The sequence below is a fragment of the Pseudonocardia sp. EV170527-09 genome (assembly GCF_008369905.1).
Taxonomy (GTDB): Bacteria; Actinomycetota; Actinomycetes; order Mycobacteriales; family Pseudonocardiaceae; genus Pseudonocardia.
This window is the reverse complement of record NZ_VRMC01000024.1, coordinates 1-55,754: the sequence shown is the minus strand read 5'-3', so window position 1 is coordinate 55,754 and position 55,754 is coordinate 1. Positions and strand designations below refer to the sequence as shown.

At 73.3% G+C, this 55,754-nt stretch carries 56 protein-coding genes and 1 pseudogene; 28 read left to right on the top strand and 29 right to left on the bottom strand.

The window, feature by feature from the left end:
• Window positions 1–111 precede the first annotated feature (111 nt).
• Window positions 112–393: a cytochrome C oxidase subunit IV family protein gene (locus FVA95_RS10050; protein ID WP_240051389.1), complete on the bottom strand. Its 282-nt coding sequence runs from the start codon at window positions 391–393 to the stop codon at window positions 112–114.
• A 3-nt stretch (window positions 394–396) separates the two neighbouring features.
• Window positions 397–1,005, bottom strand: a complete 609-nt coding sequence (locus FVA95_RS10045; protein WP_149663963.1) for a cytochrome c oxidase subunit 3 — start codon at window positions 1,003–1,005, stop codon at window positions 397–399.
• 143 nt (window positions 1,006–1,148) lie between these two features.
• Between FVA95_RS10045 and FVA95_RS10040 the strand changes: the two genes are divergently transcribed.
• The 3 genes and pseudogenes from FVA95_RS10040 to FVA95_RS10030 all read left to right on the top strand — a co-directional run bounded on the left by FVA95_RS10040 (window position 1,149) and on the right by FVA95_RS10030 (window position 3,780).
• Window positions 1,149–1,856, top strand: coding sequence for a hypothetical protein (locus tag FVA95_RS10040; protein ID WP_193564330.1), 708 nt, complete (start codon window positions 1,149–1,151; stop codon window positions 1,854–1,856).
• A 28-nt stretch (window positions 1,857–1,884) separates the two neighbouring features.
• Window positions 1,885–3,045 (top strand): annotated as a pseudogene (locus FVA95_RS10035) (acyl-CoA dehydrogenase family protein).
• A gap of 93 nt (window positions 3,046–3,138) precedes the next feature.
• On the top strand, window positions 3,139–3,780 hold the full coding sequence (locus FVA95_RS10030; protein ID WP_149663962.1) for a TetR/AcrR family transcriptional regulator: 642 nt from the start codon (window positions 3,139–3,141) through the stop codon (window positions 3,778–3,780).
• 52 nt (window positions 3,781–3,832) lie between these two features.
• Here the strand turns inward: FVA95_RS10030 and FVA95_RS10025 are convergent, their stop codons facing one another.
• On the bottom strand, window positions 3,833–5,365 hold the full coding sequence (locus FVA95_RS10025) for an acyl-CoA synthetase (RefSeq protein ID WP_149663961.1): 1,533 nt from the start codon (window positions 5,363–5,365) through the stop codon (window positions 3,833–3,835).
• Window positions 5,366–5,501: 136 nt separating this feature from the next.
• On the opposite strand from FVA95_RS10025, the gene FVA95_RS10020 reads away from it, so the two are divergent.
• Window positions 5,502–6,686 (top strand): TetR/AcrR family transcriptional regulator, encoded by a 1,185-nt coding sequence (locus FVA95_RS10020; protein ID WP_149663960.1) that lies wholly within the window; start codon window positions 5,502–5,504, stop codon window positions 6,684–6,686.
• Between the two features lie 17 nt (window positions 6,687–6,703).
• Here the strand turns inward: FVA95_RS10020 and FVA95_RS10015 are convergent, their stop codons facing one another.
• Both FVA95_RS10015 and FVA95_RS10010 read right to left on the bottom strand, forming a co-directional pair.
• The gene (locus FVA95_RS10015; RefSeq protein WP_240051388.1) at window positions 6,704–7,852 is read right to left on the bottom strand and encodes a cytochrome P450; all 1,149 of its coding nucleotides are present in this window, start codon (window positions 7,850–7,852) and stop codon (window positions 6,704–6,706) included.
• Between the two features lie 128 nt (window positions 7,853–7,980).
• Window positions 7,981–8,394 (bottom strand): SCP2 sterol-binding domain-containing protein, encoded by a 414-nt coding sequence (locus FVA95_RS10010; protein WP_149663958.1) that lies wholly within the window; start codon window positions 8,392–8,394, stop codon window positions 7,981–7,983.
• Between the two features lie 187 nt (window positions 8,395–8,581).
• Here FVA95_RS10010 and FVA95_RS10005 point away from each other — a divergent pair, with 187 nt between their 5' ends.
• The gene (locus tag FVA95_RS10005; protein WP_149663957.1) at window positions 8,582–9,127 is read left to right on the top strand and encodes a TetR/AcrR family transcriptional regulator; all 546 of its coding nucleotides are present in this window, start codon (window positions 8,582–8,584) and stop codon (window positions 9,125–9,127) included.
• Here the strand turns inward: FVA95_RS10005 and FVA95_RS10000 are convergent.
• Window positions 9,087–9,950 carry a PaaI family thioesterase gene (locus tag FVA95_RS10000; RefSeq protein ID WP_149663956.1) on the bottom strand — a complete coding sequence of 288 codons (864 nt, stop codon included), beginning with the start codon at window positions 9,948–9,950 and terminating at the stop codon, window positions 9,087–9,089. The genes FVA95_RS10005 and FVA95_RS10000 overlap by 41 nt on opposite strands.
• A 95-nt stretch (window positions 9,951–10,045) precedes the next feature.
• Here FVA95_RS10000 and FVA95_RS09995 point away from each other — a divergent pair, with 95 nt between their 5' ends.
• The 6 genes from FVA95_RS09995 to FVA95_RS09970 all read left to right on the top strand — a co-directional run bounded on the left by FVA95_RS09995 (window position 10,046) and on the right by FVA95_RS09970 (window position 15,380).
• A complete protein-coding gene (locus tag FVA95_RS09995) occupies window positions 10,046–10,540 on the top strand; it encodes a nuclear transport factor 2 family protein (RefSeq protein WP_149663955.1) in 495 nt (164 codons plus the stop codon).
• Window positions 10,541–10,585: 45 nt separating this feature from the next.
• On the top strand, window positions 10,586–11,347 hold the full coding sequence (locus FVA95_RS09990) for an enoyl-CoA hydratase/isomerase family protein (protein WP_149663954.1): 762 nt from the start codon (window positions 10,586–10,588) through the stop codon (window positions 11,345–11,347).
• Between the two features lie 82 nt (window positions 11,348–11,429).
• Complete coding sequence (locus tag FVA95_RS09985) at window positions 11,430–13,106, top strand: class I adenylate-forming enzyme family protein (protein ID WP_149663953.1); 1,677 nt, start codon at window positions 11,430–11,432, stop codon at window positions 13,104–13,106.
• Window positions 13,076–14,020: an SDR family NAD(P)-dependent oxidoreductase gene (locus FVA95_RS09980; RefSeq protein WP_161992253.1), complete on the top strand. Its 945-nt coding sequence runs from the start codon at window positions 13,076–13,078 to the stop codon at window positions 14,018–14,020. Before FVA95_RS09985 ends, FVA95_RS09980 begins: the two co-directional genes overlap by 31 nt.
• A gap of 42 nt (window positions 14,021–14,062) precedes the next feature.
• Window positions 14,063–14,860: an enoyl-CoA hydratase/isomerase family protein gene (locus tag FVA95_RS09975; RefSeq protein ID WP_149663951.1), complete on the top strand. Its 798-nt coding sequence runs from the start codon at window positions 14,063–14,065 to the stop codon at window positions 14,858–14,860.
• A gap of 37 nt (window positions 14,861–14,897) precedes the next feature.
• Window positions 14,898–15,380, top strand: coding sequence for a nuclear transport factor 2 family protein (locus FVA95_RS09970; protein WP_149663950.1), 483 nt, complete (start codon window positions 14,898–14,900; stop codon window positions 15,378–15,380).
• Window positions 15,381–15,436: 56 nt separating this feature from the next.
• On the opposite strand, the gene FVA95_RS09965 is transcribed toward FVA95_RS09970, so the two are convergent.
• Entirely contained in the window at window positions 15,437–16,411 is a 975-nt protein-coding gene (locus tag FVA95_RS09965; protein WP_149663949.1) for a nitronate monooxygenase family protein, read from the bottom strand.
• Window positions 16,412–16,511: 100 nt separating this feature from the next.
• Here FVA95_RS09965 and FVA95_RS09960 point away from each other — a divergent pair, with 100 nt between their 5' ends.
• Window positions 16,512–17,303 (top strand): coniferyl-alcohol dehydrogenase, encoded by a 792-nt coding sequence (locus FVA95_RS09960; protein ID WP_149663948.1) that lies wholly within the window; start codon window positions 16,512–16,514, stop codon window positions 17,301–17,303.
• A gap of 72 nt (window positions 17,304–17,375) precedes the next feature.
• Here the strand turns inward: FVA95_RS09960 and FVA95_RS09955 are convergent, their stop codons facing one another.
• From FVA95_RS09955 to FVA95_RS09905, 11 genes are all read right to left on the bottom strand, one after another.
• A complete protein-coding gene (locus FVA95_RS09955) occupies window positions 17,376–17,579 on the bottom strand; it encodes an alpha/beta fold hydrolase (protein WP_149663947.1) in 204 nt (67 codons plus the stop codon).
• A 20-nt stretch (window positions 17,580–17,599) separates the two neighbouring features.
• Window positions 17,600–19,030 carry an aldehyde dehydrogenase family protein gene (locus FVA95_RS09950; RefSeq protein WP_149663946.1) on the bottom strand — a complete coding sequence of 477 codons (1,431 nt, stop codon included), beginning with the start codon at window positions 19,028–19,030 and terminating at the stop codon, window positions 17,600–17,602.
• A 7-nt stretch (window positions 19,031–19,037) separates the two neighbouring features.
• On the bottom strand, window positions 19,038–19,901 hold the full coding sequence (locus FVA95_RS09945; protein ID WP_149663945.1) for an SDR family NAD(P)-dependent oxidoreductase: 864 nt from the start codon (window positions 19,899–19,901) through the stop codon (window positions 19,038–19,040).
• A gap of 39 nt (window positions 19,902–19,940) precedes the next feature.
• Window positions 19,941–20,741: an enoyl-CoA hydratase/isomerase family protein gene (locus tag FVA95_RS09940; RefSeq protein ID WP_149663944.1), complete on the bottom strand. Its 801-nt coding sequence runs from the start codon at window positions 20,739–20,741 to the stop codon at window positions 19,941–19,943.
• On the bottom strand, window positions 20,738–21,541 hold the full coding sequence (locus tag FVA95_RS09935) for an enoyl-CoA hydratase/isomerase family protein (RefSeq protein ID WP_240051387.1): 804 nt from the start codon (window positions 21,539–21,541) through the stop codon (window positions 20,738–20,740). Before FVA95_RS09935 ends, FVA95_RS09940 begins: the two co-directional genes overlap by 4 nt.
• Entirely contained in the window at window positions 21,538–21,756 is a 219-nt protein-coding gene (locus tag FVA95_RS09930; protein WP_020622794.1) for a hypothetical protein, read from the bottom strand. The genes FVA95_RS09935 and FVA95_RS09930 overlap by 4 nt, the downstream gene beginning before the upstream one ends.
• Window positions 21,756–22,256 carry an aromatic-ring-hydroxylating dioxygenase subunit beta gene (locus tag FVA95_RS09925; RefSeq protein ID WP_149663943.1) on the bottom strand — a complete coding sequence of 167 codons (501 nt, stop codon included), beginning with the start codon at window positions 22,254–22,256 and terminating at the stop codon, window positions 21,756–21,758. The genes FVA95_RS09930 and FVA95_RS09925 overlap by 1 nt, the downstream gene beginning before the upstream one ends.
• The gene (locus tag FVA95_RS09920) at window positions 22,253–23,539 is read right to left on the bottom strand and encodes a Rieske 2Fe-2S domain-containing protein (RefSeq protein WP_149663942.1); all 1,287 of its coding nucleotides are present in this window, start codon (window positions 23,537–23,539) and stop codon (window positions 22,253–22,255) included. The genes FVA95_RS09925 and FVA95_RS09920 overlap by 4 nt, the downstream gene beginning before the upstream one ends.
• An 82-nt stretch (window positions 23,540–23,621) precedes the next feature.
• On the bottom strand, window positions 23,622–24,023 hold the full coding sequence (locus FVA95_RS09915) for a MaoC family dehydratase (RefSeq protein WP_149663941.1): 402 nt from the start codon (window positions 24,021–24,023) through the stop codon (window positions 23,622–23,624).
• A gap of 3 nt (window positions 24,024–24,026) precedes the next feature.
• Complete coding sequence (locus FVA95_RS09910; RefSeq protein WP_337819577.1) at window positions 24,027–24,236, bottom strand: ferredoxin; 210 nt, start codon at window positions 24,234–24,236, stop codon at window positions 24,027–24,029.
• Window positions 24,233–25,486 (bottom strand): cytochrome P450, encoded by a 1,254-nt coding sequence (locus FVA95_RS09905; protein ID WP_149663940.1) that lies wholly within the window; start codon window positions 25,484–25,486, stop codon window positions 24,233–24,235. Before FVA95_RS09905 ends, FVA95_RS09910 begins: the two co-directional genes overlap by 4 nt.
• Before the next feature lie 151 nt (window positions 25,487–25,637).
• Between FVA95_RS09905 and FVA95_RS09900 the strand changes: the two genes are divergently transcribed.
• From FVA95_RS09900 to FVA95_RS09885, 4 genes are all read left to right on the top strand, one after another.
• Window positions 25,638–26,435 (top strand): SDR family NAD(P)-dependent oxidoreductase, encoded by a 798-nt coding sequence (locus tag FVA95_RS09900; protein WP_149663939.1) that lies wholly within the window; start codon window positions 25,638–25,640, stop codon window positions 26,433–26,435.
• A gap of 78 nt (window positions 26,436–26,513) precedes the next feature.
• Complete coding sequence (locus FVA95_RS09895) at window positions 26,514–27,680, top strand: acyl-CoA dehydrogenase family protein (RefSeq protein WP_149663938.1); 1,167 nt, start codon at window positions 26,514–26,516, stop codon at window positions 27,678–27,680.
• 4 nt (window positions 27,681–27,684) lie between these two features.
• Complete coding sequence (locus tag FVA95_RS09890; RefSeq protein WP_149663937.1) at window positions 27,685–28,341, top strand: TetR/AcrR family transcriptional regulator; 657 nt, start codon at window positions 27,685–27,687, stop codon at window positions 28,339–28,341.
• Window positions 28,342–28,400: 59 nt separating this feature from the next.
• Window positions 28,401–30,023 (top strand): class I adenylate-forming enzyme family protein, encoded by a 1,623-nt coding sequence (locus FVA95_RS09885; RefSeq protein ID WP_149663936.1) that lies wholly within the window; start codon window positions 28,401–28,403, stop codon window positions 30,021–30,023.
• 54 nt (window positions 30,024–30,077) lie between these two features.
• On the opposite strand, the gene FVA95_RS09880 is transcribed toward FVA95_RS09885, so the two are convergent.
• Both FVA95_RS09880 and FVA95_RS09875 read right to left on the bottom strand, forming a co-directional pair.
• Window positions 30,078–31,769 (bottom strand): class I adenylate-forming enzyme family protein, encoded by a 1,692-nt coding sequence (locus FVA95_RS09880; RefSeq protein ID WP_149663935.1) that lies wholly within the window; start codon window positions 31,767–31,769, stop codon window positions 30,078–30,080.
• A gap of 83 nt (window positions 31,770–31,852) precedes the next feature.
• Entirely contained in the window at window positions 31,853–33,010 is a 1,158-nt protein-coding gene (locus FVA95_RS09875) for a CaiB/BaiF CoA-transferase family protein (protein WP_149663934.1), read from the bottom strand.
• A 54-nt stretch (window positions 33,011–33,064) separates the two neighbouring features.
• Here FVA95_RS09875 and FVA95_RS09870 point away from each other — a divergent pair, with 54 nt between their 5' ends.
• Window positions 33,065–33,712, top strand: a complete 648-nt coding sequence (locus tag FVA95_RS09870; RefSeq protein ID WP_149663933.1) for a TetR/AcrR family transcriptional regulator — start codon at window positions 33,065–33,067, stop codon at window positions 33,710–33,712.
• Window positions 33,713–33,768: 56 nt separating this feature from the next.
• The gene (locus tag FVA95_RS09865; RefSeq protein WP_149663932.1) at window positions 33,769–35,088 is read left to right on the top strand and encodes an NAD(P)/FAD-dependent oxidoreductase; all 1,320 of its coding nucleotides are present in this window, start codon (window positions 33,769–33,771) and stop codon (window positions 35,086–35,088) included.
• Window positions 35,089–35,188: 100 nt separating this feature from the next.
• Here FVA95_RS09865 and FVA95_RS09860 read toward each other — a convergent pair whose 3' ends face one another.
• On the bottom strand, window positions 35,189–36,226 hold the full coding sequence (locus tag FVA95_RS09860; protein ID WP_149663931.1) for an MBL fold metallo-hydrolase: 1,038 nt from the start codon (window positions 36,224–36,226) through the stop codon (window positions 35,189–35,191).
• 146 nt (window positions 36,227–36,372) lie between these two features.
• On the opposite strand from FVA95_RS09860, the gene FVA95_RS09855 reads away from it, so the two are divergent.
• Window positions 36,373–37,071, top strand: a complete 699-nt coding sequence (locus FVA95_RS09855; protein WP_193564329.1) for an enoyl-CoA hydratase-related protein — start codon at window positions 36,373–36,375, stop codon at window positions 37,069–37,071.
• A gap of 25 nt (window positions 37,072–37,096) precedes the next feature.
• On the opposite strand, the gene FVA95_RS09850 is transcribed toward FVA95_RS09855, so the two are convergent.
• The 3 genes from FVA95_RS09850 to FVA95_RS09840 are packed head-to-tail and all read right to left on the bottom strand — an operon-like array spanning window position 37,097 to window position 40,680.
• Window positions 37,097–38,263: a thiolase family protein gene (locus FVA95_RS09850; protein ID WP_149663930.1), complete on the bottom strand. Its 1,167-nt coding sequence runs from the start codon at window positions 38,261–38,263 to the stop codon at window positions 37,097–37,099.
• The gene (locus FVA95_RS09845) at window positions 38,263–39,414 is read right to left on the bottom strand and encodes an acetyl-CoA C-acetyltransferase (protein ID WP_149663929.1); all 1,152 of its coding nucleotides are present in this window, start codon (window positions 39,412–39,414) and stop codon (window positions 38,263–38,265) included. The genes FVA95_RS09850 and FVA95_RS09845 overlap by 1 nt, the downstream gene beginning before the upstream one ends.
• Before the next feature lie 24 nt (window positions 39,415–39,438).
• On the bottom strand, window positions 39,439–40,680 hold the full coding sequence (locus FVA95_RS09840) for an NAD(P)/FAD-dependent oxidoreductase (protein WP_149663928.1): 1,242 nt from the start codon (window positions 40,678–40,680) through the stop codon (window positions 39,439–39,441).
• 92 nt (window positions 40,681–40,772) lie between these two features.
• Here FVA95_RS09840 and FVA95_RS09835 point away from each other — a divergent pair, with 92 nt between their 5' ends.
• Both FVA95_RS09835 and FVA95_RS09830 read left to right on the top strand, forming a co-directional pair.
• Window positions 40,773–41,561 (top strand): enoyl-CoA hydratase/isomerase family protein, encoded by a 789-nt coding sequence (locus FVA95_RS09835; protein WP_149663927.1) that lies wholly within the window; start codon window positions 40,773–40,775, stop codon window positions 41,559–41,561.
• Between the two features lie 14 nt (window positions 41,562–41,575).
• Entirely contained in the window at window positions 41,576–42,805 is a 1,230-nt protein-coding gene (locus FVA95_RS09830; protein ID WP_161992252.1) for an enoyl-CoA hydratase-related protein, read from the top strand.
• Here the strand turns inward: FVA95_RS09830 and FVA95_RS09825 are convergent.
• Window positions 42,792–43,376 (bottom strand): TetR/AcrR family transcriptional regulator, encoded by a 585-nt coding sequence (locus FVA95_RS09825; RefSeq protein ID WP_226360351.1) that lies wholly within the window; start codon window positions 43,374–43,376, stop codon window positions 42,792–42,794. The two genes, FVA95_RS09830 and FVA95_RS09825, sit on opposite strands and share 14 nt — an antisense overlap.
• A 106-nt stretch (window positions 43,377–43,482) precedes the next feature.
• On the opposite strand from FVA95_RS09825, the gene FVA95_RS09820 reads away from it, so the two are divergent.
• Both FVA95_RS09820 and FVA95_RS09815 read left to right on the top strand, forming a co-directional pair.
• Complete coding sequence (locus FVA95_RS09820; protein WP_149663924.1) at window positions 43,483–44,676, top strand: acyl-CoA dehydrogenase family protein; 1,194 nt, start codon at window positions 43,483–43,485, stop codon at window positions 44,674–44,676.
• Window positions 44,673–45,686: a phosphotransferase family protein gene (locus FVA95_RS09815; RefSeq protein WP_149663923.1), complete on the top strand. Its 1,014-nt coding sequence runs from the start codon at window positions 44,673–44,675 to the stop codon at window positions 45,684–45,686. Before FVA95_RS09820 ends, FVA95_RS09815 begins: the two co-directional genes overlap by 4 nt.
• A gap of 61 nt (window positions 45,687–45,747) precedes the next feature.
• On the opposite strand, the gene whiA is transcribed toward FVA95_RS09815, so the two are convergent.
• On the bottom strand, window positions 45,748–46,653 hold the full coding sequence (whiA, locus tag FVA95_RS09810; protein WP_161992251.1) for a DNA-binding protein WhiA: 906 nt from the start codon (window positions 46,651–46,653) through the stop codon (window positions 45,748–45,750).
• Window positions 46,654–47,104: 451 nt separating this feature from the next.
• Here whiA and FVA95_RS09805 point away from each other — a divergent pair, with 451 nt between their 5' ends.
• Window positions 47,105–49,468, top strand: a complete 2,364-nt coding sequence (locus FVA95_RS09805) for an FdhF/YdeP family oxidoreductase (protein WP_149663921.1) — start codon at window positions 47,105–47,107, stop codon at window positions 49,466–49,468.
• 18 nt (window positions 49,469–49,486) lie between these two features.
• Here FVA95_RS09805 and FVA95_RS09800 read toward each other — a convergent pair whose 3' ends face one another.
• The 3 genes from FVA95_RS09800 to FVA95_RS09790 all read right to left on the bottom strand — a co-directional run bounded on the left by FVA95_RS09800 (window position 49,487) and on the right by FVA95_RS09790 (window position 51,395).
• Window positions 49,487–50,173: an SDR family oxidoreductase gene (locus FVA95_RS09800; RefSeq protein WP_149663920.1), complete on the bottom strand. Its 687-nt coding sequence runs from the start codon at window positions 50,171–50,173 to the stop codon at window positions 49,487–49,489.
• A complete protein-coding gene (locus FVA95_RS09795; RefSeq protein WP_149663919.1) occupies window positions 50,170–50,631 on the bottom strand; it encodes a MarR family winged helix-turn-helix transcriptional regulator in 462 nt (153 codons plus the stop codon). The genes FVA95_RS09800 and FVA95_RS09795 overlap by 4 nt, the downstream gene beginning before the upstream one ends.
• A gap of 143 nt (window positions 50,632–50,774) precedes the next feature.
• Entirely contained in the window at window positions 50,775–51,395 is a 621-nt protein-coding gene (locus FVA95_RS09790) for a TetR/AcrR family transcriptional regulator (RefSeq protein ID WP_149663918.1), read from the bottom strand.
• Window positions 51,396–51,693: 298 nt separating this feature from the next.
• Here FVA95_RS09790 and FVA95_RS09785 point away from each other — a divergent pair, with 298 nt between their 5' ends.
• From FVA95_RS09785 to FVA95_RS31370, 4 genes are all read left to right on the top strand, one after another.
• Window positions 51,694–53,115 (top strand): MFS transporter, encoded by a 1,422-nt coding sequence (locus FVA95_RS09785; RefSeq protein WP_149663917.1) that lies wholly within the window; start codon window positions 51,694–51,696, stop codon window positions 53,113–53,115.
• 40 nt (window positions 53,116–53,155) lie between these two features.
• Window positions 53,156–53,629 (top strand): MaoC family dehydratase, encoded by a 474-nt coding sequence (locus FVA95_RS09780; protein WP_149663916.1) that lies wholly within the window; start codon window positions 53,156–53,158, stop codon window positions 53,627–53,629.
• A 265-nt stretch (window positions 53,630–53,894) separates the two neighbouring features.
• Window positions 53,895–55,010, top strand: a complete 1,116-nt coding sequence (locus FVA95_RS09775; RefSeq protein WP_149663915.1) for a type I restriction enzyme HsdR N-terminal domain-containing protein — start codon at window positions 53,895–53,897, stop codon at window positions 55,008–55,010.
• 523 nt (window positions 55,011–55,533) lie between these two features.
• Window positions 55,534–55,719, top strand: coding sequence for a hypothetical protein (locus FVA95_RS31370; protein WP_149663914.1), 186 nt, complete (start codon window positions 55,534–55,536; stop codon window positions 55,717–55,719).
• Window positions 55,720–55,754 lie beyond the last annotated feature (35 nt).

The window sequence follows — 55,754 nt, the reverse complement described above, 5'->3', positions numbered from 1 at the left end:
GTCGCGGTCACTGACGACGGGAGCATTCGCCGCGTCGACGAGCCCGTCTGCCTAGCAACGATTTACTTGAAATGGCTCCGGAACCCGGTGCAGGAGGCGACGAGCTCGCCCTCAGGCCAGGGCGACGATGCCCGCGAGCACCGCGCACGCGGCGACGCAGTAGAGCTCGAACAGCAGCCGCAGCACGACCGGGGCGTCACGCAGCTCCATGAAGTACAGACCGACCAGGCGCACCTTGAACAACGCCAGGACCAGCACCACGACCGACGCCACGGTGCCCGACGCCGGGCCGGTCCCGAGGACCCAGGACACGGTCGTGACGGCCACCAGCACCAGCCACACCACGGCGACCCGGTCCCGCCAGGCCGGCGTGCTCGACACGATCGACGACACGGGTCACCTCACCAGGTAGAGCAGCGGGAACAGCACGATCCAGAGCAGGTCGACCATGTGCCAGAAGCACGCGGCGCCCTCGATCAGCGGCAGCCGGCCGGGGAGCCGGTCCGGGCGCCGGCAGGCCGCGGTCATCAGCACCAGCGCCACCAGCCCGGCGAGCACGTGCAGCCAGTGCAGCCCGGTCAGCACGAAGAAGTACATGAAGAACTCGTGGGTGTTCGGGGTGATCCCCGCGCCGAACTTCGCGCCCCATTCGAACGCCTTGATCACCGAGAAGGTCACCCCGCAGGCGATCGCCCCGCCCAGCAGCACCGTGGCCCGGCGGGCGGCACCCATCCGCACCGCCTGCACCGCCCGCACCACGAGCAGCGAGCTGAGCAGCAGCACCAGTGTGTTCACCACACCCGGCACCGGGTCCAGCCGGGCCTGGGCCGCGTCGAACCCGGCCGGGTCGCCGCCGCGGACCACGAGGTAGGTGGCGAAGAAGACGGCGAACACGGTCATGTCGCCGAGCACCAGGATCCACAGTCCCGGCTCGCCGGGCACGTGCCGCCCTCGATCCGCGATCGGCGCCGCCGCCGGGGACGGCGACGCGCTGGTCTCGGTCATGCCCACTCCTTCGTGGCCGGTCCGGACCGGGTCGGACCACGCCCGTTGACAGCAGGGGGCGCGCGTGGTCTCTTCCGGTTAACCTACATTAGATTATGCCCGGACGACGGTCCGGCCATCCCACGGAAGGGGGCCGGATCGTCATGGACGACGACCGCGGTCTACGGATCCTCGGCTGGGCCGGACCACTCTCGATCCTGCTGGTGCTCATCGGCTGGCTGAGCGCCGGGTTCTTCCCGCCGCCACCGCCGTCGCTGGCCGGCGAGGAGCTGCTGCGGTTCTGGGGCACCGACACCACGCTCAAGCAGCTGTCGATGGTGATCTGCGTCTGGGGCGGGGTGCTCTACGCCCCCGCGTCGCTCGCGGTCTTCGTGGCGCTGCGGCGCAGCGGTGACCTCGCGCTGAACCTCGGGCAGGCCTGCATCGGCGTGCTCGGCACGGTGTTCTTCTCGCTGAACTTCGCGCTGCTCTCGCTGGTGCCCTACCGGCTCGAGAACGGCGACAGCGGCTACTCCCAGCTGCTGCACGACGTCGGGTTCACGATGACGTTCATGCCGGTCGCGCCGTTCACGATCCAGTACCTGCTGATCGCCGCGATCATCCTGCGGGACCGTTCGGGGCGGCTGCCCTACCCGCGCTGGGTGGCCTACGTGAACATCTGGGTGGCGCTGCTGCTGATCCCGGCCAGCTTCATCCCGCTGTTCCACTCCGGCCCGCTCGCCTGGAACGGCATGTTCAGCTTCTGGGTCCCGGTCGCGGTGTTCGTGGGCTGGTTCGTGGTGATGTTCCCGCCGCTGGTGGCCGGGCGCAGGTCGACCAACCCCGCACCGAGCGCCACCTCCCCGTCCTGAGGCGTCCCGACCGGATCGAGGAGAGACGATGCGACGCGAGCTCTACACCGACGACCACGAGCAGTACCGCGCCACCGTGCGCGCGTTCCTCGCCCGCGAGGTCGAGCCGCACTACCTGGACTGGGAGCGCGCGGGCGGGATCGACCCGGCGGTGTTCCGCACCGCCGCCGAGGCCGGCGTCTACGCGCTCGCCGTGCCCGAGGAGTTCGGCGGCGCGGGTGAGACCGACTACCGCTACCGGATGGTGGTGAACGAGGAGGTCGCCCGGGTCGGCGCGACCTCGTTCGGCATGACGCTGGGCCTGCAGGACGACCTGGTGCTGTCCTACCTGCTCGACCTCGCCACCGACGAGCAGAAGAAGCGCTGGCTGGAGCCGTTCAGCCGCGGCGAGCTGCTCGGGGCGCTCGCGATGACCGAGCCGGGGACCGGGAGCGACCTGCAGGGCATCCGCACCTCGGCCCGCCGCGACGGCGACGACGGGTGCTCGACGGCTCGAAGACCTTCATCTCCAGCGCGCTGTCGGCGGACCTCGTGATCGTCGCCGCCCGCACCGACCCCGAGGCGGGCTCGCGCGGGTTCAGCCTGTTCGTCGTCGAGCGGGACATGCTCGGTTTCCGGCGCGGGCGCCGTCTGGAGAAGGTCGGCCTGCACGGCCAGGACACCGGCGAGCTGTTCTTCGACGCCGTGCGCCTGCCCGCGGACAACCTCATCGGCACCGAGGGCCACGGCCTCATGCACCTGATGAGCCATCTGCCGCACGAGCGGCTGGGCCTGATCGCCTCGGCCGTCACCGCCGCGCGCGCGGTCTACGAGCACACCGCGCGCTACTGCTTCGAGCGCCACGCCTTCGGCACGGCCATCGGCGACTTCCAGAACTCGCGGTTCGTCCTCGCCGAGATGGAGACCGAGCTCGAGGTCGCCGAGGCGTGGGTGGACCGCGCCGTGCTCGCGTTTCAACCGGGGCGAGCTGACCCCGGTCGAGGCGGCGAAGGGCAAGTGGTACCTGACGGAGTTGCAGAAGCGCATCACCGACCGCTGCGTCCAGCTGCACGGCGGCTACGGCTTCATGCTCGAGTACCCGGTCGCGCGGGCCTACGCCGACGGTCGCATCCAGACGATCTACGGCGGCACGACCGAGATCATGAAGGAGATCATCGGGCGGGACATCGCCTCCCGGTACCGCTCCTGAGCAGGGGACGCCGGCACGCGGACGCCCGCGTGCCGGCGACACGGCCGGGGCAGGTGTCCGGCTGGTGACCCCCGGTCCGCCTATCCTGGTCCGGTGGCCCGCAGGACGAACGCGGTGGCGCCCGCCGCCACCGACGACACCGACGCGACCGACACCAAGTCGGCTCGCACCCGTGCCCGCCTGCTGGACGCCGCGGCGCGGGTCCTGAGCGAGAAGGGCTTCGCGGGGACCCGGCTGTCCGACATCGCGAAGGCCGCGCAGATCCAGGCGCCGGCGATCTACTACTACTACCCGTCCCGTGAGGACCTGATCGAGGACGTCGTCGCGACGGGCGCGATCTCGCTGCGCGACCACCTGTCCCAGGTCCTCGAGGCACTCCCGCGGGACACCCCACCCGCCGAGCGGATCGCCGCGGCGGTGGAGGCGCAGCTCCGGCACGAACTGCAGCTGTCCGACTACGCCCGGGCGGTCGTCCGCAACGCCAACCAGCTGCCCGAGCACCTGTCGGCCCGTGCCCGCGTGCACATCGGGGAGTTCCACGACATCTGGCGCGGACTGGTCGAGGACCTGCGGGCCGCCGGGCAGCTGCGGCACGACGTGGAACCGTCCATCGGCCGCATGCTCGTCATAGGCTCGCTGAACTGGACGGTCGAGTGGTGGGAGCCGCAGCGGGGCGACATCGACCGGACGATCACGGTCGCCCAGTCGATGGTGCTGCACGCGCTGCGGCCGTGACCTCCCTCCCGGTGCCACGACGCGGGACGCCACGGCACCGGGGGGCACGCGGTCAGGCGTAGCGCTTCTTCAGCTCGCCCTTGACCAGCTTGCCGGTCTCGGTGCGGGGCAGGTCGTCGACGAAGCGGACCTCGCGCGGAGCCTTGTAGCCCGCGATGCGCGACTTCACGAAGTCGATGATCTCCTGGCCGAGCTCGGGCCCGGTCGCGACGCCGGCCCGCGGCTGGACGAACGCGGTGACCCGCTCCCCCATCTCCGGGTCCGGCAGGCCGATGACGGCGACGTCGTGCACGGCGGGGTGCAGCGCCAGGACGTTCTCGGTCTCCTGCGGGTAGATGTTGACCCCGCCGGAGATGATCATGAAGGACTTGCGGTCGGTGAGGTACAGGAAGCCGTCCTCGTCGAGGTGGCCGATGTCGCCCAGCGTCGTCCACGTCTCGTGCTCGGGGTGCTGCGCGGCCCGGGTCTTCTCCGGGTCGTTGTGGTACTCGAACGGCACGATGTCGCGCTCGACGTAGACCGCGCCGGTCTCTCCGACCGGCAGCTCGGTGCCGTCGTCGTCGCAGATGTGCAGCACGCCCAGGATCGGGCGGCCGACGGTGCCGGGCTTGGTCTGCCAGGTGGCGCTGTCGGTCATGGTGAGACCGTTGCCCTCGGTCGCGCCGTAGTACTCGACCAGGATCGGGCCCCACCAGTCGATCATCGCCTGCTTGACCTCGACCGGGCACGGGGCGGCGGCGTGCACCGCGACCCGCAGCGACGAGATGTCGGCCGCGTCGCGCTGCTCCTGCGGGAGCTGCAGCATCCGGACGAACATCGTCGGCACGAACTGGGCGTGGGTCACCCGGTGGGTGCCGATCGCCTCCAGCGCCCCGACGGCGTCGAAGCGGCGCATCATGACCACGGTGCCGCCGTGCGCGTGCACGGCGCCGCACCAGCGCAGCGGCGCGGCGTGGTAGATCGGGGCCGGGGTGAGGTAGACCGTCTCCGGGCCGACGCCGAAGGCCTTGCTGATCAGGCCGACCAGCGGGTCGCCCATCTCGGTGAACTGGACGGGCGGCAGCGGCGGCCGCACCCCCTTCGGCCGGCCGGTCGTGCCCGAGGAGTAGAGCATCGGGGCGCCGTGCGGCTGGTCGTCGGGCGCGACGTCGGAGGCGGCGGCCAGGGCGGCCTCGTAGGAGGAGAAGCCGTCCACGACGCCGTCGTAGGACAGCCGCAGGCCGGGCGAGACACCGGTGGCGAGCACCGCCTTCGCGACGTCGGCCTTGCCCGCGGAGACGATCAGCGCCGACGCCCCGGAGTCCTCGACGATGTAGCCGACCTCCTCGGCGACGAGGTTGTGGTTGATCGCGGTGATGTAGAGCCCGGAGCGCATCGCGGCCCAGTAGACCTCGAAGACACGCAGGTTGTTCTCGCTCAGGAGCGCGACGACGTCACCGCGACGCAGGCCGGCCTCGCGCAGCACGTTCGCGAGCCGGACCGAGCGGTCCTCCAGCTCGGCATAGGTCACCCGCTCCCCCGTCCCCGCGAGGAGCGCGGCGATCTTGTCCGGGTGCTGGGCGGCATGGGCGCCGGGGTGGGTCACGGGTCCTCCACGTCGGTGTGGTCGTCGGCGACGACAGAATTTAATGTCGATAAAATAGGGCGGAAAGCTCCCCACCGGCAACGGTCGGGCGGCCTCGGGTCTTCTACAGTCGACCCGACCGGAGAAGGGGTGGGACGTGGCCGCACCGCAGTCGCAGCCGGGACCGCGGCGACGGATGAGGGCCGCCGAGCGGCGCGACCAGCTGGCACGCACCGCCGCGGCACGGTTCCACCTGGTCGGCTACCACCAGGTCTCCCTCGGCGACGTCGCCGCCGACGTGGGGCTGACCGGGCCTGCGGTCTACCGGCACTTCCCCAACAAGCAGGCCCTGCTCGCCGCCGGGATCGCGGCCGGGCTCGACGAGGTCGCCGCGGCCCTGGACCGGCACCTCGACAGCCCGCTGGAGGAGCTGGTCACCGCGCTGACCCGCGTCGCACTGGACCGTCCCGACCTGTGGACGCTGCTGCAACGGGAGGTCCGCTTCCTCTCCCCGCAGGCCCGCGAGGAGATCCGCGACCGGCTGCGCGGACGGCTCGAGCTGCTGTCGCGCCGGCTGCGGCGCGAGCGTCCCGAGCTCACCGAGCGCGCGGCGGGGGTGCTCGTGACCGGCGCGCTCGGCGTGCTGGCCACCCCGTCGGTCACCCACATCGGGCTGGACGACGAGCGGGTCCGCACCGTCCTGGCCGCGGCGGCGCTGGCCTGCCTGCGGTCCGATCCGCCGGCCGGGCCCGCGGCCGGGCCGGACGGCCCGGTCGCACCGGAGGACGGGCCGTCGTCGCGGCCGCGGGAGATCGTGGACCGCGCGGTCGCGCTGTTCCACGAGCGCGGCTACGTCGGGGTGAGCCTGGACGAGATCGGCGCTGCCGTCGGCATGGCCGGGCCCAGCCTGCTGCACCACTTCGCCGGCAAGGCCGACATCCTCACCGCGGCGTTCGACCTCGGCTCGGAACGGCTGCGGGCCGAGCAGGCCGCGCGACGGGCCAGGCCGGGGTCGGTCGACCTGCCCGGGCTGATCGACCGCTACGTCGGCTTCTGCCTGGCCAACCGGGCGTTGCTCGGGGTCTACGTCAGCGAGTTCAACCACCTCACCGACGACGCACGGCGCCGGACCGCGGACGCCATCCGGACCGAGCTCCGCGACTGGACGCGGTCGCTGCTCGCGTACTTCCTCGACCTCGACGAGCCGACCGCGCGGCTGCGCGTGCGGGCCGCGCTGTCGCTGATCGGCGACCTGACCCGGCTCACCTCCACGCGGGACCGGCCGGCGGAGCGGGCGGAGGTCACGGCGGCCGCGCTGGCCGTGCTCCGCTCCGGCGACTGACCGGCCCCGCGTGCCGGTCAGGCGGGGGTGAACACGCACCGCTGCCGACGCACGCCGTTGATGAACGTGCTGACCAGGCGCTCCGGCTCACCGACCGCCCGGATGTCGGGCAGCTGGGTGTACAGCTCGTGGAAGATCCACCGCAGCTGCATCTTCGCCAGGTGCGAGCCGAGGCAGAAGTGCGGCCCTCCGCCCCCGAAGGCGACGTGCGGGTTCGGCGTGCGGGACAGGTCGAACTCCTCCGGCCGGTCGAGGACCGACTCGTCGCGGTTGCCCGAGCTGTAGAACATCGTGACCTTGTCGCCGGGCTCGATCACGACGCCGTTCAGCTCGAACCTCTCCAGCGCGGTCCGCCGGAAGCTCATGACCGGGCTGGCCCAGCGGACGAACTCGTCCACGGCGGTGCCGATGCGGGCCTCGTAGTCGGCGAACAGCCACTCGCGCTGCTCCGGGTGGTCGGTCAGCGCGCGCAGCGTGTGGGTGGTGGTCTGCTTGGTCGTGTCGTTCCCGGCCACGCAGAGCAGCACGAAGAACGACCGGATCTCCTCGTCGGTGAGCCGCTCCCCGTCGACCTCGGCCGCGGCCAGCGCGGAGATCAGGTCGTTCTCCGGCTGCTCGCGACGCGCGTCGATCACGTCCTGGCAGGCACCGTGCAGGACGACGATGCCGTTGAGCATCTTCGTCGCCGCGTCGTCGCCGCCGTCCCCGTCGTCGCCCCAGGCGACCATCGACTCGGCCGCGTCGGCGACCTCCTCGCGACGGTCGGGCGGGATCCCGATCATCTCCGAGATCGTCCACATCGGGAGCCGGGCGGACACCGAGGAGACGAACTCGGCCTCACCGCGGTCGCGGATCGCGCCGACGATCTCCCGGGCCTGCCGGGCGATCTGCTGCTCGATCAGCATCACCCGCTTCGGCGTGAACACCGAGCTGACCAGCTTGCGGACGTCGCGGTGACGCGGGTCGTCCATGGTCAGGATGGAGGAGGCCATCTCCAGCACCTCCTCCGGGAAGTCCTCGGCGAGGACCCCGCCCACGGAGGAGGAGAAGATCTCGGCGCGGCGGCTGACGGTGGCGATGTCCTCGGCCCGCACGACGGCCCAGTAGCCGGGCGAGCCGTCGTCGCCGTCCATCAGCGGGCTGTACAGGGGGCGCTGCCAGGACACCGGCTCCTCGGCGCGCAGCCGGCCGAAGGTCTTCTCGCGCTCGACGGGGTCCAGACGCCAGAACTCCCGGGAGGAGACGTCGAGCGCGGAGAACGGGCGCGATGCGGTGAGGGATCCGGTGATCGCGATCAGCTCGCGACGAGGTCGGAACGACCGCGCTCGGCCAGCATCGCGGTGTAGCGCGGGTAGAGGGCCTTCGCGATCGGGGAGAGCTTGAGCAGCTGCGCCGCCGAACCACCCACCGTGATCTTCCCGCGGGCCATCGCCAGCGGCAGGCTGACCTTGCCCTGCCAGTACTGGTTGGCGGTGTCGGCGGCCATCGACAGGGTCGCGTCGGAGTCCGCCGCGGCGGCCTCGGCCCCGGTGGTGATCTGCCTGGTCGCGAAGTCGACCCGCACGGTGGTGTCGGGGTCGGTGTAGTCCATGCGCAGGCTCATGCCGGTCGCGGCGAGCTTCGGCCCGATCGTCTCGTCCTCCATCGCCTCGGCGAAGATCCCGCCGAGGAACTTGTGGACCTCGTCCGCGGAACGGAAACCACCCATGACGTCTCCTTTGACATGTCGGTGCCGATCGACGGCCGGGTTCCCGCCCCCGGCCACGGCCTAGCAGAAGTTAACATAGAGACCTCTATGCCGGAAGCCGTCGACGGCTGCGATGATGCGGTGGTGCCGTCCCGGCACCGATCCGACCGGCCCCGACCAGCCCTGACCCGACCCGGAGGGACCGACCGTGCCGCAGTACGTCGGACGCGAGGACTACTACGCGGCCGCGATCGCGATCCTGTCCGGATCGGGGGCCCACGAGCTGACGATGACCGCCCTGCACCGCGGGCTCGGCGTCTCCAGCGGATCGTTCTACAACTGGTTCCGCAACTGGCCCGACTTCGTCGAGCGGTTCCTGGAGCACTGGTGCGGGGCGACCGAGGCGATCGCCCGCGAGGCGGCCGGACCGCACGACCCGCACGAGCGGCTGGAGCTGCTGCGCCGGCTCTCGCGCACCGTCCCGCACGACGCGGAGGCGGCGATCCGGGTGTGGGCCACGACCGACCCGGCCGTCGCGGAGGCACAGCGCGCGGTCGACGCACGACGGCTCGAGGTGATCCGACGGGCGGTCGCCGCCGCGGGTGCACCCGACGCCGACGAGCTCGCCGAGCTGTGCCTGTCCGCGGTGGTCGGCGCCCAGCTGCGGCACCGCCCCGTGGACGTCGAGGGCCTGGACCGAGTGCTCGCCCGCTTCATCGCGCTGGTGGAGGCGCATTCCGGCCGGCCGGACTGAGCGTCGCGACCGCCCCGGGAACGGCGGGGTCGGCGCGCGAGCCGACCATCGCGTGCACGCAGACCCGGCCCGTCGCGTCGCGTCCCCGGACCTCCACCAGCCCGGAGGTCCGGCCCCGGTGCAGAACCGTGGCCGTCAGGCGCACCCGGCCCCGGCCGGGCCGCAGGAACGCGAGCTGCATGCGGTTCACCGCGTGCGGGGCCGATCCGGTCAGGCGGGTCGCGGCCAGCTCCTCCGCACAGGCCCAGACCCCGCCGTGAACGGTGTCGTTCTGGTTGGTCCACCCCGTCGCGTCGAGCTCCAGCACCGCCTCGTCCGGTGCGGCCCCCACCTCGGTGAGGTCGGTGAGCAGCTCGCCGATCCCGCCCTGCCCCGGCCGGGCGCCGACCGCGGGACCCGCGGCGAGCGGGGTCGTGCCGGGTGCGGGGACGTCCGCGGTCCAGGCCGACGCCACCGCGACGAGCCGGCCGCCCGGGTCGCGCACGGAGGCGGTGACGTGGTCGCGGAGCACCTCGCCCGCGGTGCGCGCGGCCCGGGCGTGCAGCCGGTCCCCCGGCCACGGCGGCGGGACGAGCACGTCGAGCGACAGCGCCGTGGTCACCGGCTGGAACCCCGGCGCCTGCGGCCGGTTGGCGACCTCGCCCAGGACATGGTCCGCCAGCACCGCCAGCGGCCCCGTCCACGTCCGCCCCGCGCCGTCCGACCAACCCCCGGTGAGCGCGGAGCACCGCCTCTCACCAGGTACGACGGTGCACCCGAGCACGCCGAGGCGCTGCTCGGGCGTGCCAGCCGTGTCGAGACTGCAGGACTGCTCGCCGGTCATCGTGACCTCTCCCTCGTTGCCGTATAAGTTAATCGTGGCTAGGCTACGACGGCGAGGTCCGCGCCGGAGCGGGCCGTCATCGAGGAGGAGCCGCCGTGCCCGCGCCCCTGACCGAGACGTTCCTGCGCGACTTCAGCACGCGGTGGCTGGCGGCCTGGAACTCCCACGACACCGAGCAGGTGCTCGCGCTGCTGCACCCCGACGTCCGGTGGGAGGACACCGTCTTCTGGACCGGGGTGATCGAGGGCCGCGAGGGCGTGCGCGCCTACGTGGAGCGGATCTGGGAGGTCATGCCCGACGTCGCGTTCGACGACGTGCAGACCTTCACCTCCCCCGGCGACGGCCGCGCGCTGTGCCTGTTCCGCCAGTACGGCCACGGCCCGGCGAAGCTCGCCCCCGACGCCACCTTCAGCACCTACGGCTGCGACATCTTCCTGGGGTTCGCCGACGGACTGCTGTCGTCCTACCTGGCGCAGTACGAGATCACCGAGATGATGCGCCAGCTCGGCGTGCTGCCCGCCCGCGAGGGCCGGATCGGCGGCGCCTACCTGCTGTCACTGCTGCACCGCAGCCCGGCGAACGCCGGCTGACACGCCCGCCCGTCCCCCCGCACCACCCGAGACCGAGGAGTCACCATGGCCGACGACGAGGCCGTCCGCATCACCGTCGCCGACGGCGTCGGCACGATCACCTTCAACCGGATGCACCGCCGCAACGCGCTCAGCCTGGAGCTGTTCGAGGCGCTCGGCGACCAGCTCGACGCCTGGCGGAGCGACGACGAGGTCGCCGCGGTCGTGCTCACCGGCGGTGAGGAGGCGTTCTCCGCGGGCCTCGATCTCGACCTGCAGTCGGCGTTCACCGAGGACTCCCGCGAGCTCTACTCGGACATGTGCCTGCGGGTCTACGGCGCCCTGCTCGACTACGGCAAGCCCACCATCGCTGCGTGCGCCGGTCCGACCCTGGGCGGCGGCTGCGACATCGCGGTGTTCTGCGACATCCGGATCGGGGCGGAGAACGCCGTGTTCGGGTTCCCGCAGATCAAGTTCGGGCTCACCCCGTACTTCTCGCCGCTGTGGAAGATCGTGGGACTCAGTCAGGCCAAGCTCCTGACCTTCTCCGGCGACCGGATCGACGCCGCGGAGGCGCTGCGCATCGGCCTGGTCGACCGGCTCGTGCCGACCGGCGGCGTCGTCGAGGCCGCGACCGCGCTGGGCCGGTCGATCGCGGAGACCACCACGAAGTCAGCGAAGATCAACAAGGAGCTGGCGCTGCGCTCCCCGGCGATGGACCCGATCAGCGCGCTGTCCTTCGAGACCTCCGCCTACCGCGAGGTCATCCGCCACCCCGACGTGCTGGAGCGGATCAACGAGGCGTTCAGCCGGATCCGCACGCGCTGAGCGTCCGTTCGGCGCAGTGGGTAGTGACGGCTCACTAGATAGTGTGGCCGCCTTGGCCCGATCGAGTCCGAGGAGCACGTCGATGACGACTGCCGCCCCGTCCGTGTCCGCACCGTCCGTGACCGCCGGGGGGACCGACCCGGCGCGCGCGTACCGGTACGCCGGCTACCGCGCGTCGGGCCTGTGGACGCCGACGTCACTGGCCGACCTCGTGCCGGAGGCCGCGGCCCGCCACCCCGAGCGCGAGCTGTTCTCCTTCGAGGGCACCCGGGTCACCTACGGCGCCTTCGAGCGCTGGACCCGGGCGGTGGCCCAGGACCTGGTGCGCCGCGGGGTCCGCCCCGGCGACCGGGTCCTGGTCCAGCTGCCGAACCGGCTGGAGGCGCTGGCCGTGCAGGTCGCGGCGTTCCGGGCGGGCGCGGTGGACGTGCCGGTGATCCCGATCTACCGGGAGCACGAGATGCGTCAGATCGTCGCGGACTGCCGGCCCGCGGCGGTCTGCACGGTCGACGCCCTCGGCGACCGCGACCCGTCCGCCGAGCTCGACGCGCTGTGCGACGAGGCCGGTGTCACCCCGGCGGTGCGCTACCTCGTCGGGGACGAGCGCTCCGGCTGGACCGCCGTCCCGGGGCCGGAGGCCGCGGACGACACCGCGCTGCCGGCGTCCGCCGACCCCGCGGAGCCCGCGCTGCTGCTCTACACCTCCGGGACGACCGCCGCGCCGAAGGGCGCGCTGCTGTCGCACCGGGCGGTCGTCGCGCACCTGGTCAACTTCCGCGACGCGCTCGGCGCCGGGGAGGACACCGTCACCCTGGCCGCGACACCGCTGTCGCACCTCGGCGGGTTCGTCGCCGCCGTCGTGTTCCCCGCGTTCCTGGGCGGGCGCTCGGTGGTGATGGCGGGCTGGCGGCCCGACGACGCCGTCGAGCTGATCGAGGCCGAGCGGGTCACCCTCATGATGGGGGCCACGGTGTTCGTGACCGACCTCGTCGAGCGCTACCGGGACCGTCCGGAGGGCCACCGCCTCGACACCTACGCCTGTGCCGGGGCGGCCATCGCGCCCGAGGTCGTCGACCGTGCCGCGGAGGTGGGCGTGCGGGTGGTGCGCGCCTACGGCATGACCGAGACCGCCGGGGTGCTCGCGATCGCGGCGGCCTCGGACTCCCTGGAGCGCCGCCGTGCCTGGGACGGCAGGCTGCTGCGCGGCATGGAGATGACCGTCGTCGACGACGACGGCGCGCTCGTCCCGCCCGGCACCGTGGGCCGGCTGCGGATCCGCGGGCCGCAGCTGCTCGACCGCTACACCGACCCGGTCGTCACCGCCGAGCAGATCGACGCCGACGGCTGGTTCCTCCCCGGCGACGTCGGCCGCGTCGACGACGAGGGCTGGGTCCAGATCGCCGGACGCACCAAGGACATCGTCAACCGCGGCGGCGAGAAGTTCTCCACGATGGACATCGAGCTCGCGGTCGCCTCCGCCCCGGGCGTGCGGCGGGTCGCGGTCACCGCGGTGCCCGACGAGCGCCTCGGCGAGGCCGTCGGCGCCTGGGTGGTCCTCGACGACGACGCCCGCGCCGCCGGCGTCGCCCCGTTGCTGGAGCACCTGGCCGCCCAGAAGCTCGCCCGCGCGAAGACACCCGTCGAGTGGCACCTCGTCGCCGAGATCCCGGCCACCGCCAGCGGGAAGATCCAGAAGCACGCGCTCGCCGGGCTCACCGACCTCGAGCTGTGGCACGCCCACCGGCCGGCCCGGGCGTGACCGCGGTGTTCGAGGACGGGACCGTCGCGCTGGTCACCGGCGCCGGACGCGGGCTGGGCGCGGAGTACGCGACCGCACTGGCCGCGGCCGGGGCGACGGTCGCCGTGCACGCCCGCACCGCGCGGGCCGCGGGTGCCGTCGCCGACCGGATCCGGGACACGGGCGGGCGCGCGCACCCGGTCGTCGGGGACGCGCGCGACGGCCGTGCCCTGGTCGGGGACTGCGTCGCGGCGCTCGGCCGGCTCGACGTGCTCGTGGTCAACGCGGGCGGGCTGCGCGACCGCGGGGTGTCCCGGCTGACCGACGACGACTTCGACGAGGTCGTCGACGTGCACCTGCGCGGCAGCTGGACCGCCTGCTCGGCGGCCTGGCCGCACCTGCGCGAACGCGGCGGCGCCGTCGTGCTCACCACCTCCGGCGCGGGGCTGCACGGCAACCCCGGCCAGGCCGCCTACGCCGCGGCGAAGGCCGGGGTGGTCGGGCTCGCCCGCACCCTGGCCGCGGAGGGCTCGCGGCACGGGATCCGGGTCAACGCCGTCGCACCGATGGCGCTGACCTCCATGACCGCCGAGGTGTTCCGCGACCGACCGGCGCAGGCACTGCGGGCGGCCGACGTGGCCCCGGTCGTCGTTGCGCTCGCGCTGCCCTCCTGCCCGCTGACCGGCGAGGTCGTCGAGACCGGCGGCGGCTGGGCCTCGGTGCTGCGCTGGGAGCGCTCCGAGGGGGTGCGTTTCACCCGCCCCGACGGGCCGCCACCGGCCGTCGCCGACGTCGCCGCGCACTGGGGCGGGATCACCGACCTGGTGGGCCGCCCGTCCGACCGTCCGACCACGACCGCGGACTCGCTCGCCGCCGCGTGCGATCCGTTCCGCGGGACGACCGCGCTGCGCGCCGGCTCCGAGTCCTGCCACTGATCCCCCACCCCCACCCCCACCCCCACCCCGAGAGGAACCCCCGTGACCGAGTACCGCTACCTGCTGACCTCCGTCGAGGACGGCGTCGGCATCCTGCAGCTGAACCACCCCGAGAAGCGCAACGCGCTGGGCTGGGAGCTGCACGAGGAGATCGTGGCAGCGCTCGCCGAGTGGGCCGAGGACGACGAGGTCGCCTGCGTCCTGATGATCGGCGACGAGGAGATCTTCTGCGCCGGCTGGGCGCTGGACGTGCTGCAGGACACCAGCGGGGACGCCCGCACCCGGTTCACCGACCTCGCCTACAAGCTCATGGTCGCGATCTACGACTACCGCAAGCCGACCGTGGCCGCCGTCGCCGGCGTCGCACCCGGCTACGGCATGGACCTGGCCAACATGTGCGACATCACGATCGCCTCGGAGAACGCCGCGTTCGGCTCGACCCAGGTCAAGTACGCGATGAACGGCTTCTACCACGCGATCCTGCGCAAGACGAACACCCAGCGGGCCCGCAGGATGTTCTTCACCGGCGACCCGATCGACGCCCACGAGGCCCTGCGCTGCGGGCTCGTCGACGAGGTCGTCCCGGTCGGGACGCTGCGCTCCTCGGCGCTGACGCTCGCGAAGCAGATCGCCGAGAACGGCGCCGAGCTGACCACGGTGCTCAAGGAGGTGGCGCTGCGCGCCGGGCACATGGACCACGTCGCAGCGACCGCCTACGAGCTGCGCGTCACCCACGACCTGCTGCAGCGCGGGCTGTTCACCCGCCGCATCGCCGAGGGCCTGGACCGGCTGCGGTCCGGGGCCAGCAAGGCCACCGAGCGACTGACCCGCCGCAGCTGAGGCGAGCGGCAGCCGAGACCGACCCCCCGGAGCCGAGATGACGTCCCCGCCGACCTCCCCCACCCCGTCCCGCACGACACCGCACCCCACCGACCCCGGGTTCGCCCTGGCCTACGGGATCGCCTGGAGCGACGACCCCGACGCGCTGCTGGAGTTCTTCGCCCCGGACGGGGTGTACCGCGACATCGCGCTCGACGGCACCTACCGCGGCCGCGGGGAGGTCGGCCGCTTCCACCGGTTCATGCTCTCCTTCGCCCCCGACTCGCACATCGAGTTCGGCGAGACGTGGGCGACCGGCGGTGGGCTCACCTCGCGCTGGGTGTGGTCGGGCACCGTCCGCGGCCCGCTGGAGCTGCGCACCGGTGAGGTCGTCGACGTGACCGGTGCCCGGTTCTCGGTGCCGGGCGTCGCCGTCTGCACCTACGACGACGACGGCCTGCTCACCGGTCACGACGACTACTGGGACCTCGCAACGGTGCTGCACCAGGTCGGCGCCCGCATCACCTCGCCGACCGGCTGAGGCCCGCGGTCGGGCCGGGGCCCGGTCGCCCGGCGGCGAGGGGCCCCGGCCGGACCTCAGCCGGCCGCGCCGAGCCCCGCCAGCCGACCCGCGATGAGCTGCTCGGCCTCGGTGACGATGCGCTCGATCAGCTCCGCGCAGGTCGGGACGTCGCGGATGATCCCCTGCACCATCCCGACCGACCAGATGCCGGCGTCGAGGTCACCGGTCTCGTAGACCGTCGCCCCGCGGCTGCCCGCGACGAGGTGGCGGATGTCCTCGAACCGGGCACCGGCGGCGAGCTTCTCCACCACCTCCCGGGAGACCGCGTTGGCCGCGACCCGGGCGGTGTTGCGCAGCTCGCGGAAGATGAGGGTGGTGTCGCGCTCGCCGGCCTCGACGATGCGGGCCTTCACCGCGTCGTGCACCCCCGACTCCTGCGTGCACAGGAAGCGGGTGCCCATGTTGACCCCGTCCGCGCCGAGTGCCAGCGCCGCGACCAGACCGCGGGCGTCGGCGATGCCGCCCGAGGCGATGAACGGGATCTCCAGGACGTCGGCCGCGGCGGGCAGCAGGACCAGCCCGGGGACGTCGTCCTCGCCGGGGTGGCCGGCACACTCGAAGCCGTCGATGGACAGCGCGTCCACCCCCAGGTCCTGCGCCTTCACCGCGTGCCGGACCGAGGTGCACTTGTGGACGACGACGATCCCCGCGTCGTGCAGCGGCCCGAGGTGGTCCACCGGGTTCGCCCCGGCGGTCTCCACGACCGGGACGCCCTCCTCGATGATCACCTGCCGGTACTCGGCGTAGGGCGGGGCGTCGATCGTCGGCAGGATCGTCAGGTTGACGCCGAACGGGGCGTCGGTCAGCTCCCGGCAGTGCCGGATCTCCGCACGCAGGTCCTCCGGGGTCGGTTGGGTCAGCGCGGTCAGGAACCCGAGCCCACCCGCCTCGGCGACGGCGGCGACGAGCGGCGCCCGGCCCACCCACTGCATGCCTCCCTGCACGACGGGGTGACGCACCCCGACGAGTTCGGTGAACCGTGTCCGCATCGACGTCTCCTTCGAACCACCACCCGGGGCCGTTGCCCCCCATAGGCAGTTAATCTAGGTTAGAAACATAAGGCGTCACAGGCGACACCGGAGGGATCACATGGACGTTCAGGGACTGCGCTGCCTGGTCACGGGCACCGCGTCGGGCATCGGTGACGCTGTCACGCGCCAACTGGTCGAGGGCGGCGCCTCCGTCGTCAGCCTCGACCGCAACAAGCCCTCCGCGGAGGTGGCGCAGCACGTCGAGGTCGACCTCGCCGACGCCGCGAGCATCGACTCGGCGCTGGCGCAGATCGAGGGCACCTTCGACGTCCTCGCCAACGTCGCGGGCATCCCCGGCACCGCGCCCGCCGACCTGGTCTTCCGGGTCAACTTCCTCGGCATGCGGCACCTGACCGAGGCCGTGTTCGAGCGGATGAACCCCGGCGGCTCGATCGTCGTGGTCTCCTCGACGGCCGGGTTCGGCTGGCCGGCCCGCCTGGAGACCCTGCGCGAGGTGCTCGCCACCGAGTCGATGGACGAGGGCGCGGCCTGGTTCGCGGAGCACCCGCAGCAGGGCAACGCCTACAACTTCTCCAAGGAGGCCGCGACCGTCTACTGCCTGGCCATGGGCGGCGCGGTGCGGGAGATGAACGAGCTGCGGATCAACGCCGTGCTCCCGGGCCCGGTGGAGACCCCGATCCTCGCCGACTTCGAGGAGAGCATGGGCAAGGACACCCTGGACGGGGTCAAGGCCTTCCTGGGGCGGCACGCGACCGTCGACGACATCGCGCCCGCCGTGGTGTTCCTGGCCTCGCGCGGCTCGCGCTGGCTCAACGGCTCGACGATCACCGCCGACGGCGGCATCACCGGCGCCGTCGCCGCCGGGCTGGTCCCGGCCCCCGAGATCTGAGACCGGACCGGCCGGTGGGCGCCGTGCTGGCGGCGCCCACCGGCCGGCGTCGTCCGAGGTCGTCCGAGGTCGTCAGGGGCCGTCAGGGGCCGTCAGTGCTCGGCGGGGACGGCCTCGACCATCGGGCGCCACCGGTCCGCCGTCGCGCCCCGCCAGCGTGGGCGCGGCGACGTGGTGGTGGCGCTCCAACGCCGGCAGGACCGGCCGCCGGGCCCGCCACGACGACGTCGCGCCGTGCAGCAGGACCATCGGCGTGCCGGACCCGCCGACGTGCACGGGCTCGGCGGGGATCCGGGTCAGAAGAACCTCCGGAGCAGGGCCATCTTCCGGTCGGTGTAGGGCGGGTACATCAGCGACGGGTCCGGCTTGGCCGGCTTGTCCAGCACCGCCTTGCGGTGGCTGAACGCGTGGAAGCCCCACTCGCCGTGGTAGGCGCCCATCCCGCTGTTGCCCACACCGCCGAAGGGCAGCTGCGGGACGAGGCAGTGCATGGCCAGGTGGTTGACCACCACGCCGCCCGAGCTCGTCCCGGCGAGCACCCGCTCCTTGACCGCCTTGGACCCGGTGAACAGGTACAGGCCCAGCGGCTTGGGGCGGTCGTTGACGAAGCGCAGCGCCTCGTCGACGGAGCTCACGGTGAGCACCGGCAGGATCGGGCCGAAGATCTCGTCGGCCATCACCGCCGAGTCCGGCGACGGGTCGACCAGCACGGTCGGCTCGATCGCGTGCGAGGCCGCGTCGGTGCCACCGCCGAGCGCGACGGTCCCGCCGTGGTCGTCGAGCAGGCCCGCGATCCGGGCGAACTGCCGGTCGTCGACGATCGGCTGGGTGGCGGGTTCCCCGGCGCGGAACTCCCGCACGGTCGCGACGATCCCCGCGACCAGGCGGTCCCGCACCGACTCCTCGACCAGCACGTAGTCCGGTGCGATGCAGGTCTGCCCGGAGTTCAGCAGCTTCACCCAGGCGATCCGGCGGGCCGCGACGTCGATGTCGGCGTCGGCGGTCACGATCACCGGGCTCTTGCCGCCCAGCTCCAGCACCACCGGCGTCAGGTGCTCGGCCGCGGCGGCCATCACCTTCTTGCCGATCCCCGGGCCGCCGGTGAAGAACGCCAGGTCCAGGCCCTGCGCGAGCAGCGCCTGGGTGACCGCGGCGTCGCCCTCCAGCACGGCGACCGCGTCCGGGTCCAGGTACTCCGGGATCAGCCGGGCCATCAGCGCGGAGGTGGCCGGGGCGTGCTCGGACGGCTTGACCACCGCGGTGTTGCCGGCCGCGACCGCGGCCACCAGCGGACCGAGCGTCAGGTAGACCGGGTAGTTCCACGGCCCGATGACCAGCACCGTGCCCAGCGGCTCGTACTGGTAGAAGCCGCGGCCGGGCAGCATGGACAGCGGCAGCGAGGTGCGTCGCCGGCGCATCCAGCGCTTGAGGTGCTTGCGGGCGTAGGCGGCCTCGGCCGCGGTGGAGGCGATGTCGCCGAGCCAGGCGTAGGGCGCGGGGCGGCCCAGGTCCTGCGCGAGCGCGGCGGCGATGTCCGGCTCGCGCTCGGCGACCATCCGCTCGATGCCGTGCAGCTGGCGGCGCCGCCAGGCGAGCGGCCGGGTCCGGCCGGACTCGAAGGTCCGGCGCAGGCGGGCGACGGTGGCCGCGGCGTCCGTGGCGTCCGTGGCATCCGTGGCGTCCGTGGCGTTCGTGGCCTCGGGGGACGTGCTGTCGGTGACGGTCACGGCCGCCTCACCCGACCGGGTTCGTGCCGACGACGGCACCGTCGAGGTCGACGATCTCGGCGAACCGGTCACCGACCTGGTCGATGGTCGGGACCTCCGCGAAGGTCACGCCCTTGCTGCGGAACTGCGCGACGCGGTGCACCTCGCCGCCACCGACGACCAGGACGCTGCCGGTCTCGGTGCACTCGTCGGTCAGCAGGTAGCCGACGACCGGGGCGACGTGCGCCGGGTCGAGCTTCGCGAGCACCTCCGGCGGCGCGATGTCGGAGGTCATCCGGGTCGCCGCCATCGGCGCGATCGCGTTCGCGGTGATGCCGCGCTTGCGGCCCTCGATGGCCAGGGTGTTGATGAGCCCGATGAGCCCGCCCTTGGCGGCGCCGTAGTTAGCCTGCCCGAAGTTGCCGTAGATCCCCGAGGTCGAGGTGGCGACGACGATCCGGCCGTGGCCCTGCTCGCGCAGGTGCGGCCAGGCCGCGTGGATCACGTGGTAGGCGCCGTAGAGGTGCACGCGCTGCACGGCGTCCCAGTCGTCGTCGGTCATCGAGTGGAACGACCTGTCCCGCAGGATGCCGGCGTTCGCCACGACGCCGTCGATGCGGCCGTAGGCCTCCAGCGCGGTCGTGACGACCGCGGCGCCGCCCTCGGACGTGGCCACGCTGTCGTGGTTCGCCGTGGCCTCGCCACCCTCGGCCCGGATCTCGGCGACGACGGCGTCCGCGGCGCTCGATCCGCTGCCGCTGCCGTCCGGCGACCCACCGAGGTCGTTGACGACGACCTTCGCACCCGCCCGCGCCAGCACCAGCGCGTACTCGCGGCCCAGGCCGTTGCCCGCCCCGGTGATCGCGACGACGCGTCCCTCGACTCCTGCCATGCCTGCCGAACTCCTTCGTAGTGGGGGTGGACGGCCGCGTCAGCGGCCGGTGAACCGGGGCCGGCGCCGTTCGAGCACGGCGGCGAGCCCCTCGCGGGCGTCCGCGGTGCCGGACAGCTCGGAGACCGTGCGGGCCTCCTCCGGCAGCTGGGCCTCGACCCGGGCGCCGAGCCCGGACCAGACCAGCCGCTTGACGGCACCGAGCGCACGCGGCGCGCCGGCGGCCAGGGTGCGGGCGACGGCGAGCGCCTCGTCGTGCAGCGCGTCGTCGGCGACGACCCGGGTGATCAGCCCGATCTCGACGGCCTCGGCGGCGGTCAGCGTGGGGTTGAGCAGCAGGATCTCCATCGCCTTGCGCAGCCCCACGAGCTGGGGCAGCGTCACCGACGAGCCCGCGTCGGGTGCCATGGCGACCCGTGCGGCGCCCGACATGAACTTCGCCGATTCTCCGGCGAGCACGATGTCGGAGGCGCACACCAGGCCCAGTCCCCCGCCGCCCGCGGCGAACCCGTGCACCGCCGTGACGACCGGGACGGGCAGCGCCAGCAGGGCCTGCGCGACGTTCTGCAGCCAGGCGGTGGCCTCGCGCAGGTAGTCCGGGAGCGCCTCGCCCTCGGCGGCGAAGGTCTTCACGTCACCGCCGGCGCAGAAGTGCGGGCCCTCGCCGGTCAGCAGGAGCACCCGCAGGCCTGCCTGCCCGGTGGCGGTCATGACGGCGTCGTAGAGCGCGCGCAGGAACGGCACGTTCATGCCGTTGGCGGCCTCGGGGCGGTTGAGTCGCAGCCGGCCGACGCCGTCCTCGTCGAGGTCGAACAGGACCAGCTGGTCGGTGACGGTCACGTGCGTGTCCTTCCGGTGAAGCGGCCGATGCCCGCACCGGCCCGTTCCCCGTCCAGGTGGGCGAGGGTGGCGGCGGTCTCGGCGGACAGGCCGTCGCCCAGCGGGCCGTCCAGCCCGCCGCGCACGAGCTGCTTGATCCGGGCCAGCGCGCCGGGGTCCTTGCCGAGCAGATTGACGACGGTGTTCTCGACGAGGGCCTCGAACCCGTCGGCCGGGGCGCAGGCGTAGGCGATCCCCCAGTCGACGGCGTCACGGCCCGAGAGCCGGTCGCCGAGCAGGATGTGCCCGAGCGCGCGTGGGGTCCCCACGATGCGGGGCAGCCGCTGCGACCCGCCACCGCCGGGGATCATGCCGAAGTTGGCGTGGTTGTCGGCGAGCACCGCGTCCTCGCGGACGAGCGCGATGTCGACGGACTGGACCAGCTCGAAGCCGCCGGCCATCGCGTAGCCCTCCACGGCGGCGACGACCGGGACCGGCAGGTCCGCGATCAGCTGGCACGCACCGACGAAGGTCTCGAACAGCGGTCGCAGCGCCTCCGGGCCGTCCTCGCGCAGCCGGGAGACCTCGTGGAAGTCCCCGCCCGCGCAGAAGTGCCCGCCCGCCCCGCGCACCACGACGACGTCGGCCTCGGCCGCGGCCGCCACCAGCGCCGCGTGCAGGGCGCCGGCCAGCGCGACGGTGATCGCGTTGCGCGCCTGCGGCCGGTTCAGCGTCAGGTGGGCGACGCGCCCGTCGGCGCGCTCCTCGATCCGGGACAGGACCGGTGCGGTGTCCGGGCCGGTGCCGGGATCGGTGCTCACGCGTCCTCCCGCCACCGGTCGGCCGACGGGTCGAGGAGCTTGTGCAGGTGTCCTTCGGGCAGCCACACCAGCGTCTCCAGCTCCAGCGCGTCGAGGTAGCGGACCCGGCCGGTGCGCAGGTCCTCGATGCGCAGCCGCCGGCTGTTCGCCTCGTCGTCGATGCGGACGGCGACCTCGGCGAACTCGTTGCCGACGATATCGGGACGGATCTCCATCAGACCAGGAACGCCAGCGTCGCGATCGCGCGGGCGTTGTCCACCAGCGCGACCTTCTTGTAGGACATCGCGAGCTCCCCGTCGACCACACGCAGCCGGTAGGTGTAGCGCCCGGCCCACAGCTGGGTGCCGCGCTCGCGGGACTCGACGAGCACGAAGTTGGCGCCGACCTCGGTGTCCCCGGTCTCGGGCACGGTACCGAGGATCTCCACGTTGGACACGACCCGGCGCAGCCGCGACGCAGGCACCTGGGAGTGCCGGCGCCCGGTGCGGTACTGGCGGATCCGGGTGGCGATCCGGTTGCGGTTGTCGTGGATGATCGACATCTGGGTCATGCGGTCGGCGTCGTCGTCGTTCGCGGGCACCCAGTAGAGGGCGTCCGGGGTCCAGAGCGCCTCCCAGTCGGAGTAGCGGTGCTCGTCGGCGTAGCGCGCCTCCCGGTACAGGAACTGCTCGACGGTGCGCAGGTCGAGCCCGGTGGCCGGCTCGGTGGTGGTCATCGCCCCTCCGTCATCAACCGCCGGTAGTGCGTCCAGAACCCGCGCATACCGGTCTCGTCGGTGGCCCCGCCGACGGTGAGGCCACGCTCGTCGGTGTACTCGCGCTCCGCGCCGCGCCGGATGTCGAGCCACTCCGGGCGCAGCTCGGCGACGCCTGCCTGGTTGCGCTCGTACATCTCGGTGTCGTCGGCGAGCAGCATCCCGGCCGGCCCGACCGACCCGATGCACTGCTGCAGCATCCGCTTGTTCATCTCCGGCGCGCCCTTGAGCTGCACCGCGGTGACGTGCTGCACGGTGAGGTCCGCGGCCAGCGGCTGGATGGTGAACAGCTGGATCTCGGCGATGAACAGGTTCGGGAAGATCATGACGTGGGGTCCGCCCTCGACCAGGATGTCGTGGGCGTCGGACCCGTAGGTCTCCCGCATCCGGGCCGCGTAGCGCGGGACCTTCTCCTCGGTCGTGCCGAACCAGCCCAGCGGGACGCCGAGCCGGCGGAACTCCGGGCGCAGGTCGTTCTCGCTGTGCCCGCCACCGAGGTCGCGGGTCACCGCGGTCGACTTCTCGCCGTAGAGCGCCCCGATCCCGCTCTCCGCGACGCTGAAGATCGAGGCGTGCACGAACTGCGGGTGGTAGCCGTCGGTCTCGTTCTCCGCGAGGAGCTTCCAGTTCGCCTTCGCGCGGTGCTGCAGGAATCCGGCGGACAGCTCGACCTCCCCGTCCGGGGACAGCCGGACGAGCCGGTCGATCTCGCCCCTGGCCTCGCCGAGGTGCTCGTCGAGGGTGGGGCCGTCGGGGGCGAGGCTGCCGAAGACGAACCCCCGGTAGACCCCGACCCGGGGGACCCGGCCGAGGCCGAGGTCCAGCTTCCCGCGGCCGCCGTACCCCTGCGGGAACGGGTAGCCGAGCATCCGGCCGTCGTTGCGGTAGGTCCAGCCGTGGTACGGGCAGCGGAACGAGCTGGAGTTGCCCGACCGCGCCTCGCAGACCAGGTTGCCGCGGTGCGCGCACCGGTTGAGCAGCAGGTGCACCTCGCCGTCGGCGGTGCGGGTCATGATGACGTCCTGCGGTCCGATGGACTTGCGGACGTAGTCGTTCGGCTCGGCGATCTCGCTGACGTGGCCGACGTAGACCCAGGTGCGGTACCAGATGCGCTCCAGCTCGTCGGCGAAGATCTCCGGCGAGTTGTAGAGCGACCCGTGCACCTGCCGGGGCCGGATCAGCTCGTCGTACGGCGCCGCCGGTGGGCGCGGGGCGCGCGCGGCACCGGTGGGGGCGCTCGGCATCACGGTCGTTCCTCTCGTGTCTGGCGGATCAGGGGTAGAGCCGGCCGACGCTCTCGATCACGCAGGCGGGCTTCGGCGAGCTCTAGACCTCGATCGTCGAGCGGGTGGTGACCTCCACGAAGCCCTCTCCGCGGCGCACCGAGGCGATCTCGGCGGCGAGGCGGACCTTGGAGCCCACCGGGACCGGCGAGGGGAACCGGACCTTGTTCAGGCCGTAGTTGATCCCCATCCGCACGTCGTCGACGCGGTAGAGCTCGTTCAGCAGCCGGGGCAGCAGCGACAGGGTGAGGAACCCGTGCGCGATCGTCCGACCGAACGGGCCGGACGCCGCCCGCTCGGGGTCGGTGTGGATCCACTGGTGGTCGCCGGTCGCCTCGGCGAACAGGTCGACCTGACGCTGGTCGATCTCGACCCAGTCGGTCGGGCCGAACGACTCGCCCTCGGCGGCGGCCAGGGCGTCGATGCCCGCGAAGACCTTCGTCACGGCTCAGCCCTCGATCCGCAGGGCCTCGGTGGGGCAGGCCCGGCAGGCCTCCTCCAGCTCACCCCGCTGCGAGTCGTCGGCCTGCTCCTGGAGCAGGTTCAGCGAACCGTCGTCGGCGACCTCGAAGAAGTCGGGGGCCAGGGACTCGCAGAGCCCCAGCCCGGTGCACTTGTCGTAGTCGACCACCACGCGCACGAGTGGTACCTCCTTCACGGGTTGAGCGTGCACGGCATCGACTTGACGCCGTCCACGAAGTTGCCGACGAGCTGGACGGGCTCACCGGTACGCAGGTCGGGCACCCGGCGCAGCAGCTCCCCGAACAGCGAGCGCAGCTGGGTGCGGGCGAGCATGTTGCCCATGCAGAAGTGCGGCCCGCCGCCGCCGAAGCCGACGTGTGGGTTCGGGGAACGGGTGACGTCGAAGGTGTAGGGCTCGGTGAAGACCCGCTCGTCGCGGTTGCCCGAGGCGTAGAACATCACGACCCAGTCGCCGGCCCGGATCCGTTGCCCGTGCAGCTCGACGTCGCGGGTGGCGACCCGGCGGAAGGTCATCACCGGGCTGGCCCACCGGACGAACTCGTCGACGGCGGTGTTCAGCGTGCCGTCGGGGTCGGCCTGCAGGATCTTGCGCTGGTCCGGGAAGCGGGTGAGCGCCTCCATGGTGCGGCTGATGGTGTTGCGGGTGGTGTCGTTGCCGGCGACCGACAGCAGGACGAAGAACGCCGCGATCTCCTCCTCCGACAGCCGCTCGCCGTCGACCTCGGCCTGCACCAGCGAGGTCATGAGGTCGTCGCGGGGGTTCTCCCGGCGGTCGTCGGCCAGCTCCAGGCCGATCGTGATGAGGGTGACCAGCGACTGGTTGAGCAGGTCCGCGGGCTCCAGCCCGGCGCGCACGTCGGCGTCGGCCCACGACACCATGCCGTCGGCGGCGTGCGCGGCGTCCTCCCGGCGCTCGACGGGCAGGCCGCACATCTCGTAGATCGTCCACATCGGCAGCCGTCGCGAGACCTGGTCCACGAAGTCGCAGTCCCCGGTGGCGATCAGGTCGTCGACGATGCGGCGGGCCTGGTCGGCGATCTGTGCCTCGATCTGCTTCACCCGGCGCGGGGTGAACGCCGCGCTCACCAGGCGGCGCAGCTGGGTGTGCCGGGGGGCGTCGGTCGCGAGGAACGAGCTGGCCGCCTCGAGGATGTCCGACGGCACGTCCTCGATCATCACGCCCTGACCGGAGCAGAAGGTCTCCGGGTCCTTGCTGACGGCCGCGATGTCGGCGTGCCGGGTGATCGCCCAGAACCCGGCGTCGTCCTCCTGGGGCAGCATCGAGCCCTCGGCCGGACGCTGCCAGCTGACCGGCCGCTCGTCGCGGAGCACACGCAGGCGTTCCTCGCGGCCCTCCGGCGTGAGCGACCAGAACTCCAGCGATCCCACCGACACCGCGTCGTGGTCGGGTCGGGTCTGCACCATTGCTCCCCCAGGGACGGTCTCGATTCTAACATCGATTAATCTAGCGGGAAGGACATCACGAGCGCCGACCCGGTGTCAAGACGGCGACGTCGGAGGCGGTCGAGTGTTTAATCCCGCGTCGAAAGACCGGGTGGAACGAGGAGGGGCGGCGATGGATCTGGGACTGCGCGACGCACGGGTGGTCGTCACCGGGGCCGGGGCCAACATCGGGCGCGGCATCGCCCAGGTCCTGGCCCGCGAGGGAGCCAGGGTGCTGGTCGTCGACATCGACGGCGAGCAGGCCGGGTGCGTCGCCGAGGAGCTGCCCGGGCTCGGCGCGCCGGACGCGTTCGCCCTGGCCACCGACCTGACCGCCGAGGGCGCTGGCGCCGCGGTGACCACCGCCGCCCTGGACGCCTGGGGCGGGGTGGACGTGCTGGTCAACAACGCCGGCTGGAGCAGGCCCGGCTGGTTCGCCGAGCAGACCGACCGCGACCTGTGGCGACGCACCGTCGAGGTGAACCTGTTCGCCGCGATCGACTGCACCCAGGCCGTCCTGGGACCGATGCGCGAGGCCGGGCGGGGTGCGGTCGTGTTCCTGTCCAGCGACGCCGCCTACGGGGCGGTCCGCCAGGGCATCTACGGCGGCACCAAGGCGGCGCTGATCTCGCTCGCCCGCACCGTGGCCAGGGAGAACGGCCGGTTCGGGATCCGCAGCAACGTCGTCGCACCGGGCCTGGTCCTGCCACCGGAGGACGAGCAGGTCGGCCCGAGCTCGGTGTGGGCGGGCGGCGCGGACTCGCTGTTCGCCCCCAAGGCCGTCGACGCCATCGTGGCGACCCAGGCGCTGCGCCGGCGCACGACACCGACCGACGTCGGGAACGCGGTCGCCTGGCTGGCCTCGGAGACGGCCGCGTTCCAGGTCACCGGGCAGGTGGTCGCCGTCGGCGGCGGGTCGTCGATGCCGTGACGCGGGGCCCACGTTGACGACGCCGACCCGCTTTACCTATTCTCGATTAGAAAATATCCCGGGTCACGAGGAGACACGATGCCCAGCTCGCTGATCGTCGCCGACACCGAGGAGCGTGCGGCGCTGCGCGACGCGGTCGCGACCCTGGTCGGCCGCTACGGCCACGACTACTTCATGCGCAAGGCCGCGGCCCACGAGGAGCCGACCGAGCTCTGGAAGGAGCTCGGCGCGGCCGGTTTCCTGGGCTTGCACCTGTCCGAGGCCTACGGCGGGGGCGGCGGCACCATGGCCGACCTGGCCGTCGTCGTCGAGGAGTCCTCGACCCAGGGCGTCCCGCTGCTGATGATGGTCATCTCCCCCGCGATCTGCGGCACCATCATCGACACGCACGGCTCGCACGAGCTCAAGTCGCGCTGGCTGCCCGGCATCGCCGACGGCTCGCTGAAGATGGCCTTCGCCATCACCGAGCCCGACGCCGGGTCCAACAGCCACGAGATCACCACCACCGCCCACCCCGACGGCGACGGCTGGCGGCTCCGCGGCCAGAAGTACTGGACCTCGGGCATCGACGAGGCCGACGCGGTCCTCGTGGTGACCCGCGCGCCCGAGGCGGGACCGAACGGCCGCCACCCGCTGTCGCTGTTCGTGGTGCCGACCGACACCGAGGGGCTGACCTGGCAGACGATCCCGGCCGCACTGCAGCAGCCCGAGCACCAGTTCACCGTGTTCTTCGACGACGTCCGGGTGGGCCCCGAGGCGCTGATCGGCGAGGAGGGCAACGGCCTGCGCCAGGTGTTCGCCGGGCTCAACCCGGAGCGGATCACCGCGGCCTGCATCTCCAACGGCATCGCCCGCTACGCCCTGGAGAAGGCGTGCGGCTACGCCCGCGACCGGCAGGTGTGGGGCGTGCCGATCGGGTCGCACCAGGGCGTCGCGCACCCGCTGGCCGAGGCCTACATCGGGACCCAGCTCTCGCGGCTGATGGCCTACCGCGCCGCCGAGCTCTACGACGCCGGCGTCGACGCGGCCGAGGCGTCGAACATCGCCAAGTTCGCCGCCGCCGACTCCTCGCTGCGCACCCTGGACCAGGCGATGCAGGCCCACGGCGGGAACGGCATGTCCCTGGAGTACGGCCTGGCCGACCTGTGGTTCGTGGCCCGGATGCTCAAGACCGCACCGGTCAGCCGGGAGATGGTGCTCAACTTCGTCGCCCAGCGCAGCCTGGGCCTGCCGGCGTCCTACTGACCCGATGACCCGTGCCGAGAGCGCCCGCTCCCCCGGGTCCCGCGCCGAGGGCGCGCGAGGTTCGGGGGAGAAGGCGGCGCGGACCCGGCGCCGGATCCTGGACGCGACGGCGTCACTGCTGGCGACCCGCGGGTACGCGGGGACCCGGTTGTCCGACGTCGCGCGGCTGGCCGGGGTCCGGCCTCCGGCGATCTACTACTACGTCGACTCCCGCGAGGACCTGGTCGAGCAGGTCGTCGTCGCGGGGATGGTGCGCAACCTGGAACACGTGCGGGCCCGGGTGCAGGAGCTGCCCCCCACGGCGAGCGCGATGGACCGGATCTGCTGCGCCGTCGAGGCCCACCTGCAGGCCGTGCTGCGGATCTCCGACTACACCGTCGCGGCGGTGCGCACCACAGCGCAGCTGCCCCCGCAGGTGCGGGACCGCCAGCTCACCGAGCAGCAGCGCTACGTGGACTTCTGGCGCGAGCTCGTCGAGGCCGCCCGGGTCTCGGGTGAGCTGCGGCCCGAGCTCGACCCCCGCGCGGCACGGATGCTCGTGCTGGGCGCGCTCAACTGGGCGTGCGAGTGGTGGAGCCCCGGGCGTGGCTCCCTGCGGTCGCTGGTCCGTACGGCGCAGACCATCGTCCGGCGGGGCCTGACGGCTCCGGCCGGCGGTTGACGTCCGCCATTTCTTATCTAGATTCGGTTCATCCCGTGACCTGCATCGTCGGAGGCCGTATGAGCACGTCCGTCAGCCCGCAGCCCACCGCGCTCCGGCGCGCCGAATGGTTGGAGGGCCCCGGCCCCGGGTTGCTCGAGAGCACCGTCGGCGGACTGCTGCGCGAGCAGGCCGCCGCCCGCCCGGACACCGTCGCCCTGGTCGCGACCCGGCACGACGGGACACCGGGCCGGTGGACCTACGCCGAGCTGCTCGACGAGGCGAGCCGCGTCGCCGGCACCCTGCACGAGCTCGCCGGCCCCAGCGGCAACGTCGCGATCTGGGCGCCGAACATCGCCGAGTGGACGATCGTGCAGTACGCGGCGGGCCTCGCCGGCGTCGTGCTGGTGGCGCTCAACCCGGCCCTGCGCCCCGGGGAGCTCGAGTACGCCCTCACCCTGTCCCGTTCCACCGTGCTGCTGCACGCCGACCGGGTGCGCAGCCACGACCTGACCGGCGTCGTCGCCGAGGTCGCCCCCCGGGTGCCGGGACTCGCCCACGTCGTCAGCCTGTCCGACACCGACCGGCTGCACGGGGCCCCGCTCGACGGCGGGTCCCCCGACGCCGCGGACCGCAGCAGCCCGGACGCCCCGGCCATGATGCAGTTCACCTCCGGCACGACCGGCCGCCCCAAGGGGGTGCTGCTGGCGCACCGCTCGCTGCTGAACAACGCGCGGCTGACCATGCACACCGCGCAGGCCCGCGAGGGGGCCGTCGCGGTCGCCCCGCTGCCGACCTTCCACACCGCGGGCTGCGTGATCTCCACCCTCGGCCCGGCGGTGCTCGGCGGCACGATGGTGCTGATCGAGAAGTTCACCCCCGCGGCGGTGCTCGACGCGATCCGCGCGGAGGGCGCCTCGATCCTGATGAGCGTGCCGACGGTGCTCGGGGCGGTGCTGCAGGAGGCCCGCGGCCGTGGCGAGGCCGCGCCGCCGCTGGACACCGTCCTGGTCGGTGCCGCGACCGCGCCCGGGACGCTGATCACCGGGGTCCGGGAGACGTTCGGGGCGTTCGTGCACAACCTGTACGGCCAGACCGAGCTCTCCCCCGTGCTGAGCCTGACCCGGCGGTCGGACGGCGAGGACGACCTCGTCCGCTCCGTCGGCCGCCCGCTGCCGCACACCGGGGCCCGGATCGTCGACCCGGCGACCGGCGAGGTGGTCGGCCTCGGCGTCGTCGGCGAGGTCTGCGCCCGCGGCTACAACCAGATGCTCTGCTACTACGACGCCCCGGAGGCCACGGCCGCGACCGTCGACGACGAGGGCTGGGTGCACACCGGCGACCTCGGGTCGATGGACGAGCGCGGGATGATCACGCTGACCGGCCGGCTCACGGAGCTCATCATCCGCGGTGGGGAGAACATCGCCCCCGCCGAGATCGAGATCGCGCTCGCCGAGCACCCGGCGGTCGCGGCGTCGGCGGTCGTCGGACTCCCCGACCCGAGCTGGGGCGAGATCGTCGCCGCGGCCGTGGTGACCCACGAGCCGCAGCCGGCCGGGTTCACCGACGAGCTGGCCGCACACTGCCTCGCCCGGCTCACCCCGTACAAGGTGCCGGTGCGCTGGTTCCTGGTCGACGAGCTGCCGATGACCCCGTCGGGCAAGGTGCAGAAGTTCGTGCTCCGCGACGAGCTGGGCGGCTGAGCCCCGCACCGGACGAGCGGCCGGGTCCCGGGCGGTGCGCCCGCGACCCGGCACTCATCCGCCCAGCACCTCGGCGGCGCGCCGGGCGAGCCGGAACTTCTGGATCTTGCCGGTGGGCGTGGTCGGCAGCTCCCCGGCGGTGGTCACCAGGACGTGCCGGGGCACCTTGAACCGCGCGAGCTTCTCCCGGCACAGGGCGAGCACAGCGTCCGGGTCGACGGTCGCGCCCGGCTCCGGGACGATCCAGACGCAGCCGACCTCGCCCCAGCGGTCGTCCGGGACGCCGACGGCGAACGCCTGGCTGATCCCCGGCTCACGGGTCAGCAGCTCCTCGATCTCCTTCGGCATCACCAGCTCGCCGCCGCTCTTGTAGAGCTCCTTGCTGCGGCCGGTGATCTCCAGGTAGCCGTCGTCGCGGACCCGGCCCAGGTCACCGGAGAACACCCGGCCGCCACGCAGCGCGGCCGCGGTCTCCTCCGGCTTGTCCCAGAACCCGAGCATGTGGGTGGGTCCGGACGAGACGAGCTCACCCTCCGCCCCGGCGGGCAGCTCCTCGCCGGTGAGCGGGTCGCAGGTCGTGTACGCGCAGAGGTCGCCGTCGCGGTCGGGCAGCCCGGCGACGCCGGCCCGCTTGACCCGGCCGACCGTCGTCGCGTGCCGCTCCAGCGGGTCCTCGGGCAGCGTCATCGTCATCGCGCCGCCGCACTCGGTCATCCCGTAGCCGGTGGTGACCTCGGCGATGCCCAGCTCGGCCCGCACCTTCTCCCACAGCCACACCGGCGCCGGCGCGGCGCCGGAGAGCAATGCGAACACCGAGGACAGGTCGCGCCCGGCCCGGGCGGGGGACTCGAGCAGGGCGACGGTCATCGTGGGCACGCAGAGGATCTCGGTGGCCCGGTGCCGCTCGATGCCCTCGACGTAGTCGGCCGCGGAGAACGCCAGGCGCGGCACGATCGCCCCACCGACGAACATGGCCGCGACCAGGCCCTCCACGTAGCCGAACATGTGGTAGCAGGGCAGCGAGAACAGGATCCGCCGCCCGTCCTCGAACGCGCGGGTCAACGCGGAGCCGCACCCCGTCCGCAGCACACCGTCGTGGGTGACCATGACGCCCTTGGGTGCGCCGGTGGTGCCCGAGGTGTAGAGGATGTCGCCCAGGTCCCCGGGGGTGGTGCCGGCCGTGCCGGCCGCGACCGGGGATCCGAGCGCGCCCAGCTCCTCGGCGGTCGTGACCCCGGGGCGCGCCGGGTGCACCGTGGGCAGCTGGACGACCGCGCGCAGGTCCGGCAGCTCCGCGGTGGGACCCTGCTCCCAGCCGGGCGCGACGTCGTCGAGCAGGGCCAAGTGGTCCAGGTCGCCGTAGCCGGTCATGGTGACGAGCACCGTGCACCGCGACTGACGCAGCACGTAGGCCAGCTCGTCGCGCCGGTAGAGGAAGTTGAACGGGATCGCCACCGCCCCGGCCCGCGCGACCGCGAACTTCAGCGGCACGAACTCCAGGTGGTTGGCCATGAGCAGGCCGACCCGGTCCCCGGGCCGCACGCCGAGCGCGGCCAGGCCGCCCGCGAGCCGGTCGGACCAGGCGACGGCCTCGGCGTAGGTCAGGGTGCGGTCGTCGGTGACGACCAGCGGGCGGTCGCCGAACTCGGCGGCGCAGTCGTCCAGGAAACCGTCGAGGGTCCGGGGGCGCCAGACCGGGTGGCGGGCCTCCAGGGCCGCTCGGCGGTCCGTGATCGGGGCGGGCATCGTCGACCTCCACGTCAAAGTTTAATCTGTCGTAGATTAGAGACGTCGGGCGCAGCGGACAATCGACCGTCCGGCGCACCGGATCAGGCCTGCCGGGCCGCCCCCGAGGCGAGCAGGGCGTCGACGTCCAGCCCGGCGGCGGCGAGCACCTCGCGGGTGTGACCGCCCCGCACCGGCGCCGGGCCGGGCGCGGCGACGGGATGCCCGGACAGGCGCGGCGCGGGTCCGGGCTGCAGCACCCCGTCGACCTCGACCACGCTCCCCCGGGCCGCGAGGTGCGGGGGGGCCGCTGCCTCGCGCAGGCCCAGGACCGGCGCGACGCAGGCGTCGGTGCCGTCGAACACCGCCGTCCACTCCGCGCGGGTCCGGGTGGCGAACCGTCCGGCGAGCGTGGCACGCAGGGCCGGCCAGCGGCTGCGGTCGTGCTGGTCCCGCGGGTCCACGACCTCGCACGGGATCTCCAGCAGACGCAGCAGCTCGGCGTAGAACTGCGGTTCGAGCGCACCGACCGCCATGTGACCGCCGTCGGAGGTGGCGTAGACGGCGTAGAACGGCGTGCCGCCGTCGAGCAGGTTGACCCCGCGCCGGTCCTCCCAGCGGCCGGAGCCGAGCAGGGTGTGGATCACGGCGAGCAGGTGCGAGGTGCCGTCGACGATCGCCGCGTCGACGACCTGGCCGCACCCGGTGCGTTCGGCCTCCAGCAGCGCCGCGAGCACACCGATCACGAGGTAGGTCGACCCGCCGCCGAAGTCGCCGAGCAGGTTGAGCGGGATCTGCGGGGGACCGTCGGCCGGGCCGATGGCGCCCAGCGCCCCGGTCAGGGCGATGTAGCCGACGTCGTGCCCGGCGGTGTGCGCCAGCGGCCCGTCCTGCCCCCAGCCGGTCATCCGCCCGTAGACCAGCCGCGGGTTGCGCTCCCACACCGCCTCCGGTCCAACCCCCAGACGTTCGGCGACCCCGGGCCGGTTGCCCTCGATCAGCACGTCCGCACCGGCGGCGAGGGCGAGCACCGCCTCGACCGCGTCGGGCCGCTTGAGGTCGAGCACCACCGAACGCTTGCCGCGCCCCAGCACGTCGGCGGGCGGCGGCGCGGTCGGCAGTGGCCCGGCCGACGGCCGGTCGACCCGGATCACATCGGCCCCGAGGTCGGCCAGTGCCATGCCGGCGAACGGCCCCGGCCCGATCCCGGCCAGCTCCACGACCGTCCGCCCGGCCAGCGGCCCCCGCTGCGTCCCACCCATGCCGCACCCTCCCGATATTTTTTCTTACTACGATTAAACAGTAGCCTGACGCCCGTGACCGACGCACCGGAGCGGGACCCAGCCACGGAGGGCGGCGCCGCGGAGCTCCCCGCCCCGCGCCCGGCGCCCACCCGGGAGCGGCTCCTGGACGCGGCGGCGGTGGTGCTCAACCGCAACGGCTACGCCGGGACCCGGCTGCTCGACATCGCCACCATCGCCGGCCTGCAGGCCCCGGCGATCTACTACCACTTCGCCTCGCGGGACGAGCTCATCGCCGAGGTGGTGCAGGTCGGGCTGCGCCGGGTGATGGCGCACGTGCACGGCGAGCTCGACGCACTGCCGCCGGACAGCTCGCCGATGGACCGCATCACCACCGCCGTGCGCGCACACCTGGAGATCGTGCTGCGGGACTCGGAGTACGCCTCGGCCGCGATCCGGCACGCCGCCCAGCTCCCGCCGGGCATCCGCGACGTCCAGCTCCGCGACCAGCGCCGCTACGGCACGCTGTGGCGGGGCCTGGTGGACTCCGCACGCGAAGCCGGCGAGGTGGATCCCGACCTGGACGCGCAGGCGGCCCGGATGCTGGTGATGGGGGCGCTGAACTGGGCCCCGGAGTGGTGGCGCCCGGAGCGCGGCGACCTCGCCGGGACCGTGGCGACCGCGCAGACCATCGTGCGCGAGGGGCTCTCACCGGACCGTTGACCCGTGCTTCGGATTAATTTACTCTCGATTAAAGAGTCGATCGAAGGAGATGACCCGTGCAGACGTCCGACACCGCGTTCGACGCGCTCGTGGTGGGCGCCGGCGCCGGTGGCCTGTTCGCCGCCGCCCGGCTGGCCCATGCCGGCTACCGCACCCTCGTCGTGGAGCGGCTCGACAAGGTGGGTGGGCGGGCGTCCACCACCGAGATCGACGGGTTCCTCGTCAACGACGGCGCGATCGTCATCGAGGTCGGTGGCATCACCGAGGAGACCTTCGCCGAGGTCGGCGCGGAGTTCGACATCCGCACCCCGAAGGTCCCGGTGCTCTACCGGGTGGGCGGCAAGAACCTCGACGTCACCCGCGGCGGCTGGGGCATGCTGCTGTCCCAGCTCACCCGGCAGGGCGCGAAGCTGCTCTCGGGCATCGGCGCCGCCCGCACCAACGACGACGCGCTGCCCGGCAGCGAGCTGTCCACCGCGGAGTGGGTCGGCAAGTACTCGAAGAACGCGGCCGTGCAGGGCGTGTTCCGCAACATGTGCGCCTCGGTGTTCGCCGTCGGGTCCGAGGAGCTGCCCGCTCGGGTGTTCCTCACCTACTTCACCCGCAAGTCGGCGTTCAAGAAGTTCGGGTTCTGCCCGGCCGGCACGATCGGGGTCTGGCAGTCGCTGGCGAACTCGGTGATCGGCAACGGCGGCCAGGTGTGGCTGTCGTCGGAGGTCGAGCGGCTGCACCTCGCCGACGGCCGGGTCACCGGTGCCACCGTCGTGCGCGACGGCGAGCGCGTCGAGGTCACCTGCCGGGTGGCCGTGAGCGACACCGGGCCCGCCGCGACCGTGGGCCTGGTCGGCGCGGAGAACCTCCCCGCGGACTACCGCGAGCAGGTCGCGGTCAAGGACCGGCCGTGCTCGATGATCGCGCTCAACTTCGCCAGCCGCGAGCGCCTGGTCGACGTGCCCGGCATGCTGCTGTTCTCCACGTCCGAGCGGCTCTGCTACGTCGCCAACTTCACCGACACCTGCCCGGAGATGGCGCCGGAGGGCTGGAACCTCTACGTCGCGGCCTCGGTGCCCAAGCCCTCGGTCGGCGACTTCGACGCCGACGCCGAGGTCGAGCTGCTGCGCACGGACCTGCGCGAGCAGATCCCCGGCTTCGACCGGGCCCGCACCCTGTCGGTCGCGGTCATGCGCGACGGGTGGCCCCCGCAGCGCGCGGTCGCGGGCTACGACCTGGGCCACGACACCCCGATCGCGAACCTGTGGAACGTCGGCGACGGGGTCAAGGAGTACGCCAACGGCGGCACCACCGCCTGCGCCGAGACCGCCAAGCTCGTCACCGAGAAGATCCTCGCGGAGTACCCGCTGACCGCGGCGGTCTGACCCCCGCCGCTCCCGGCCACTCCCGCACCCACGCGCCGCCACCCGCTCCCCGGGTGGCGGCGCGCAGAGCGTTCAGGACAGTGCATTCGGGACGGGGCGTTCAGGACGGGGCGTAGCGGCGCACGCCGTCCTCGCCGTCGTGTGCGACGAGCACGCCCGCGTCGACCAGCACGTCGAGGTGGGCAGCGATCTCCAGCACCGCGAGCGCGGCGTGCTCGGTCTCCAGCTGCGACAGGTGCCGCTCCCGCCGGGTCCACGGCAGGGCGGACGCGACCGCCCAGGCCGTCGTGTCCCCGGCCCGGACCCGCGCCGCGGCGGCGACCAGCCGCTGTTCGTGGTGGGCCAGCAGCTCGTCGACACGGGTGTGCACGCTGCGGGTGACCGGCCCGTGGGCCGGCAGCAGCAGGGAGTCGGGCAGGTCGCGGACCAGCCGCAGCGAGTCCAGGTAGCTGCGCAACGGCATCGGCTCGGGGGCACGTTCGTAGCCGATCGACGGCGTGATGTGCGGCAGCACGTGGTCCCCGGAGAACAGCGCGCCGCGCGCGGTGTCGCGCAGCACGACGTGCCCGCGGGTGTGCCCGGGGGTCGCCCGCACCTCCAGCTCGCCCTCGCCTGCGGTGACCAGGTCGCCGTCGTCGAGCCAGGCGTCGGGCATGCTCCACGGCGCCAGGTCGACGCGGTCGACCTCGGCGACGTGCCGGGCCAGGTCCCGGGCCAGGTCGGCCGCACCCGCCGCGGCCACCATGGCCGGCTGCGGCGCGGGGTGGGCCGCGCGGTCGCTCTGCGCCGCCACCGAGGGCTCCTCCCCGCGGCCGAGCACGACCCGGGTGCCGTGGGCGGAGCGCAGCGCGAGGGCCTGGGTGTAGTGGTCGTGGTGGGCGTGGGTGACGACGACCTGGGCGACGTCGGCCAGGGTGTATCCCAGGGCGCGCAGGCCGACCTCCAGCGCGTCGCCGTCGGCGTCGACCCAGCCGGAGTCGACCAGGGTCGGGCCGTCCGGCCCGTCGAGCACGTAGACGTTGACCGCCCGCAGCCCGTCCAGCGGCAACGGCAGCGGGATCCGGTGCACCCCCGGCAGCACGGGGTGCGCCCCCGGTTCGGTCCAGTCCTGCACCTGGTCGGCGAGCTCCACGGTCACATCGACCCCTCCTTCTTTCTAATCCTGATTCAAGGTAGTTTCGCGGACGTGACCCCGCGCTACGAGGACCTGCGGTACGAGACCGGCGACGGACTGGCACGGATCGAGCTGCACCGCCCGGACGCCCTGAACGCCTGGACCCCGCCATGGGCACCGAGCTGCTCGACGCGGTGCGTCGTGCGTCGGCCGACGACGCGGTCCGCGCGGTGCTCGTCACCGGGGCCGGCCGGGCGTTCTGCGCCGGTGCCGACGTGAAGAACCCCCGCGAGACGACCCCCGACGGCGATCCGGACCTGTCGACCCGGCTGCGCGAGATCTACAACCCCATCGTGCTGGCGGTGCGGGCGGCACCGAAGCCGTTCGTCGGGGCGGTGCAGGGGGCCTGCGCCGGGCTCGGGGTGTCCCTCGCCCTGTCCTGCGACCTGCTGCTGGCCGCCGAGGACGCCTACCTGCTGCTCGCCTTCGTCCGGATCGGGGTGATGCCCGACGGCGGGACCACGGCGTTCCTGGCCGAGCGGGTCGGGCTCGCCCGACCCGCGGAGCTCTGCATGCTCGGCGACCGGCTGCCCGCCGAGACCGCACACCGCTGGGGACTGGTGAACGCGGTGCACCCCGGCGAGCACCTGCACGCCGAGGCCGAGGCACTCGCCCGGCGCCTCGCCCAGGCGCCGACCGTCGCGCTGGCCAGCACCAAACAGGCCCTCGGGGCAGCCGCCCAGCGGCGCCTGGCCGACCAGCTGGAGCTGGAGGCGACCCTGCAGCAGCGGCACGCCACCACCCACGACTACGCCGAGGGGAAGGCCGCGTTCGCGCAGAAGCGGCAGGCCGTGTTCCTGGGGTGCTGATCCCCCGGACACGGCCCGCCGCCGCTCACAGCCGTTCGATGACGGTGGCGTTGGCCATCCCTCCGGCCTCGCACATCGTCTGCAGCCCGTAGCGGCCGCCGGTGGCCTCCAGGTGGTGCAGCATCGTCACCAGGAGCCGGGTGCCCGAGGAGCCGAGCGCGTGCCCGAGCGCGATCGCCCCGCCCCGCGGGTTGAGCCGGGCCGGGTCCGCGCCGAACTCGCGTGCCCAGGCCAGCGGGACCGGGGCGAACGCCTCGTTGACCTCGTAGGCGTCGATCTCGTCGAGGGACAGACCGGCGCGGGCCAGCACCGCGTGGGTGGCCGGGATGGGGCCGGTCAGCATCATCAGCGGGTCGTCGCCGACGACGGAGAACGCGTGGAACCGGGCCCGCGGACGCAGCCCGAGCGCCGTCGCCCGCTCCTCGCTCATGACCAGCACGGCGGACGCGCCGTCGGTCAGCGGCGAGGAGTTGCCCGGCGTGATCCGCCAGTCGATCTCGGGGAACCGCGCCGACATCTCGTCGGTGCGGAACGACGGCCGCAGCCCGGCCAGGCCCTCGGCGGTGGTGGTGCCGCGGACGGTCTCGTCGGTGGTCACCCCGGGCGCCTCCGGCACCGCGACGACCTCGGCGTCGAACCCGCCGTCGGCCCAGGTCCGCGCGGCACGGCGGTGCGACTCGGCGGAGTAGGCGTCGAGCTCGTCGCGCTCGAGCTTCCAGCGCTGCGCCACCAGCTCGGCGGAGATGCCCTGGTTGACCAGGCCGTCGGGGTACCGGGCGGACGCCCGCTCCCCCATCCCGGCGCGGGCGCTGCCGATCGGCACCGCGCTCATCGACTCGACGCCCGCGGCGATCACCACGTCGTGCACGCCGGCCAGCACGGCCTGGGCGGCGAACGCCGCGGCCTGCTGGCTCGACCCGCATTGCCGGTTGAGCGTCGTGCTGGGCACGGACTCGGGGAGCCCGGCGCCGAGCACCGCGTTGCGCCCGATGTTGCCGGCCTGCTCCCCCACCTGCTGGGCGCAGCCGACGATCACGTCCTCGACCAGCGCCGGGTCGATCCCGGCCCGCTCGACGAGCGCGGCGAGCTGACCGGCGAGCAGGTCGGCCGGGTGCACACCCGACAGCCCACCGCCGGGCTTGCCCTTCCCGACAGGGGTGCGGATCGCCTCGACGACGACGGCGGTGCGCATCAGAGCCGCTCGATGATCGTGACGTTGGCCTGGCCGCCGCCCTCGCACATGGTCTGCAGGCCGTAGCGGCCGCCGGTGCGCTCCAGCTCGTGCAGCATGGTCGTCATCAGCCGGGCGCCGGTGGCGCCGAGCGGGTGGCCGAGCGCGATGGCGCCCCCGTTGGGGTTGACCTTCTCCGGGTCGGCGCCGGTCTCGGCCAGCCACGCCTGCACGACCGAGGCGAAGGCCTCGTTGATCTCGACGGTGTCGATGTCGCCGATGGTCAGGCCGGTCTTCTGCAGCGCGTACTCGGTCGCCGGGATCGGCGCGGTCAGCATCCAGACCGGGTCGGCACCGCGCACCGACACGTGGTGGATCCGCGCCCGCGGGGTCAGCCCGTGGTCGCGCACCGCCGACTCCGACGCGATGAGCAGCGCCGCGGTGCCGTCGGAGACCTGGCTGGACACGCCGGCGGTCAGCCGGCCGCCCTCGGTGAGCGTCTTGAGGCCGGCGAGCTTCTCCAGCGAGGTGTCCGCGCGCGGACCCTCGTCCGTGCCGACCTCGCCGAACGGCACGATCTCCCGCTCGAAGCGGCCCTCGGAGATGGCGCGCAGCGCGCGGTGGTGGCTCTCCAGCGCGAAGACCTCCATGTCCTCGCGGGACAGGTTCCACTTCTCGGCGATCATCTCCGCGCTGCGGAACTGGCTGATCTCCTGGGTGCCGTAGCGCTTCTCCCAGCCGACGCTGCCGGTCCACGGGTCGGTCGCGCCGAACGGCTCGCCGACCGAGAACGAGCACAGGATCGGGTACTGCGACATGATCTGCACGCCGCCGGCGATCACCAGGTCCTGGGTGCCCGCCATGACCGCCTGCGCGGCGAAGGACACGGCCTGCTGGCTGGAGCCGCACTGGCGGTCCACGGTCGTGCCCGGCACCGACTCCGGCAGCCCGGCGACCAGCGCCGCGGTGCGGGCGATGTCCCCGGCCTGGGCGCCGATGGCGTCGATGCAGCCGTAGGCGACGTCGTCGATCGCGGCCGGGTCGACCCCGGTGCGCTCCACCAGGGCCCGGATCGGGTGCGCCCCGAGGTCCGCGGGGTGCACGGCGGCCAGTCCGCCCTTGCGGCGGCCGACCGGTGCCCGGACGGCGTCGACGATGTAGGCCTCGCCCATGAGTTCCTCTTCCTGCGTCGCGTCTCAGCGCGCGGCGACGGCCGCGGCGTTGCGTTCCTCGGCGAACGCGAGTGCGTCCGTCCAGCTCGTGCGGCGTCCGATGCGGACGCGGTACTTCATGACGTCGGCGCGGCGTTCGAGCGTCAGCGCGCCGGTCAGCCGGTCGCCGGTCCGGTAGAGCGCCACGAACCGGCCGTCCTCCGGGGATCCGGAGACGACCCGGATCTCGTCGGCGCGCGGGACCCCGACGAACTGGATGCGGCTGCCGTACCAGTCCGACCAGAAGTAGGGCACGGTCTCGTAGGGCCGGGCCGCGGCCGGGTCGAGGGCGTTGCGGGCGGCGCGGGCGCCCTGCTCCGCGGCGCTGGTCCAGTGCTCGATCCGCATCCGGCCGCCGGTCGGCAGCTCGGAGAACAGCGGGTTGACCCAGTTCACGACGTCGCCGGCGGCGTACACCCCTGGCAGGTCGGTCCGCAGGGTCTCGTCGGCGAGGATCCCGTTGTCCAGGCCGACCCCGGAGCCCTCCAGCCAGCCGGTGTCGGGGGTGGCGCCGATCCCGGCGACCACGAGGTCGGCGGGCAGCACGGTGCCGTCGGCGAGCCGGACACCGGTGACCCGGCCGTCGCCCTCCAGCCCGTCGACGCCGACGCCGCAGCGCAGGTCGGTGCCGTTGGTCTCGTGCAGCCGTGACAGCGCCGCGCCCATCTGCTCGCCGACCGCGCGGACCAGCGGGACCGGCAGCGCCTCGACGATGGTGGCGGGCAGGCCGCGCCTGCGGGCACCGGACGCGACCTCGGACCCGATGAACCCGGCCCCGACGACCACGGTGCGGGCGCCCGCGTCCAGCGCGGCGCGCACGGCCTGCGCGTCGTCGAGGGTGCGCAGCGTGTGCACCCCGGCCAGGTCCCCGGGCAGCGTGCGGGCGCGCGCCCCGGTGGCGACGACGAGTGCGTCGTAGCCGATCCGGCGGTCGCCGACGACGACCTCGCGGGCGTCGGCGTCCAGGCCGGTCGCCGGCTCGCCGAGAACGAGGTCCACGCCGAGCTCGTCACGCAGGTGCTCCTCGGTCCGGAACCGCACGTCCGGCGCCTCGGGGCCGTCCAGGAACGCCTTCGACAGCGGGGGCCGGTCGTAGGGCAGGTGCGCCTCGGCGCCGACGAGGGTCACCGGGCCGGTGTGCCCGGCGTCGCGGGCGGCCTCGGCGGCCCGCAGACCGGCCAGGGACGCCCCGACGACCACGAGGCGGGGACCGGGACTCGGTGACATCGCAGGCACCCTTTCGTCGACCAGATTTGAATCGAGAATAAACTTATGCCAGATTCGACGTCAACGCCGGGGCCGCCGTTCGGGAGGACGCGATGCACGAGGACAGGGCCATCCACCGGGTCACCGGAGGACTCGCCGAGATCAGGCTGACCCGGGACCGGGGCAACGCGATCGACCCCGCGATGGTGGAGGCGATCGACGCCGCCGTCCGCGCCGTCGAGGCCGACGAGACCGTGCGCAGCGTGCTGCTCACCGCAGCCGGTCCGGCCTTCTGCGTCGGCGGCGACCTGGGGTTCTTCCGCAGCCGCGTGGACGACCTGCCCGCCCAGCTGGACTCGATGATCGACACGTGGCACGGCTCGACGCTGCGCAGGCTCTCCGCGCTGCCGGTCCCGGTCGTCGCGGCCGTGCGCGGCGGCGTCGGCGGCGGCGGGCTGGGGCTCGTGTGGGGTGCCGACGTGGTCGTCGCCGCCGACGACGTGAAGCTCGCCACGGGGTTCACCAAGCTCGGCATGACGGGCGACGGCGGCAGCACCTGGTACCTGCCGCGGCTGGTCGGGATGCGCCGCGCCCAGCAGCTCATGCTGCGCTCCACCCCGGTCGGCGCCGGGCAGGCGCTGGAATGGGGGCTGGTGTCGCAGGTCGTGCCCGGCGACGAGGTCGACACCGTCGCCCGGACCATCGCCGAGGAGTTCGCCGACGGCCCGACCTGGGCCTACGGCGGGATCAAGCAGCTGCTGCGCGACAGCGACGACCGCACCCACGCCGACGGCCTGCTCGCCGAGTACCGGCTGATGACGGCCGGCGCGGGGCGGGCCGACGTCCGCGAGGGCGTCATCGCGTTCACCGAGCGCCGCGCCCCGAAGTTCGACGGCCGATGACCCAGGAGCACACCGTGGACACCACTGCCATCACCACCGGGAACGGCACCGACAGCGGCACCGGGACCGACGCCGAGGCCGTCGTCCGGCGCCTCTACACCGCGCTCGCCGACGGCGACCGGGACACCCTCGACGCGATCCTCGACCCCGACTTCGTCGGCGTGCTCGCCGCGGGGATGCCGGGCGGCGTGGGCGGCGAGCACCGCGGCGCCGAGGCGATGCGGCGCGACGGCTGGGGCGGCATCGGACGACACTTCGCCGCCCGCGCCGAGCCCGACCGGATCGACGCGCTCGCCGACGGCCGGCTGCTGGTCTCCGGGCACTACCGGGGCCGCGGGCGGCGCGGCGGCGCCGAGCTGGAGGCGGCGTTCACCCACGTCGTCACCGTCACCGGCGGCCGGCTGACCCGGCTCGAACAGCTCACCGACACCGCCCGCTGGGCCGCGGCCGCGCCGCCGTACACCACCCTCGACGTGCGGGCCGCCGACGGCGTCGGCACCCTGCGGCTGAACCGGCCGGACCGGCACAACGCGGTCGACCGGATGCTGGGAGCCGAGTTCGCCCGGGCCGTGGACGCCGTCGCCGCCGACCCCGCGGTGCGGGCCGTGGTGCTCACCGGCGGGGACCGGGTGTTCTGCGTCGGCGGCGACGTCGAGCTGTTCACCGGCTGCGCCCCAGAGGAGCTCCCCCGGGTCCTGCGCGAGGTCACCGACCTGTTCCACCCCACCGTCGAACGCCTGTCCACGATGGACGCCCCGGTGGTCGCGGCGGTGCACGGCGCCGCCGCCGGGATGGGCCTGGCACTGGTGTGCGCCGCGGACGTCGTCGTCGCCGCCGAGGACGCCGTGTTCACCACCGCCTACGGCGGCATCGGGCTGACCGCCGACGGCGGGCTCTCCTGGACCCTGCCGCGACTGGTCGGGCTGCGCCGCGCCCAGGAGCTGTTCCTGACCGGGCGCCGGCTCACCGCGGCCGAGGCCCTGGAGTGGGGCCTGGTGACCCGGGTGGTGCCCGCCGCCGAGGTCGACACGGTGGCGCGGGAGTACGCGACGGCGATCGCGGACGGCCCGACGCAGGCGTTCGGCGCGGTGCGTCGGCTGCTGCGCCGCAGCAGCGAGTCCGACCTGCACACCCACCTCGCCGAGGAGCAGCGCTCGGTGGTCGAGGCCGGGCGCAGCCACGACCTGGTCGAGGGGACGCGAGCCCTCGCCGAGCGCAGGCGCCCCCGTTTCACGGGCTCCTGACCGGCCCGGGCCCGGCTCCGACGAGGCGCAGCGCGAACTCCGCGAGCTGCCAGGCGACCTCGTTCTCGGCCGGGCCCGCGTCGTCGCGGAACCACACCGCGACGCCCATCCCCTGGTCCAGGATCGCGTACGAGGCCAGCTGCGGTGAGGCCACCGAGAACACGCCGGCCTCGACCCCGTCGGTGATCAGGCGGCGGAAGCGCTGCTCGTAGTCGGCACGCAGCCCGAGCACCTCGGACCGGTGCGGCTCGGTCAGGCTGCGCAGCTCCCGGTTGCCGACGAAGGCCTCCAGGCGGTTGCGGGCGTGGAACCGCACGTGGGCCTCGACCGCGCGGCGCAGCCGCTCGGCCGGGTCGGCGACCCCGGCGACCGCGGCGTCGTGCTCGGCCAGCAGGGCACGCATGGTCGCGTCGATGACCGAGGCGAGCAGCTCCTGCTTGGAGCGGACGTGCTTGTAGAGGCTCGGGCCGCGGATGCCGACCGCCGCGCCGATGTCGGCCATCGTCGTCGCCTCGTAGCCGCGACGGGCGAACTCCGCCAGCGCCGCCGACCGGATCTCGTCGCCCCGCACGGCTAGCAGTCTATAGCCGACCTGTGACATGAGGCTCCTTGCGCTGTACTCACCTGCCTCGAAACTGCTAGAAGATGGCTAACGCCCATTAGCCGATGGAGGAGACATGGCCGTCGACCTCGCCCAGGACGCGGACGTCCGCGACCTCGCGGAGCGCACAGCACGCTTCATCCGGGAGGTGGTGATCCCGGTCGAGGAGACCCACGGCGGTGTCCTGCCCTCCGAGGAGGCCCGGGTGCAGCTGCAGGACGCCGCGCGCGCCGCGGGGGTGTTCGCCCCGCACGCGTCGCCCGAGCTCGGCGGGCACGGCCTGGACATGCGCGCCCGCGCCGCGGTGTTCGAGGAGGCCGGGTACTCGCTGCTCGGACCGATCGCGCTCAACATCGCCGCCCCCGACGAGGGCAACGTGCACATGCTGGAGCGGATCGCGAGCGAGGAGCAGAAGGAGCGCTACCTCGCCCCGCTGGCCACCGGCGACGTCCGGTCCTGCTTCGCGATGACCGAGCCCGCCCCCGGCGCGGGCTCGGACCCCGACGCCCTGTCCACCACGGCCACCCGGGTCGACGGCGGCTGGCGCATCGACGGACGCAAGTGGTTCACCACCGGCGCGGACGGCGCCTCGTTCGCCATCGTCATGGCCCGCACCACCGGCGAGCCCGGTGACCGCGGCGGCGCGACGATGTTCCTGGTCGACGCCGACAACCCCGGGATGAAGGTCGGCCGGCACATCCCGACGCTCGACGAGTCGCTGTTCGGCGGGCACCTGGAGGTCGAGTTCTCCGACTGCCGCGTCCCGGACGACGCGGTGCTCGGCGAGGTCGACCAGGGCTACCGCTACGCCCAGGTGCGGCTCGGCCCGGCGCGGCTCACCCACTGCATGCGCTGGCTGGGGATCGCCCGGCGCGCGCAGGACATCGCGGTGGCGTGGGCCTCGGAGCGCGAGGTGTTCGGGTCCCGGCTGGCCGACCTCGGCATGGCCCAGGCCATGATCGCCGACAACGAGATCGACATCGCCGCCTCGCGCGGTCTGATCCTGCAGGCCTGCTGGGAGCTCGATCGCGGCAACCCGGCGGGCAGCCAGGTGTCGATCGCCAAGACCTTCACCGCCGAGGCCGTCTGGCGCGTCGTGGACCGGTCACTGCAGCTCAACGGCGGACGCGGGGTGTCCGGCGACGTCCTGCTGGGCCGCTTCCTCCGCGAGGTGCGCCCGTTCCGGATCTACGACGGCCCGTCGGAGACCCACCGCTGGTCGATCGCCAAGCGCACCGTGGGCCGCTACCGCAGGGAACAGGCCCGATGAGCGGTCCCGACGGTCTGGACCTGGCCGCCCTCGACACCTTCCTGGCGGCGAACGTCGACGGGTACCGCGGCGGGGTCACCGCCGAGCTGGTCTCCGGCGGCCGCTCGAACCTCACCTACCGGGTCACCGACGGCACCCACGTGTGGATCCTGCGGCGCCCCCCGCTGGGCACGCTGACCCCGTCGGCGCACGACATGGGCCGCGAGTTCCGGGTCACCGCCGCCCTGGCGGGCACCGGCGTACCGGTCGCCCCCGCCGTCGCGCTGGCCGACGACAGTGTGCTCGGGGTGCCGTTCGCGCTCACCGGGTTCGTCGACGGGATCGTCGTGCGCAGCGAGGACGACCTCGCCGCCCTCGACGACCCCACCGTGCACGCGGTGGCGTTCTCCCTGGTCGACACCCTCGCCGCACTGCACGCCGTGGACGTCACCACCGGTCCGCTCGCCGGGCTGGGTCGGCCCGCCGGGTACCTGCGCCGCCAGGTCGAGCGCTGGTACGGCCAGTGGCAGCGCGTCGCCACCCGGGAGATCCGCGACGTCGACACCCACTACCGCCTGCTCGACGACACCTGCCCGGCCGAGAGCGACCACGCCGTCGTGCACGGGGACTTCCGCATCGACAACGCCATCCTCGACGCCGGGCACCCGGCCACGATCCGCGCGCTCGTCGACTGGGAGATGGCCACGCTCGGCGACCCCCTGGCGGACCTGGCGCTGCACACCGTCTACGGCGACCCGACGTTCGCACCGGTGCTGGCCGGGTCCGCGGCCTCGACCAGCTCCCGCATGCCGTCGACCGCGGAGCTGGTGGAGCGCTACACCGTCACGTCCGGGCGGACGGTGCGCCACTGGGCGTTCCACCGGGGGCTGGCCTACCTCAAGGCCGCGGTCATCGCCGAGGGCATCCACGCCCGGCACCTGCGCGGGGACACCCGCGGGGAGGGGTTCGCGACGATCGGTGAGGCGACCGCACCGCTGGCCGCGGCCGGGGTGGTCGCCGTCCACGCCTGACCGCCCGGGGGGCGTGTCGGGCACCGCGGCCCGGCCCGCGCGGCCGTCACCGGGTCCGCCCTCAGCCGCCGGGGTGCGCGCGGTCGGCGTGCTCCAGCAGCCGGCGCAGCCGCCCGGCGATCGCGTCCTTGGTCATCGGCGGGTCGGCGAGACGGCCCAGCTCCTGCAACGACAGCTCCGGGTTCCGGGCCCGCAACAGGCCGGTGGCCAGCAGGCGGTCGGGCACCCCGGCGGGCGGGTCCGCCAGCAGCGCCTGGACACGCCGGGTCGTCGTCGCCGCGGCCTGGGAGGCGCGCTCCCGGTTGGCGTCGTGCAGCGCGCCGCTCACCGGCGCCTCGCCGGTCCCGCGTCGGAGGTCGGGGGTCCACGCCTGCGCCGCGCGCGGCGCTCCGATGAGGCTGAGCACCACCCGCACGTCGGCGTGGTCGCGGACGACGACCCGGTCGCCGTGGGTGCTGGGGCGGGTCAGCGCGGCGACGCCGAGGCGGCGGGCCGCGCCGGTGAGCGCCATCGCCGTCTCCGGGGACGGGCAGATCAGCTCCAGCCCGGCCCGGCCCCGGCCGCCGAGCGCCCCGGCGGCCAGGAACGCGGCGCGCCAGGCCCCGGCCAGGACCGCGTCGTCGCCCGCGACGACCGACGGCGGCAGCCCGCGCACCCAGCGGCCGGTGCCGTCGCACAGCCGGGTGCGGCGGGCCAGCTCCGGGACGCGCGCGACGATGCGGAGCGACTCGGCCGACGGCCGGACGACGGGGATCTCGAACAGGTCGGTGATCTGCCGGGCCAGGCGCTCGGCGGAGCGTGCGCACCCGGTGGGGACCTCCAGCACCGGGACCGATGCCACCCCGACGGTCTGGCCGAGGGTCCCGGCGCAGACGAACCGGAGTGTCGTCGCCACCTCCGCACGACCGATGTCGGCTCGCGCGGGGCGGTGCCGGAACAGCTCGTCCCGGACGTCGGGGGTGTCCACCTGCAACTCCTTCGGATCCGACCGGCGTGCTCCGCCGGTGCCGGCTCGGGCCCCCGGAACCGGCGGACGGCGTCGGGCCGGGGGGGACGGCCGGCCCGGGACGGACCGCCCCGGCGGGGGCGACACGCCTCGGACCGACCGGTGGCGCACGCCGGGCTCCCGATCGACGACGCCACACCCGGACAACGACCCGTCGCCGGGGACGAGGCGGACACGCCCGCCCGTCACGGCGACCGGGCGACCCGGTACGCCCGGCGCGGCATCCGGAACGACCGGTGGTCAGTCGATGACCCTGCGTGATGAGCGCCGCGGCGCGGCCCGGGCACGGGATGCCGGCAGGGTCCGATCGGGTCCGCGGACGGTTGGGATCGCTCCCGCCGGGTAGCGCTCCGGAGCGGGCGTGACGCCGGCACGGCGCCGCCCGGCAGCCGTCGAGCACGGAGGTGGACCGGTGAGCAGGCACAACGAGGAGTACTCCGAGGCCGACCTCGACGTCGGCTCCCCCGAGGACCACGCCGTCGGGGCGACCGCCGTCGCGGTGTCGATGAAGCGGTCGCTGGAGCACATGGGGCCGGCCCGGACCGCCCGCACGCTGTTGAAGCTGAACCAGGCCGAGGGCTTCGACTGCATGAGCTGCGCCTGGCCGGATCCCGACCCCGGGCACCGTTCGGTCGCCGAGTTCTGCGAGAACGGCGCGAAGGCCGTGGCCGAGGAGGCCACCACCCGCCGCGCGACCCCGGAGTTCTTCGCCCGGCACGGCGTCGCCGACCTGGACGCCCACTCCGAGCTCTGGCTGGGCCAACAGGGCCGCATCACCCACCCGATGGTCCGGCGCCCGGACGGCACCCACTACGAGCCCATCGGCTGGGACGAGGCGTTCCGGCTGATCGGCGACGAGCTGAACGCCCTGGACGACCCCGGTGAGGCGACCTTCTACACCTCCGGCCGGGCGTCCAACGAGGCCGCGTTCGTCTACCAGCTCTTCGCCAGGGCGTTCGGGACGAACAACCTGCCCGACTGCTCGAACATGTGCCACGAGTCGACCTCCATCGCGCTGCAGGAGTCGATCGGCATCGGCAAGGCCAGCGTCACGCTGCCCGACCTGCTCGAGGCGGACGTGATCGTCATCGCCGGACAGAACCCGGGCACCAACCACCCGCGGATGCTGACCCAGCTCGAGCACGCCAAGCGCAACGGCGCCACCATCCTCACGATCAACCCGCTGCGCGAGGCCGGGCTGATGCGGTTCAAGAACCCGCAGACCCCGAAGGGCGTCCTCGGACGCGGCACCGACATCTCCGACCTGCACCTGCCGGTCCGGGTCAACGGCGACCTGGCGCTGTTCCAGGCCATCGGTTCGCTGCTCGTCGAGTGGGACGCCCTGGACCACGAGTTCCTCGACCGGTACACCACCGGGTTCGACGCCTGGAGTGAGCACGTCTCCGGGATCGACCGCGACGCCGTCACCCGGTCCACCGGCCTGTCCTGGGCCGAGATCACCCGGGCCGCGGCCCTGCTGCGGGACTCGCGCAAGACGGTCTTCTGCTGGGCGATGGGGCTGACCCAGCACCGCAACGGCGTCGCGACGATCAAGGAGGTCGTCAACGTCGCGCTGGCCCAGGGCAACATCGGCCGCCCCGGTTCCGGGCTGTTCCCGGTCCGCGGCCACTCCAACGTCCAGGGCGACCGCACCATGGGCATCTGGGAGCGCGTCCCGGACTCCTTCCTCGACGCCCTGGAGCGCGAGTTCGCGTTCGACCCGCCCCGCGAGCACGGCTTCGACACCGTCGACAGCATCCGGGCGATGCGCGACGGCCGGGTGAAGGTATTCGTCGGCCTCGGTGGCAACTTCCTGCAGGCGGCACCGGACACCGACGTCACGACCAAGGCGCTGACCGGTACCCGGCTGACCGTCCAGATCTCCACGAAGATCAACCGCTCGCACCTGCACGGCGGTCGCACCGCACTGATCCTGCCCACCCTGGGGCGCACCGAGCGCGACGTCCAGGAGTCCGGCCCGCAGTTCGTCTCGGTCGAGGACTCCACCTGCTCGGTGCACTCCTCCCGCGGCCCGCTGCCGCCGGCGAGCCCGCACCTGCGCTCCGAGGTCGCGATCCTCACCGGCATCGCCGAGGCCACCCTCGGCGACCGGTACGGCATCGACTGGGCCGCGATGCGCGGGGACTACCGCCGCATCCGCGACCACATCTCGCGCGTGGTGACCGACTGCGAGAGCTACGAGGTGAACGTTCGCCGGCCCGGCGGGTTCGTCCTGCCGCACCCGCCCCGGGACTCGCGGACCTTCGAGACCCCGTCCGGCCGCGGCGAGTTCGTGGTGTCGCCGGTCGAGGTGCTCGAGGTGCCCGACGGGCACCTGCTGCTCCAGACCCTGCGCAGCCACGACCAGTTCAACACCACGATCTACGGCCTCTCGGACCGCTACCGCGGCATCGAGGGCGGGCGCCGGGTCGTGTTCTGCCACCGCGAGGACATCGCCGCGCTCGGCTACGCCGAGGGCGACCACGTCGACCTGATCACGCGCTGGGACGGCGACGAGCACGTGCGCTGCGCGTCGGACTTCCGGCTGGTCGCCTACGACGTCCCGCGGGGCACCGCGGCGGCGTACTACCCGGAGACGAACCCGCTCGTCCCGCTCGACGCCACGGCGGCCGGGAGCAACCAGCCGGCGTCGAAGTCGGTCGTGGTCAGGCTCGGCGTCGCCGGGGGCACCGACTGCAACCCGCGGGGCGCGCAGGGCCAGATCGGCGACGACGACGGCCACAAGTCCCGGCCAGAGGTGTCGCACCTGTCCTGACCGCGGGACCCGCGGGGGTCACCACGGCACGACCGCGCCGGTGTGGTCGAGGAACTGCAGGCCGCCGTCGTGGGCGTGGCCCTCCAGCACGTCGGCGACCCCGTGCGCGCTCTCGGCGACGGTCAGCCGGGCCCCGGGGCCGCCGAGGTCGGTCTGCACCCAGCCCGGGTGCAGGAGCAGGAGGGTGCGGGGGTCCTGCGCCGTCCGGGCGGCGTAGCTGCGCATCAGCTGGTTGAGCGCCGCCTTGCTCGCCCGGTACACCTCGTGCCCACCCCGGGTGTTGAACCCGACGCTGCCCTGCCGCGAGGACATGACCCCGATCGTGCCGGTGGGCGGGACCAGCGGGGACAGGCCCTCGACGACCCGCATCGGGCTCAGCGCGTTGGTCACCATGACCTCGGCGAACACCTCGGTCGGCACCTGTGCGGCCGGCACGTCGGCGTCGGTGATGCCGGCGTTGACGAACAGCAGGTCGATCCGGCGGTCGCCGAGGCGCTCGCGCAGCGCGGCGATCCCGGCGGTGTCGGTGATGTCCAGGCGCTCGACGGTCACCCGCCCGGTCCGGGCGGCGAGCTCGGCGAGGCCGTCGGAGGTGTCGCCGCGCACCGTGGCGACGACGTCCCACCCCCGATCGGCGAACTCTCCCGCCAGGGCGAGCCCGAGGGAGCGCGAGGCCCCCACGACGAGTGCGGTGCGGTCGGTCATGTCGCCTCCGGTGGTGTGGCCCGGCTGCTCCCGCCGAGCTCGGTCTCGATCCGCCGCAGTAGCGCGACGGTGGTGTCGATCGCGGCGGGGTCGTCGCCGACCCCGTCGAGCAGCCCGCTCCAGATCCGGCGCAGCACCCGCAGGTTCTCCGCGGCCAGGTCGGTCGGGTACAGACGGACGCGGCGGGCGTCGGCCGGATCGGGCTCGCGGCGCACGAGCCCCTTGGCCTCGAGGCCGCGCAGTGCGCGGCTGGTGTTGCTGGAGATCAGCCGCGTCGCCTGCGCGACGGCACCGGCGGTGATCCCCGGCTCCCGGTCGACGACCCGCATGACCGCGCTCTCCAGCGGGGTCCAGCTCTGCCCGGAGAACGCGGGCTCCTTCGACGCGTGGATGAGCCGGCCGACCGCGAGGATGCGGTCGGCCAGCTCGAACAGCCGGGTCTCCTGGTCCTCGTCCACGCGACGACCGTACCACCACTACCTGTCATGTGACAGGTATCCATCGACAGCTTTCTGGTCCGGGACCATCCGGCCCGGCTGCCGCACGGCTCACGCCGGCGGCGAGCGTCCCGGAGCGGTGGCTGCCCCGGCACAGCACACCGTCAGCTGCGGCCCCGATGATGCGCGACCATGGTGCGGACCATCTCCACGGCGGCGAGCACGGCGTCCACCGGTGGCGCGTCGTCGCCGGGCGACCGGCGCGCGGCGCGCGCGAAGAGACCGTCGACGACGAGCCGAACCTGTTCGGCCAGGACCGGGCCATCCACCGGACCGGCGAGCTCCCGCGCCGCCCGGTCCACCGCCGAGCGGGACTCGCGCAACCGGCGCCGAGCGAGCGCGCTCGGCCCGGTCTCAGCTCCGGCCTCGTCGCCCGAGCCGGGGAACTCCACCAGATAGTTGCGGAGGGGACACCCCCGTCCGCCCTCCCGCAGGACCCGTTGGCCGACGTGTGTCACCGCCGCGACGATGCGGTCCCCGGGGTCCTCGCCGGCCTCCCGCAGGGCGCGGTCGGTGGACGCGGCCAACGCCGTCGACCAGCGCTCCAGGTAGGCCTCGACGAGGTCGTCCTTGGTGGCGAAGTGACCGTAGAGCCCGCTCTTGCCGGTGCCCGCCTCGTCGATGATCTCCTGCATCCCGACGGCGCGCACGCCGCGGGCGTAGAACAGGCGCCCCGCCGCGTCCAGGATCCGTTCCCTGACGTCCGGCTTCACTGTGCCGACCACGAGCTCCCCTTCCGATCCACCCCATCCTACAGACCGATCAGTCCGACTGCCTGGCTACCGCTCAGACGTTGTGACCAGCTCGTTCGCATCCAGTACTTGACGAACGGTGTCGGCATCGCGTTGTCTCGGACCGATCGGTCCTGCCGGATGACATCGCAGTGCACGATCGCCCCACAGACGGTGAGGCTCCCATGACGTCCCCGCACCGGGTGCACGACGTGACCGGACGGCTCGTCGCCCCTGGAGGCCGGCTCGCCGGCATCCGGTTCCCCCGACCCCCGGTCCGGAAGGACGGCCCATGCCCGCGACCTCCGCGAGCCCCGCTCCCACCACGGTGCTGCTGGTCACCTCGGCGGCGGCGTTCCTGTCGAGCCTCGACCTGTTCATCGTCAACATCGCGTTCCCGGCGATCCGGGCGGACTTCCCCGGATCGGACCTGGGGCAGCTGTCGTGGGTGCTGAACGGCTACACCGTCGTCTTCGCCGCCTTCCTGGCGCTCGCCGGGCGCCTGGCCGACCGGTTCGGCCACCGCAGGCTGTTCCTGGTGGGACTGGCGGTGTTCACCGTGGCCTCGGCCCTGTGCGCGGCCGCCCCGACGGTGTGGGCGCTGGTCGCCGCACGGGCCGTCCAGGCCGTCGGGGCGGCGATGGTCATGCCGACCTCGCTGTCGCTGCTGCTCGCCGCCTACCCGCCGGAACGGCGGTCGCACGCGGTCGGCGCCTGGGCCTCGATCGGCGCCGTGGCCGCGGCGCTGGGACCGCCGGTGGGCGGCCTGCTGGTCGAGCTCTCCTGGCACTGGGTGTTCCTGGTCAACGTCCCCGTCGGCGTCGTCGCGCTGCTCGTGGGGCTGCGGGTGCTGGTCGAGCCCGGTACCGCACGGGTGGGGGTCCCGGACCTGCTCGGCGCGACCGGACTCGTCATCGGCGTTGGCGCGCTGGCCTACGCGCTGGTCCGCGCCCCGGACGACGGGTGGGTGTCGGTGCCGGTCCTGTCCGGGGTCACCCTGGCCGTCGCCGGCCTCACCTGGGTGGTCCTGCGCTCGCGGCGGCACCCGGTCCCGGCCCTCGAACTCGACGTGCTCCGGGTCCCGGTCGTGGCGACCGCCGCGCTCACGATGACCGCGTTCACCACGGCGTTCGCCGGGATGCTGGTCGTCAACGTCCTCTTCCTGACCGGCACCTGGGGCTGGTCCGTGGCGCTCGCCGGCTTCGGACTGGCCCCCGGCCCGCTCGTGGTCGTCGTGGTGTCCCGCTTCAGCGGCCGGCTCGCCGCACGGTTCGGGTCCGGCCCGGTGACCCTCGCCGGGACCGTCGCGTTCGCCGCGGGGCCGACCTGGTGGCTGCTGCGACTGGGGACCGAGCAGGGCTACTGGGCCGGGGTCCTGCCCGGCCAGGTGTTCACCGGACTCGGCGTCGGGCTCATCCTGCCCACGCTCTCCGCGCTCGTGGGGTCGGCGCTGCCCGCCCACCAGTGGGGCTCCGGCTCGTCCCTCATCAACACCGCCCGCCAGGGCGGCTCCGTGCTCGGGGTCGCCCTGCTGGTGTCGGTCGTCGGGACCCACACGACCGGGCTGCCTGAGGAGCTGGGTGCGCTCCGAGGCGGGTGGGCCCTGCTGGTGGCCTCCGCCCTGGTCGCGACGGTCTTCGCCACGGCCCTCACGGTCGTCGAGCGGCGGCGGGACACACCGGCCGACCGCCCGGCGTCGGCACCGGCGACCTGACCCCGACCATCCCCGTCCGACGACCGAGCGGAGGCTCACCATGACCACACCGAATCCGACCCGCGACGGCCTCTGGCTCGACGACCTCGTCGAGGGTGCCACCTTCACCACCGACACCCACGAGCTGACCGCCGAGGAGATCGTCGCCTTCGCCCGCGACTTCGACCCGCAGCCCTTCCACACCGACGCCGACGCGGCCGCGGGGACGTTCTTCGACGGTCTCGTGGCCAGCGGCTGGCACACCGCGGCGATCACCATGCGGCTCGTGGTCACCAGCGGGCCGCCCATCGCGACGGGCATCGTCGGCGGGGGCGCCGACGTGGCCTGGCCCGGCGCGGCCCGGGCCGGGGACGTCCTGCGGGTGGAGATCGTGGTCCGGGAGATCCGCCGGTCCCGGTCGCGGCCGGACCAGGCGTGGGTCGTGGTCAAGCAGCGGACGCTCAACCAGCACGACGCGGTGCGGCAGACCACCACCGCACGGTTGCTGGCCTGGCAACGACCCCGGCACGACTGACGATCGAGGTTGACGAACGACAGGTCTCGATCTGTCGCGAGCATCCAGCTCTCCGCAACCGCGGACTCCACCGGGGCCGCCGGCCCATTGCGGACCGCATCGTCTCGGCCGCCCGATAGGTCGAGCCGGTTCAGTGCATCGTCACGACTGGTCTCTCATCAGTCGTGATGACTCACCACCGGTGAAGTAACGGGCTCCCCCCGTCACCCCGATGCCCTGTGCGACAGGCCCTCACAACCGAGGGCCACACATCGGAGGTCACCCAGTGAGCATCAACGACCGCGTCTACGAACTGGCGACCAAGGTCCGTCAGCAGAAGGCCGCCATCGAGACCGAAGAGGCGACCAAGAACGCGTTCGTGATGCCCTTCATCGGCACCGTCCTCGGCTACGACGTGTTCAACCCCTCCGAGGTCATCCCAGAATTCACCGCCGACGTGGGCGTCAAGAAGGGCGAGAAGATCGACTACGCCCTCGTCCACGGCGGACAGGTACAGATCCTGGTCGAGACGAAGAAGGTCGGGCAGCCACTCAAGCTGGAGCACTCGTCGCAGCTGTTCCGCTACTTCGCCGTCACCAACGCACGTGTCGCCGTCCTGACCAACGGCGAGGTCTACGAGTTCTACACCGACCTCGACGCCCCCAACCGCATGGACGAGAAGCCCTTCCTGGTCCTCGACCTCGCCGCCGTGGACGCCACTCTGCTCCCCGAGCTCGGAAAACTCACACGGGAGTCCTTCGACCTGGACTCGGTCATCAGCGCGGCCGGCGAGCTCAAGTACATCGGACAGATCAAGCGCGCCCTCGCCGCCGAGTTTCGCGACCCCAGCAGCGACTGGGTCAAGTTCTTCGCGTCCCGAGTCTACGAGAAGAACGTGACCTCGAAGGTCCGCGAACAGTTCGAGACCCTCGTCCCCAAAGCCGCGACCCAGTTCCTCAACGAACAGGTCAACGCCCGCCTCAAAACCGCCCTCGGCGATGACGCCGCACCCGTCACCACACCCCTGGAACCAGTCCGCTCCACCACGGTCACGATCTCCGACGATGCCCCCGCCGGGGACCCCGAGGACACCGAGTCGAGCAAGCTCGTCGTCACCACCGACGACGAGATCGAGGGCTTCCAGATCGTGCGCGCCATCGTCTGCAGCGAGGTCGCCGCCGACCGCATCGCCGCCCGCGACACCCAGACCTACTTCGGCGTCCTCCTCGACGACAACAACCGCAAACCGGTCGCCCGACTCTGGTTCAACCGCGCACAGAATTACCTCGGCGTGTTCGACGAGAACAAGAACGAGACCAGGATTCCCATCGACTCGCCCCAGGACATCTACGGCCACGCCGACACACTCCGCAAGACCGTCGCGAACTACACGGCCGGATAGGCGACACCCGGACCGGAGCCACATCCCTCTACGCACGTCCCGGCCGTGGCGTTCTGCGTTCGCACGACCCCTGCCTTCCTGGCTCAGGAGTGATCGAAAGCGCGGCCAGCCGTGCGCCTCGCCGGGGACTGTCCATACCGCAGCGTGTCCTCGGGGATCCGCCACGCGTCGAGCATCGAGGCGCGGGCGAAGGCATCCCCGACCTCCCAGGTCACCAGCCCTGCATCCGCAACAGGGGGCAGCTCGCCCCGGCCCGGCTGCACCCCTGCTGATCAGAGATCGGGCACGTCTTCACCGTCAAGACACCGAAGCGTCTCCCCCTTTGGGTCTCCGTCGTGACCGTGGCCTCGGGAATCCGACCTGACAGCTCGGACGGAACACCTGTCCGCGCTCGGTCTCCTCGACATCGCCATGGCTCCGCGTCGCACTCGGCGTCGTTACGATCATGTCAACGCGTCAGAATCTGTTGACATGAGAGTGTGTACGGGCCAGCCTCCTTGGTACCCGGATCGAAGGAGTGCCCGTGGCGATACCCCCTCCCGACGCCGCCCGGCTGGCGGCGTTGAACCAGCACTACGCGTTCGGTCTGTCCGAGGCCGAGCTGGCCGAGTTCGGCCCGGCGGTCACGGCGACGCTGGCTGTCCGGGGACGGGCTGTGGTGTCGGTTGATGGACGACCTGACGTGTCGTTGGCCCGGGCGCGATCATGACACGGCTGCCGGGACCGGGGACAGTGCTCTGTCCT

Excerpts from the sequence above, each read along its gene's own strand:
- FVA95_RS09875 (WP_149663934.1), bottom strand. The coding sequence starts at position 33,010 with ATGGGTGGGACGCAGCGGGGGCCGCTGGCCGGGCGGACGGTCGTGGAG.
- FVA95_RS09840 (WP_149663928.1), bottom strand. The coding sequence starts at position 40,680 with ATGTCACCGAGTCCCGGTCCCCGCCTCGTGGTCGTCGGGGCGTCCCTG.
- FVA95_RS09895 (WP_149663938.1), top strand. The coding sequence starts at position 26,514 with ATGCCCAGCTCGCTGATCGTCGCCGACACCGAGGAGCGTGCGGCGCTG.
- FVA95_RS09970 (WP_149663950.1), top strand. The coding sequence starts at position 14,898 with ATGACGTCCCCGCCGACCTCCCCCACCCCGTCCCGCACGACACCGCAC.
- FVA95_RS09945 (WP_149663945.1), bottom strand. The coding sequence starts at position 19,901 with ATGGCAGGAGTCGAGGGACGCGTCGTCGCGATCACCGGGGCGGGCAAC.
- FVA95_RS10000 (WP_149663956.1), bottom strand. The coding sequence starts at position 9,950 with ATGACCGGCGAGCAGTCCTGCAGTCTCGACACGGCTGGCACGCCCGAG.
- FVA95_RS09850 (WP_149663930.1), bottom strand. The coding sequence starts at position 38,263 with ATGCGCACCGCCGTCGTCGTCGAGGCGATCCGCACCCCTGTCGGGAAG.
- FVA95_RS09785 (WP_149663917.1), top strand. The coding sequence starts at position 51,694 with ATGCCCGCGACCTCCGCGAGCCCCGCTCCCACCACGGTGCTGCTGGTC.
- FVA95_RS10040 (WP_193564330.1), top strand. The coding sequence starts at position 1,149 with ATGGACGACGACCGCGGTCTACGGATCCTCGGCTGGGCCGGACCACTC.
- FVA95_RS09905 (WP_149663940.1), bottom strand. The coding sequence starts at position 25,486 with ATGGTGCAGACCCGACCCGACCACGACGCGGTGTCGGTGGGATCGCTG.
- FVA95_RS09885 (WP_149663936.1), top strand. The coding sequence starts at position 28,401 with ATGAGCACGTCCGTCAGCCCGCAGCCCACCGCGCTCCGGCGCGCCGAA.
- FVA95_RS09960 (WP_149663948.1), top strand. The coding sequence starts at position 16,512 with ATGGACGTTCAGGGACTGCGCTGCCTGGTCACGGGCACCGCGTCGGGC.
- FVA95_RS09965 (WP_149663949.1), bottom strand. The coding sequence starts at position 16,411 with ATGCGGACACGGTTCACCGAACTCGTCGGGGTGCGTCACCCCGTCGTG.
- FVA95_RS09780 (WP_149663916.1), top strand. The coding sequence starts at position 53,156 with ATGACCACACCGAATCCGACCCGCGACGGCCTCTGGCTCGACGACCTC.
- FVA95_RS09845 (WP_149663929.1), bottom strand. The coding sequence starts at position 39,414 with ATGGGCGAGGCCTACATCGTCGACGCCGTCCGGGCACCGGTCGGCCGC.
- FVA95_RS09930 (WP_020622794.1), bottom strand. The coding sequence starts at position 21,756 with ATGGAGATCCGTCCCGATATCGTCGGCAACGAGTTCGCCGAGGTCGCC.
- FVA95_RS09990 (WP_149663954.1), top strand. The coding sequence starts at position 10,586 with ATGGCCGACGACGAGGCCGTCCGCATCACCGTCGCCGACGGCGTCGGC.
- FVA95_RS09920 (WP_149663942.1), bottom strand. The coding sequence starts at position 23,539 with ATGCCGAGCGCCCCCACCGGTGCCGCGCGCGCCCCGCGCCCACCGGCG.
- FVA95_RS09985 (WP_149663953.1), top strand. The coding sequence starts at position 11,430 with ATGACGACTGCCGCCCCGTCCGTGTCCGCACCGTCCGTGACCGCCGGG.
- FVA95_RS09820 (WP_149663924.1), top strand. The coding sequence starts at position 43,483 with ATGGCCGTCGACCTCGCCCAGGACGCGGACGTCCGCGACCTCGCGGAG.
- FVA95_RS09835 (WP_149663927.1), top strand. The coding sequence starts at position 40,773 with ATGCACGAGGACAGGGCCATCCACCGGGTCACCGGAGGACTCGCCGAG.
- FVA95_RS10010 (WP_149663958.1), bottom strand. The coding sequence starts at position 8,394 with ATGGGTGGTTTCCGTTCCGCGGACGAGGTCCACAAGTTCCTCGGCGGG.
- FVA95_RS09900 (WP_149663939.1), top strand. The coding sequence starts at position 25,638 with ATGGATCTGGGACTGCGCGACGCACGGGTGGTCGTCACCGGGGCCGGG.
- FVA95_RS09890 (WP_149663937.1), top strand. The coding sequence starts at position 27,685 with ATGACCCGTGCCGAGAGCGCCCGCTCCCCCGGGTCCCGCGCCGAGGGC.
- FVA95_RS09855 (WP_193564329.1), top strand. The coding sequence starts at position 36,373 with ATGGGCACCGAGCTGCTCGACGCGGTGCGTCGTGCGTCGGCCGACGAC.
- FVA95_RS09800 (WP_149663920.1), bottom strand. The coding sequence starts at position 50,173 with ATGACCGACCGCACCGCACTCGTCGTGGGGGCCTCGCGCTCCCTCGGG.
- FVA95_RS10045 (WP_149663963.1), bottom strand. The coding sequence starts at position 1,005 with ATGACCGAGACCAGCGCGTCGCCGTCCCCGGCGGCGGCGCCGATCGCG.
- FVA95_RS09815 (WP_149663923.1), top strand. The coding sequence starts at position 44,673 with ATGAGCGGTCCCGACGGTCTGGACCTGGCCGCCCTCGACACCTTCCTG.
- FVA95_RS09880 (WP_149663935.1), bottom strand. The coding sequence starts at position 31,769 with ATGCCCGCCCCGATCACGGACCGCCGAGCGGCCCTGGAGGCCCGCCAC.
- FVA95_RS09925 (WP_149663943.1), bottom strand. The coding sequence starts at position 22,256 with ATGACCACCACCGAGCCGGCCACCGGGCTCGACCTGCGCACCGTCGAG.